At 69.3% G+C, this 57,163-nt stretch carries 55 protein-coding genes and 1 pseudogene (2 of these 56 only partly in view); 27 read left to right on the top strand and 29 right to left on the bottom strand.

Annotation, left to right across the window (positions count from 1 at the left end):
* Both ON26_RS13240 and ON26_RS13235 read left to right on the top strand, forming a co-directional pair.
* Window positions 1–538, top strand: the 3' end of a protein-coding gene (locus ON26_RS13240) for an FAD-dependent oxidoreductase (protein WP_040796369.1). It extends 602 nt beyond the left edge of the window; the window shows 538 of its 1,140 coding nt (coding positions 603–1,140); its start codon lies off the left edge, out of view; it ends in the stop codon at window positions 536–538.
* A gap of 10 nt (window positions 539–548) precedes the next feature.
* The gene (locus tag ON26_RS13235) at window positions 549–1,961 is read left to right on the top strand and encodes an aldehyde dehydrogenase family protein (RefSeq protein WP_040796368.1); all 1,413 of its coding nucleotides are present in this window, start codon (window positions 549–551) and stop codon (window positions 1,959–1,961) included.
* 37 nt (window positions 1,962–1,998) lie between these two features.
* Here the strand turns inward: ON26_RS13235 and ON26_RS13230 are convergent, their stop codons facing one another.
* Window positions 1,999–2,292: a Dabb family protein gene (locus ON26_RS13230; RefSeq protein ID WP_040796367.1), complete on the bottom strand. Its 294-nt coding sequence runs from the start codon at window positions 2,290–2,292 to the stop codon at window positions 1,999–2,001.
* A 222-nt stretch (window positions 2,293–2,514) separates the two neighbouring features.
* On the opposite strand from ON26_RS13230, the gene ON26_RS13225 reads away from it, so the two are divergent.
* From ON26_RS13225 to ON26_RS13185, 9 genes are read left to right on the top strand one after another with little or no spacing between them, the layout of a single operon-like run.
* Window positions 2,515–4,125, top strand: a complete 1,611-nt coding sequence (locus ON26_RS13225) for a nitrilase-related carbon-nitrogen hydrolase (RefSeq protein ID WP_040796366.1) — start codon at window positions 2,515–2,517, stop codon at window positions 4,123–4,125.
* 4 nt (window positions 4,126–4,129) lie between these two features.
* Window positions 4,130–4,942 carry an oxidoreductase gene (locus tag ON26_RS13220; RefSeq protein ID WP_051027021.1) on the top strand — a complete coding sequence of 271 codons (813 nt, stop codon included), beginning with the start codon at window positions 4,130–4,132 and terminating at the stop codon, window positions 4,940–4,942.
* The gene (locus ON26_RS13215) at window positions 4,939–5,916 is read left to right on the top strand and encodes an alpha/beta hydrolase family protein (protein WP_245545839.1); all 978 of its coding nucleotides are present in this window, start codon (window positions 4,939–4,941) and stop codon (window positions 5,914–5,916) included. Before ON26_RS13220 ends, ON26_RS13215 begins: the two co-directional genes overlap by 4 nt.
* A gap of 11 nt (window positions 5,917–5,927) precedes the next feature.
* Window positions 5,928–7,049, top strand: a complete 1,122-nt coding sequence (locus ON26_RS13210) for an aromatic ring-hydroxylating dioxygenase subunit alpha (RefSeq protein ID WP_040796364.1) — start codon at window positions 5,928–5,930, stop codon at window positions 7,047–7,049.
* Window positions 7,046–7,735: a hypothetical protein gene (locus ON26_RS13205; RefSeq protein WP_040796363.1), complete on the top strand. Its 690-nt coding sequence runs from the start codon at window positions 7,046–7,048 to the stop codon at window positions 7,733–7,735. The genes ON26_RS13210 and ON26_RS13205 overlap by 4 nt, the downstream gene beginning before the upstream one ends.
* Complete coding sequence (locus ON26_RS13200) at window positions 7,732–8,649, top strand: hypothetical protein (protein ID WP_040796362.1); 918 nt, start codon at window positions 7,732–7,734, stop codon at window positions 8,647–8,649. Before ON26_RS13205 ends, ON26_RS13200 begins: the two co-directional genes overlap by 4 nt.
* Entirely contained in the window at window positions 8,646–9,440 is a 795-nt protein-coding gene (locus ON26_RS13195; RefSeq protein ID WP_040796361.1) for an SDR family oxidoreductase, read from the top strand. Before ON26_RS13200 ends, ON26_RS13195 begins: the two co-directional genes overlap by 4 nt.
* Window positions 9,441–9,455: 15 nt before the next feature.
* Window positions 9,456–10,199: a maleate cis-trans isomerase family protein gene (locus ON26_RS13190; protein WP_040796360.1), complete on the top strand. Its 744-nt coding sequence runs from the start codon at window positions 9,456–9,458 to the stop codon at window positions 10,197–10,199.
* Between the two features lie 60 nt (window positions 10,200–10,259).
* A complete protein-coding gene (locus tag ON26_RS13185; RefSeq protein WP_040796359.1) occupies window positions 10,260–11,654 on the top strand; it encodes an FAD-dependent oxidoreductase in 1,395 nt (464 codons plus the stop codon).
* On the opposite strand, the gene ON26_RS13180 is transcribed toward ON26_RS13185, so the two are convergent.
* Window positions 11,644–12,462 (bottom strand): NAD-binding protein, encoded by an 819-nt coding sequence (locus tag ON26_RS13180; RefSeq protein WP_040796358.1) that lies wholly within the window; start codon window positions 12,460–12,462, stop codon window positions 11,644–11,646. The genes ON26_RS13185 and ON26_RS13180 overlap by 11 nt on opposite strands.
* A gap of 294 nt (window positions 12,463–12,756) precedes the next feature.
* Between ON26_RS13180 and ON26_RS31625 the strand changes: the two genes are divergently transcribed.
* The 5 genes from ON26_RS31625 (at window position 12,757) to ON26_RS13155 (ending at window position 16,653) form a co-directional block, all read left to right on the top strand.
* Window positions 12,757–13,719 (top strand): alpha/beta fold hydrolase, encoded by a 963-nt coding sequence (locus ON26_RS31625; RefSeq protein ID WP_051027019.1) that lies wholly within the window; start codon window positions 12,757–12,759, stop codon window positions 13,717–13,719.
* Window positions 13,720–13,882: 163 nt separating this feature from the next.
* On the top strand, window positions 13,883–15,046 hold the full coding sequence (locus tag ON26_RS33350) for a hypothetical protein (protein WP_040796357.1): 1,164 nt from the start codon (window positions 13,883–13,885) through the stop codon (window positions 15,044–15,046).
* Window positions 15,043–15,663: a neocarzinostatin apoprotein domain-containing protein gene (locus ON26_RS33345; protein ID WP_040796356.1), complete on the top strand. Its 621-nt coding sequence runs from the start codon at window positions 15,043–15,045 to the stop codon at window positions 15,661–15,663. The genes ON26_RS33350 and ON26_RS33345 overlap by 4 nt, the downstream gene beginning before the upstream one ends.
* Window positions 15,660–16,082, top strand: coding sequence for a neocarzinostatin apoprotein domain-containing protein (locus ON26_RS33340; protein ID WP_040796355.1), 423 nt, complete (start codon window positions 15,660–15,662; stop codon window positions 16,080–16,082). The genes ON26_RS33345 and ON26_RS33340 overlap by 4 nt, the downstream gene beginning before the upstream one ends.
* 7 nt (window positions 16,083–16,089) lie before the next feature.
* A complete protein-coding gene (locus tag ON26_RS13155) occupies window positions 16,090–16,653 on the top strand; it encodes a neocarzinostatin apoprotein domain-containing protein (RefSeq protein ID WP_040796354.1) in 564 nt (187 codons plus the stop codon).
* 140 nt (window positions 16,654–16,793) lie between these two features.
* Here ON26_RS13155 and ON26_RS13150 read toward each other — a convergent pair whose 3' ends face one another.
* The 3 genes from ON26_RS13150 to ON26_RS13140 all read right to left on the bottom strand — a co-directional run bounded on the left by ON26_RS13150 (window position 16,794) and on the right by ON26_RS13140 (window position 20,106).
* A complete protein-coding gene (locus tag ON26_RS13150; protein ID WP_083884048.1) occupies window positions 16,794–17,501 on the bottom strand; it encodes an isochorismatase family protein in 708 nt (235 codons plus the stop codon).
* A gap of 60 nt (window positions 17,502–17,561) precedes the next feature.
* Window positions 17,562–19,025 carry a dihydroorotase gene (locus ON26_RS13145; RefSeq protein ID WP_040796353.1) on the bottom strand — a complete coding sequence of 488 codons (1,464 nt, stop codon included), beginning with the start codon at window positions 19,023–19,025 and terminating at the stop codon, window positions 17,562–17,564.
* A 187-nt stretch (window positions 19,026–19,212) separates the two neighbouring features.
* Window positions 19,213–20,106 (bottom strand): DUF4437 domain-containing protein, encoded by an 894-nt coding sequence (locus tag ON26_RS13140; RefSeq protein WP_040796352.1) that lies wholly within the window; start codon window positions 20,104–20,106, stop codon window positions 19,213–19,215.
* 84 nt (window positions 20,107–20,190) lie between these two features.
* Here ON26_RS13140 and ON26_RS13135 point away from each other — a divergent pair, with 84 nt between their 5' ends.
* On the top strand, window positions 20,191–20,769 hold the full coding sequence (locus ON26_RS13135) for a TetR-like C-terminal domain-containing protein (RefSeq protein ID WP_040796351.1): 579 nt from the start codon (window positions 20,191–20,193) through the stop codon (window positions 20,767–20,769).
* A complete protein-coding gene (locus ON26_RS13130) occupies window positions 20,766–21,509 on the top strand; it encodes a maleate cis-trans isomerase family protein (protein WP_040796350.1) in 744 nt (247 codons plus the stop codon). Before ON26_RS13135 ends, ON26_RS13130 begins: the two co-directional genes overlap by 4 nt.
* Window positions 21,510–21,522: 13 nt before the next feature.
* Here the strand turns inward: ON26_RS13130 and ON26_RS13125 are convergent, their stop codons facing one another.
* The 11 genes and pseudogenes from ON26_RS13125 to ON26_RS13075 all read right to left on the bottom strand — a co-directional run bounded on the left by ON26_RS13125 (window position 21,523) and on the right by ON26_RS13075 (window position 35,735).
* A complete protein-coding gene (locus ON26_RS13125; protein WP_218000575.1) occupies window positions 21,523–22,845 on the bottom strand; it encodes an NtaA/DmoA family FMN-dependent monooxygenase in 1,323 nt (440 codons plus the stop codon).
* 32 nt (window positions 22,846–22,877) lie between these two features.
* A complete protein-coding gene (locus ON26_RS13120; protein WP_051027017.1) occupies window positions 22,878–24,530 on the bottom strand; it encodes a dipeptide ABC transporter ATP-binding protein in 1,653 nt (550 codons plus the stop codon).
* Window positions 24,527–25,414, bottom strand: a complete 888-nt coding sequence (locus ON26_RS13115) for an ABC transporter permease (protein ID WP_218000573.1) — start codon at window positions 25,412–25,414, stop codon at window positions 24,527–24,529. Before ON26_RS13115 ends, ON26_RS13120 begins: the two co-directional genes overlap by 4 nt.
* Complete coding sequence (locus ON26_RS13110) at window positions 25,411–26,439, bottom strand: ABC transporter permease (RefSeq protein ID WP_083884047.1); 1,029 nt, start codon at window positions 26,437–26,439, stop codon at window positions 25,411–25,413. Before ON26_RS13110 ends, ON26_RS13115 begins: the two co-directional genes overlap by 4 nt.
* Window positions 26,439–28,082 carry an ABC transporter substrate-binding protein gene (locus tag ON26_RS13105; RefSeq protein WP_040796349.1) on the bottom strand — a complete coding sequence of 548 codons (1,644 nt, stop codon included), beginning with the start codon at window positions 28,080–28,082 and terminating at the stop codon, window positions 26,439–26,441. Before ON26_RS13105 ends, ON26_RS13110 begins: the two co-directional genes overlap by 1 nt.
* 422 nt (window positions 28,083–28,504) lie before the next feature.
* A pseudogene (locus tag ON26_RS13100) lies at window positions 28,505–29,002 on the bottom strand (MFS transporter); the annotation flags it as partial.
* Window positions 29,003–29,052: 50 nt separating this feature from the next.
* A complete protein-coding gene (locus ON26_RS13095; RefSeq protein WP_040796347.1) occupies window positions 29,053–29,991 on the bottom strand; it encodes a TIGR03564 family F420-dependent LLM class oxidoreductase in 939 nt (312 codons plus the stop codon).
* A 188-nt stretch (window positions 29,992–30,179) separates the two neighbouring features.
* Window positions 30,180–31,841, bottom strand: a complete 1,662-nt coding sequence (locus tag ON26_RS13090; protein ID WP_040796346.1) for a SulP family inorganic anion transporter — start codon at window positions 31,839–31,841, stop codon at window positions 30,180–30,182.
* Window positions 31,842–31,843: 2 nt separating this feature from the next.
* Entirely contained in the window at window positions 31,844–33,664 is a 1,821-nt protein-coding gene (locus tag ON26_RS13085) for a phosphoenolpyruvate carboxykinase (GTP) (protein WP_040796345.1), read from the bottom strand.
* A gap of 96 nt (window positions 33,665–33,760) precedes the next feature.
* Window positions 33,761–34,111 (bottom strand): ArsR/SmtB family transcription factor, encoded by a 351-nt coding sequence (locus ON26_RS13080; protein WP_373280938.1) that lies wholly within the window; start codon window positions 34,109–34,111, stop codon window positions 33,761–33,763.
* A gap of 373 nt (window positions 34,112–34,484) precedes the next feature.
* Window positions 34,485–35,735, bottom strand: a complete 1,251-nt coding sequence (locus ON26_RS13075) for an alpha/beta hydrolase family protein (protein WP_040796344.1) — start codon at window positions 35,733–35,735, stop codon at window positions 34,485–34,487.
* A 66-nt stretch (window positions 35,736–35,801) separates the two neighbouring features.
* On the opposite strand from ON26_RS13075, the gene ON26_RS13070 reads away from it, so the two are divergent.
* Window positions 35,802–36,245, top strand: a complete 444-nt coding sequence (locus ON26_RS13070; RefSeq protein WP_040796343.1) for a nuclear transport factor 2 family protein — start codon at window positions 35,802–35,804, stop codon at window positions 36,243–36,245.
* A 3-nt stretch (window positions 36,246–36,248) separates the two neighbouring features.
* On the opposite strand, the gene ON26_RS13065 is transcribed toward ON26_RS13070, so the two are convergent.
* Complete coding sequence (locus ON26_RS13065) at window positions 36,249–37,622, bottom strand: FAD-dependent oxidoreductase (protein ID WP_040796342.1); 1,374 nt, start codon at window positions 37,620–37,622, stop codon at window positions 36,249–36,251.
* Window positions 37,623–37,759: 137 nt separating this feature from the next.
* On the opposite strand from ON26_RS13065, the gene ON26_RS13060 reads away from it, so the two are divergent.
* The 4 genes from ON26_RS13060 (at window position 37,760) to erm (ending at window position 41,999) form a co-directional block, all read left to right on the top strand.
* Window positions 37,760–38,089 (top strand): hypothetical protein, encoded by a 330-nt coding sequence (locus ON26_RS13060; RefSeq protein WP_040796341.1) that lies wholly within the window; start codon window positions 37,760–37,762, stop codon window positions 38,087–38,089.
* 138 nt (window positions 38,090–38,227) lie between these two features.
* A complete protein-coding gene (locus tag ON26_RS13055) occupies window positions 38,228–38,932 on the top strand; it encodes a hypothetical protein (protein ID WP_157171880.1) in 705 nt (234 codons plus the stop codon).
* 157 nt (window positions 38,933–39,089) lie between these two features.
* Window positions 39,090–40,865, top strand: a complete 1,776-nt coding sequence (locus tag ON26_RS13050; protein WP_157171879.1) for a hypothetical protein — start codon at window positions 39,090–39,092, stop codon at window positions 40,863–40,865.
* Window positions 40,866–41,198: 333 nt separating this feature from the next.
* Window positions 41,199–41,999: a 23S ribosomal RNA methyltransferase Erm gene (erm, locus tag ON26_RS13045; RefSeq protein ID WP_040796338.1), complete on the top strand. Its 801-nt coding sequence runs from the start codon at window positions 41,199–41,201 to the stop codon at window positions 41,997–41,999.
* 71 nt (window positions 42,000–42,070) lie between these two features.
* Here the strand turns inward: erm and thpD are convergent, their stop codons facing one another.
* The 7 genes from thpD to ON26_RS13010 all read right to left on the bottom strand — a co-directional run bounded on the left by thpD (window position 42,071) and on the right by ON26_RS13010 (window position 47,304).
* On the bottom strand, window positions 42,071–42,937 hold the full coding sequence (thpD, locus tag ON26_RS13040; RefSeq protein WP_040796504.1) for an ectoine hydroxylase: 867 nt from the start codon (window positions 42,935–42,937) through the stop codon (window positions 42,071–42,073).
* Between the two features lie 51 nt (window positions 42,938–42,988).
* Window positions 42,989–43,384, bottom strand: coding sequence for an ectoine synthase (locus ON26_RS13035; RefSeq protein WP_040796337.1), 396 nt, complete (start codon window positions 43,382–43,384; stop codon window positions 42,989–42,991).
* Window positions 43,381–44,679, bottom strand: a complete 1,299-nt coding sequence (ectB, locus tag ON26_RS13030; RefSeq protein ID WP_040796336.1) for a diaminobutyrate--2-oxoglutarate transaminase — start codon at window positions 44,677–44,679, stop codon at window positions 43,381–43,383. The genes ON26_RS13035 and ectB overlap by 4 nt, the downstream gene beginning before the upstream one ends.
* Window positions 44,676–45,299, bottom strand: a complete 624-nt coding sequence (gene ectA, locus ON26_RS13025; RefSeq protein ID WP_083884046.1) for a diaminobutyrate acetyltransferase — start codon at window positions 45,297–45,299, stop codon at window positions 44,676–44,678. The genes ectB and ectA overlap by 4 nt, the downstream gene beginning before the upstream one ends.
* A 160-nt stretch (window positions 45,300–45,459) precedes the next feature.
* Window positions 45,460–46,170 (bottom strand): response regulator transcription factor, encoded by a 711-nt coding sequence (locus ON26_RS13020; protein WP_040796335.1) that lies wholly within the window; start codon window positions 46,168–46,170, stop codon window positions 45,460–45,462.
* Between the two features lie 139 nt (window positions 46,171–46,309).
* Window positions 46,310–46,756, bottom strand: coding sequence for an ATP-binding protein (locus ON26_RS13015; RefSeq protein ID WP_040796334.1), 447 nt, complete (start codon window positions 46,754–46,756; stop codon window positions 46,310–46,312).
* 146 nt (window positions 46,757–46,902) lie between these two features.
* A complete protein-coding gene (locus ON26_RS13010; RefSeq protein ID WP_040796333.1) occupies window positions 46,903–47,304 on the bottom strand; it encodes an STAS domain-containing protein in 402 nt (133 codons plus the stop codon).
* Window positions 47,305–47,492: 188 nt separating this feature from the next.
* Between ON26_RS13010 and ON26_RS13005 the strand changes: the two genes are divergently transcribed.
* Window positions 47,493–47,816, top strand: a complete 324-nt coding sequence (locus ON26_RS13005; protein WP_051027013.1) for a hypothetical protein — start codon at window positions 47,493–47,495, stop codon at window positions 47,814–47,816.
* 45 nt (window positions 47,817–47,861) lie between these two features.
* On the opposite strand, the gene ON26_RS13000 is transcribed toward ON26_RS13005, so the two are convergent.
* The 3 genes from ON26_RS13000 to ON26_RS12990 form a co-directional block, all read right to left on the bottom strand.
* A complete protein-coding gene (locus tag ON26_RS13000) occupies window positions 47,862–48,953 on the bottom strand; it encodes a serine/threonine-protein phosphatase (protein ID WP_040796332.1) in 1,092 nt (363 codons plus the stop codon).
* Window positions 48,954–49,160: 207 nt separating this feature from the next.
* Entirely contained in the window at window positions 49,161–50,018 is an 858-nt protein-coding gene (locus ON26_RS12995) for an SDR family oxidoreductase (RefSeq protein WP_040796331.1), read from the bottom strand.
* A gap of 62 nt (window positions 50,019–50,080) precedes the next feature.
* Window positions 50,081–53,266: a carboxyl transferase domain-containing protein gene (locus tag ON26_RS12990; RefSeq protein ID WP_040796330.1), complete on the bottom strand. Its 3,186-nt coding sequence runs from the start codon at window positions 53,264–53,266 to the stop codon at window positions 50,081–50,083.
* Window positions 53,267–53,345: 79 nt separating this feature from the next.
* Between ON26_RS12990 and ON26_RS12985 the strand changes: the two genes are divergently transcribed.
* Window positions 53,346–53,954, top strand: a complete 609-nt coding sequence (locus tag ON26_RS12985) for an HAD family hydrolase (protein ID WP_040796329.1) — start codon at window positions 53,346–53,348, stop codon at window positions 53,952–53,954.
* Here ON26_RS12985 and ON26_RS12980 read toward each other — a convergent pair.
* Both ON26_RS12980 and ON26_RS12975 read right to left on the bottom strand, forming a co-directional pair.
* Window positions 53,911–54,567, bottom strand: coding sequence for a hypothetical protein (locus tag ON26_RS12980; RefSeq protein WP_040796328.1), 657 nt, complete (start codon window positions 54,565–54,567; stop codon window positions 53,911–53,913). The two genes, ON26_RS12985 and ON26_RS12980, sit on opposite strands and share 44 nt — an antisense overlap.
* Window positions 54,568–54,842: 275 nt before the next feature.
* Window positions 54,843–55,727, bottom strand: coding sequence for an LLM class F420-dependent oxidoreductase (locus tag ON26_RS12975; RefSeq protein WP_040796327.1), 885 nt, complete (start codon window positions 55,725–55,727; stop codon window positions 54,843–54,845).
* Window positions 55,728–55,799: 72 nt separating this feature from the next.
* On the opposite strand from ON26_RS12975, the gene ON26_RS12970 reads away from it, so the two are divergent.
* Both ON26_RS12970 and ON26_RS12965 read left to right on the top strand, forming a co-directional pair.
* Window positions 55,800–56,948, top strand: coding sequence for an alkaline phosphatase family protein (locus ON26_RS12970; protein WP_083884044.1), 1,149 nt, complete (start codon window positions 55,800–55,802; stop codon window positions 56,946–56,948).
* Between the two features lie 109 nt (window positions 56,949–57,057).
* Window positions 57,058–57,163, top strand: partial view of a hypothetical protein gene (locus ON26_RS12965; RefSeq protein ID WP_040796326.1) — the 5' end (the start) only. It continues 224 nt past the right edge of the window; 106 of the gene's 330 nt are visible here — the first part of the coding sequence; it begins with the start codon at window positions 57,058–57,060; the stop codon falls past the right edge of the window.

Genomic DNA, 57,163 nt, shown 5'->3' with positions numbered 1-57,163 from the left:
CGTGTTCGATCCGCAGGAATGGCTGGTGCTGCTGCGGACTCCGCACCATTGGCGGGTGCTGCTGCCCACGCCCGCCGACACCTCCGACGACGACGAGATCGCGCGGCTGCCCGAGCGATTGCGCGGTGTCGCCGATCTCGGCAGGCCGTGGCACATCCTGCACGCCTCGCTGTATCGGGTGCACCAGCGGGTGACCGAGCAGTTCCGGTTCGACCGGGTGCTGCTCATGGGCGACGCCGCGCACGTCAACAATCCGCTCGGCGGACTGGGGATGAACAGCGGCATGCACGACGCGGTGACGATGGCGACCGCGCTCGCCGACGTCCTGGACGGCAGCCCCGACGAGGTGCTGACCGAGGCGGCGCGGCGACGGCGCACGGTGGCGGTGGATCACGTGCAGCGCACCAGCCACGACAACTGGTCCCGGATCCGTGGCGACAATGCCGCCGAACACGAGCGGTTGCGCAGGCTCGCCGCCGACCCCGAAGCGGCGCGCGCCTATCTGCGCCGCGCCTGCCTGATCGATTCGCTGAAGTGAGGTCGCCGCCGTGACGTGGATCGAACGGGAGAATCCGGCCGCCCCGGCACAGATCGTCGGCGCGGTGCCGCGCACCGAGCCGTCGGCGGTGGACGCGCTGGCGCGGCAGGCGCACGAGCAGTTCCTGGACTGGTCGCGCCGGCCGATGACCGAACGGCTGGCGGTGTTGTCCGAGGCGGCCGGGGCGCTGGCGGCGCGGGTGCCGGAGCTGGCGGTATTGCTGGCCAGGGAATCCGGGAAACCGGTCGCCGACTGCCGGGGCGAGCTGACATTCGCGGTCACCTATCTGCGCTGGGTGTGTGCGAACGCCCCGGCGGTGCTGGTCGATTCGGCGATCGACGACGAACTCGGCCGGCTGGAGATCGGGGCGGCGCCGTTCGGGGTGGTCCTCGCGATCACCCCGTGGAACGCGCCGGTCATCCTCGCCATGCTGAAGCTGGGGCCCGCCTTGGCCGCGGGGAATTCGGTGATGCTCAAGCCGTCGCCGCTGGCTCCGCTGACCGTGCAGGCGGTCGCCGAGATGCTGCCGCACACCACCGTCGTGCACGGCGGTCCCGAGACGGTGCTCACGCTGATCGACCACAAGGCGGTTCGCAAGATCGCTTTCACCGGGGGCGAGGCCGCCGGACGGAGCATCGCCGCGGCGGCGGGGCGGGCGCTCAAGCCGGTCCTGCTCGAGCTCGGCGGCAACGATCCGGCCATCTTCCTCGACGATTTCGCGTTGAGCGACAGCGATTACGAACGACTGGTGCTCGCCTCGTTCGCGACCTCGGGCCAGGTGTGCATGGCAGCCAAGCGGCTCTATGTGCCGCGCGGCAGGTTCACGGAGTTCGTCGACTCGTATCGGGCCGCGGCGGCGCGCGTCTTGACGGTGGGTGACCCGACCGACGAGGCGGTCACCATGGGCCCGATGGTCTCCCGGTCGGCGGCGGACCGGGTCGAAGGACTGCTGACCGACGCGGCCGCGCATGGCGGGCGACTCGTCACCTTGGCCGACGCCCCGGACAGCGATGGTTACTTCCTTTCTCCCACTCTGGTTCTCGATCTGCCCGACGACGCCGATCTGGTCCGGCTCGAGCAGTTCGGTCCCGCGCTGCCGGTGCTCACCTACGACACGGTCGACGAGGTCGTGGACCGGGCGAACGACAGCGAACTGGGACTCGGCGCCTCGGTGTGGTCGGCCGACGAGGAACGCGCCTTCGCGGTCGCCGCCCGCGTCGAGGCCGGCTTCACCTTCGTGAACACCCACAACCGCACGGGCATGTCGTTGCGCGCGCCGTTCGGCGGAACGAAGGACAGCGGATTCGGCCGGGAGTACGGCGAGGAGGGCCTGCGCGCGTATGCGCAGTCCGCTGTGCGGCATCTGCCCGCGGCTTTCCGGGCGGGCGGTGCGGGCACGGCCGCCAATGCCTATCCGACCTGAACGGCCCCACGGCACGGGCGCGCGCCGGGCGGCTCGGTCAGCGGTGGTAGTCGACGACCGCGCGGGCAGCCAGGCGCGGTTTCAGCCAGGACGCGAGTTCGAGGTGGGCCGGATGGCCTTGATATCCGCTCAACTCCTCGGCGGAATCGTGCCGGGTCGTCATGCACAGGTCGTAGGACACCGCGGTACCGGCCTCGTCGAGTTCCACGGTCATGGAACGGATCTGGGGCACGGCGGGCGCCATCTCCAGCAGCCGCCGCTTGGCTTCGGACGCATCGGACCGGTCCAGGAATTTCATCAACACGATGTGGTGCAACGCGGTACCGTCCACGGAAGCCCCTCCAGGGAGAAACGCTGTTTCGATGAAAGAAACAAAATCTTATCCGAGGTCGCACGGCTCCGCCCGGGCGCCGACATCCGGTTACGTCGCCATGAAGAGCGCGTTACCCGTCTGGACGACCGACCAGCACTGGTACAGAATCGAGAAATTCGGAAACGCTGTTTCGAACAGCGAAACGCCTGTCATACTGCGTAGCGAGAAGAGGACGATGCCATGAGTCGAGTCGCAGCCGCGCAATTCGCCGCGGGCACCGATGCGTCGGTCAATCTGCTCGCATGTCTGCGCGCGATCGACGCCGCCGCCGAAGCGGGCGCCGAGCTGGTCGTTCTCCCGGAGTTCTGTAACCACCTATCCTGGTACGCCGACCGGGAACACGCACGGCGAGAGGCCCGCCGGCTCGGCGACGACTTCCTCACCGCCGTCTCCGAGCGGGCAGCGCAGCACGAGCTCTACGTCAAGATCGGCATCAGCCTCGCCCGCGACGACGGCCGCACCACCGCGACCAGCCTGCTCTACGGCCCGGACGGCGCCCTGCTCGGCGAGTCCGACAAGCAGGTGCTGATGGGCGCGGAGAACGACTACTTCGATCCGGGCGAGGTCGATTCGCCGGTCATCGACACCCCGCTCGGACGCCTCGGGATGTATGCCTGCATGGAGGGCGTCATCAACGAGGTCACCCGCTCGATGGCCGTTCGCGGCGCGCAGATCTTGTTGAACAGCCTGAATTCTTTCGCCGTCGACGAGGCGAGCCTGCACGTCCCGGTGCGCGCCGCGGAGAACAAGGTGTGGGTGGTCGCCGCCAACAAGGTCGGCCCGCTGCTACCCGAGGACGAGCTGCCCGCTATCGCCGCGAAGCTCGGCGTGCCCGCGGACCGCCTGCACGGCGCGGGCGAGAGCCAGATCGTCGCCCCGGACGGCACCGTCGTCGCCATCGCGCCGCCCACCGGGGAGGCGATCGTCGTCGCCGATATCGACCCGGCCCGCGCCGACGACAAGGTCCGGCCCGACGGCACCGACCTGCTGGCCGTGCGCAGGCCGGAGATCTACGGACCGTTGAGCGAGCCGTCCGAGCGCACCGCGCAGCCGGGCGCGGCCACCGTGTCCGCCGCGGTGATGGAACCGGATGCCGCGTTGATCGCGAAGGCCGCTCAGGCCGGAGCCGGTCTCATCGTGCTACCCGAGCTGGCCGCGATCACCGCCGAACAGGTGCGCGAGGCGCTTTCGGGCACGGCCGCCCACGCGGTGTTCTCGGTCCGCGACGGCGCGGCGCACCACGGACTGCTCGTGAACGCGGGCGGCATCGTCGGCCGACAGCCGCAACTGCACGCGACCGCCCGGCACCCGTGGCTCACCGAACTCGGCGACCACCTGCTGATCTTCGAATTGCCCTGGGGGCGGCTGGCGGTCGTGGTCGGCGACGACGCGCTCCTGCCCGAGACCTTCCGCCTGGCGGCGGTCGCCGACGCCGATGTCGTCGCCGTCCCGCACTCGCCCTCGGAGCCGTGGGAGTACCGGCTCGGCCTGCCCGAGCGCGCCGCCGAGAACCGGCTGAACGTGGTGAGCGCGGGCTACGACGGGAATGCCGAATTCCACGGCGCCTGTTTCGCGCTCAGCCCCGATTTCACGCTGTGGACCACCTGGCAGGGTCCGTTCACCGGGGTCATCAGCCATCCCGTGGTGAGCGAGACGGTCGCCGGATCGGTGAGCCTGCGCGGCACCATCCGGCCTGCCCAGGCGGTGAACCGCAACGTCTCCAAAGGCACCAACCTCGTGGACGGGCGCCCGCGCAGGCCGCTCGCCGCCGCTACTACAGGAACGGAGTGAGAAGGTGAGCGAAACGCTCCAACACGTCGAGCAGATGGTCGACCAGGCCCCGCGCGCCGACGTCACCGAGACCTTCACCGAATGGCGCGCCCTGCTCACCGAACTGAAGGATCGGCTGGCCGAGCGCTTCGAGCTGGTGCGCGATCCCTGCACCGAGGAACTGGAGACCTACGGCGATCCGGCGAAGGGCCCGTCCGGCAGCCTCGCCGCCTACACCGGTCCCGAGGTCGACTGGCTGGTGCACTCCTGGATCGGTGATCCGAGTTCCGGATTCGTGAATCTGCACCTGACCCTCTGGCTCGGTCCGCAGATCCAGGTGCCGCACCTGGGCATCGCCATGCTGCTGTGGCCGGAGGGCTGGTTCTACGTCGACTCGATCCCGCGCGGCGATCTCGTGGCCGACGGCGAGTACTTCGACAGGTACTACGACCCGAACGACACCGCGTGGCTCGATTTCAAAGCGGCCCATCCGGATTTCGTGTGGTTCACCAGCCGCACCGGTTTCATCCGGTCGAGCTTGTCGCCCACCGCGTACTGCTACTCGTTCCCGCCGAGCCGCTCGAATCTGGACACCGTCGCCGAGGTGCTGCGCGGCCGGGTCGACCAGTGGCTGGCCTGGGTGGACGAGGCCGAGCCGGTGCCCGCCGAGGAGCGCGCGGCGTTGGCGGCCCGCGACCTGGCCATCCGGCGTAATATCGCCGAGCGCGATCCCGCGAATGTCATGGGTGAGCGGATGTTCGGCGCCGAGGTGACTGCGAAGCTGGTCCGGGCGCTGTGGGGCGGGGACCGGGTGCTGGATCGGCCGGGACAGTCGTGAGCATCATCCGCTCGCTGTGGTGGTCGGTACGCACGCACGGCGAGAGCCCCTTCGACATCGCGCACCTGAAGGTCTACTACCCCGCCGAGGTGCGCGGTGACGATGCCGAACGACTGACCGGCGTGTTCGACGCCGACGGCGCGGGTGCGCCGTACCCGGTGGTGCTGTTCGTCTCCGGGGTCAACGTCGGGCAGGAGGCCTACCGTCGCTACGCCACCGCTATCGCCGAAAGCGGTTTCGTGGTGGTTACTTTCGATCGAGTAGCGGAACTGTTCGGCGGCCAGGTGGGTCTGACCCCCGGCGTCGAACTCGCCGCCGCGCGCCCCGGCGCCTACGGCAACGGCCCTACCTGCCCGGCCATCGGCGCCATCCTGTCCGCGCTCACCGCACTGAACGCCGAAGGGCCGCTGGCCGGCGCGCTCGACCTGAGCCGGGTCGGTCTCGGCGGACATTCCGCGGGCGGCACCGTGGCCCTGCAGTCGGCCCGCTTCTTCCCCGGCATCAAGGCGGTCTTCGCCTGGGGCGCACACACCATGGTCGCCACCATGCTCGGCTGGGATCCGGGTACCGTGCTCCCCGCCCAGGTCGACTGCCCGGTCCTGCTCGGTGTGGGCACCAACGACGGGGTGATCATGGGCAGCGCCGACCGCTACGGCGAGGACGGCGCGAACCGCCCCGACCCGGTCACCAGGACGTTCCGGGAAGCCCTGCCCGGCGACGGACATCTGCTCGCGATCATCGAGGGCGCCAATCACTTCGGCATCGCCGAGGCCGACCCCACCGCGGCCCGCGCCTTCCTCGACGGCCCCGCCGACACCGACGCGCTCGCACCGTTCTCCCGGCTGACCACGCTGTTCCTGCGCGCCCATCTCACCGGCTCACCGCAGGCACGAGCAGAGCTCTCCGAATTCGACGTCTCAGCCGTCGACGACCGCCCGCCCATCGACGCCGACGTCGTCCTGCACCACCGATAGGAGCTTTCCCGATGATGAAGAACTTCTGGTACGCGCTGGAATTCGCGGACCGCGTCACCCGGAAGCCCGCCCGGGTGACCTGCCTCGGCCAGGAATTCGTGCTCTACCGCGATCAGGCGGGCAAGCCGGTGTGCATGTCGGATCTGTGCGTGCACCGCGGCGGCTCGCTGGCCCAGGGCACGGTGACCGGCGACCGCATCACCTGCCCGTATCACGGCTGGCAGTTCGACCCCGACGGCGTGTGCAAGAAGATCCCCGCCAACGCCGAAGGTCGCTCGATCCCGCGCAAGGCCAGAGTGGACACCTACCCGACGGAGGAGCGCTACGGCATGGTGTGGGCCTTCATCGGCGACCTACCCGAGGCCGAGCGCCCGCCGATCCCGCACATCCCCCAGCACGACGACCCGACCTTCCGGATGGTGCAGGTCGAGATGGAGATGGACGCCAACTACGAGCGGGTCTTCGAGAACGCGGTCGACGCCTCGCACACTCCATTCGTGCACGGCACCGCCTTCGGCAATCCCGACAAGCCGGAGATCCCCGAGTTCGTGATCCGCTCCGACGAATGGTCGGCCGAGGCCGACATCCCGATGAGCCCACCGCCGCCGAAAGGGCTGTGGGGCTGGCTGTCCAAACGCAGGCCGCGCCCGGAGCACGTCGTCGTCACCAACGGCTGGTACCTGCCGAACGTGGTGAAACTGCACGTGCGCCTGTCGATCGGCGAGATGATCCTCTACGACTTCAACATCCCCATCTCCGAGGACAAGACGCTGATCAAGATCCTCGGCTACCGCAATTTCTTCACCGGCGCCTGGGCCGACGACAACGCCCGCAAACGCATCGAGCGGATCCTGTTGCAGGACCGTCCCGTCGTGGAGGCCCAGCGCCCGGAGCTGCTGCCCTTCGATCTCGCCGACGAGCTGCACGTGCGCAGCGACGGCCTGCAGGTCGCCTACCGGCGCAGGCGCAATCAGCTGATCAAGGACGGCTGGTGGGTGGGCGGCGACGACATCATCCCCATGTCCGGCCTGCGCCGCAACGCCACCGTCATCGCCTCGCCCACCCGGCGCGAGAACCCCGAATTGGCCAGTGCCTGGGTGCACAAGGCCCGCAACGGAAGTCAGCCCCGATGAGTCTGCCCGCCGCGCTCAGCGAGCGCACCCTCGCCACCCTGTCGGACGCCCTCGGCTCCACCCTCACCGAGGACGTACCGCTGACCAGCCCGATGTCGCCCGAACCGGTCGGCAGCCTGAAGGTGCTGCGCGGCGGCCCGATCGACAAGATCGTTTCGGTGTCGCTGGTGGTGCCGATGATCGGCCTGGACAGCCACATGATCTTCGCCTTCACCGGACCCGATTCGTCGATTCCGCATTTCACCCTGGACTCGGTGTCCTCGCCGGAGTTCCACGCGATGCACCTCGACCTCGTCCCGCGGGCCGACCTGGCGGTACATCTGGACTACCTCGACGAGGTGTTCGTCCCGCTGACACCGTTGCTGGCGGCGGCATGGACCGTCGACGGCATTTCACCTGCGGCAATCGGCCCACGTCAGCGCGCCATGATGTCCCCGTGGATGCTGGTGTGCCGGGCCACGCCCGAAGCCTTCAAGGCACTCGACGACACCGTCGACGGCTACCTGGAGCACTGGCTGACGCTGGTCCGCAAGGGCGTCACCGAGGTGGACGCCGATCTGGCGGGCCGTGACCGCGCCAACCGCGCGAACCTGTTCGATCCCCGTGTCGATCCGGTGTGGGAGCAGGTGACCCGCCTGATCGGCGCCGAGCAGTCCGAGCGGGTGCGCGGGGAGCTGCTGGCATGAGCACGGCGGTCGAACCGAGCGCATGGCAGCAGCGCATCGCCGGCGAATGGGTCGGCCGGCCCTCACTGTTCGACGCCCACGGCGTCTGGCACGGTTTCGAGGACATCCGCCGTTCCTCGGTCTTCGACAACGGCGTCACCACCTACTACATGGACGGCGGCATCCAGGGCAGCGGTGCACTGGCCAACCGGTTCGCGCTGGCCGCGCCGTTCGCGTTCGGGGTGATCGACTCCGATGCCGACCGGCTCTACACCGGACCGGACTTCTTCGGCTCCGGGCAGCCCTACGGCGGTTTCGTGGACGCGCGCTACTACGGGCCCGGGTGGCAGGTCGGCCTGAACACCTGGAACCAGACCATCGGCGACAGCCAGGTGTATTCGTCGGTGCTGCGTCAGGGCCCGGCCATGGTCGGCGTGTTCAACGGCCTCTACACCCGCGTTCCCGAACTCGTCGAAGACCACCTCGCACACGAGACGCGCTGCGGTGCGGTGGCTTTCATGCTGCCGACGAAGGATTCCAGCCGCTATGGCGGCGCATGCGAACTGTGGGGCGCCGATCAGCAGAAGATCGGCGCGGTGCACATCGACCTCGACATCGAGCCGGTGAACCTGTTGACAGCCGTGCACACGGTCACCTGGTCGGGCGCGATGGAGCAGTGCTACCGGACCACGGCGCGGCGCGACGGGGCCCGGCTCTTCTACGAGGGTCCCGACGGCTGGGGAAATGCGACCTCCTACGGCCGCGCCAATTACCCGACGGTGCACTTCGCCGACGGAAAGCGGATCGAGGGCAGGGAATTCATGATGGATGCGCAGCCCGGTATGGGTGCGGGCACCCGCCTCGCGGTGGTCTACGAACTCTTCGAGCACAACCGCCTGGCCTCCGTCGTGCACGGTGTCCTGGAGCGGTCGTGACAGCGCCGGTGAAGACGGTGGCGATCACCGGCGGTACCCGCGGCATCGGCCTCGGCCTGGCCTGGGCGCTGCTCGCCGCCGGGCATCAGGTGGCCGTGTGCGGCACGAACCCCGAACGCGTCGAACAGGTGCGGGCCGAGCTCCCCGACCGCGCGCTGGTCTTCGTCGCCGATGTGACCGATCGTGATCAGCTCCAGAAGTTCTGGGATGCCGGGTGCGAGCGGTTCGGGCGCATCGACATCTGGATCAACAATGCGGGCATCTCGCACGACCGGGCCCGGGCTTGGGAACTGCCCGCCACCACGGCGCAGGCGGTGGTCTCGACCAATCTGCTCGGCGCGATGAACGGCTCCGCGGTGGCGATCACCGGAATGGCAGCCGCCGGTGGCGGGCACGTGTGGAACATGGAGGGCCTTGGCAGCGACGGGCGCATGGTGGCCGGGCTCGGCTTGTACGGCGCGACCAAACGCGCCGTCGGCTATCTCAGCCAGGCATTGGCGAAGGAAGCGCCGGAGGGCGTCTCGATCGGCAGGCTCAGCCCGGGCATGGTCGTGACCGATCTCCTGCTGCACGGCTACTCCGCGGATGAGCTGGTCGCGGTCAAGAAGGTGATGAACATCCTCGCCGACAAGGTCGAGACCGTGACGCCCTGGCTGGCCGAACAGGTGGTCTCGCAGACCCGCAACGGTGCCCACGTGCGGTGGCTGACCACGCCGAAGATCGCGGCACGCTTCGCGATGGCCCCGATTCGCAAACGAGACCTGTTCGGCGACAACGCCATCTCGGCCTGAGAAGAGGAGAATCCCATGCCCGACGTACTGGGCTGGCGCCGCAAGTTCGGCGTGCTGGCGCCTTCCACGAACACCGTGGTCGAACCGGATTTCGCCCGCATGGGCGTGCCGGGTGTGACCGCGCATTTCGGCCGCATCCACATTCGCGACCAGAACATGAACGACGACGCGGGTATGGGCAGGCTGCTCGACCAGATCCGCGCCGAGATGGCCGCGACCTGCGAGCGGATCATGACCTGCGAACCGGACTACATGGTCATGGGCATGTCCGCGGAGACCTTCTGGGAAGGCGTGGAGGGCAACAAGCGCTTCGTCGAGCAGATCCGTGGCCTCACCGGGCTCGAGGTCGCGACCGGGGCCGAGGCCTGCCGCCGCGCCCTGGAGATGTACGGCGCGAAGAAGATCGGGGTGGTGACGCCGTACCAGCCGGTCGGCGACGCCAATGTGGTGCGCTTCTTCGGCGAGCTCGGCTTCGAGGTCGCGCACATCGAGGGCCTGCGGTGCCCGACCGCGGTGTCGATCGCCCACGTCACCGAGAAGACCCTGCGCGCAGCGATCCTCGCGGTGGACGGCGACGAGATCGACGCCATCGTCCAGTGCGGCACGAACCTGTCGATGGTGCGCCTGGCGGACGAGGCCGAACGCTGGCTGGGCAAGCCGGTCATCGCGATCAACGCGGCCACCTGGTGGATGGCGCTGCGCGACAACGGCATCACCGACCGGGTCGAGGGTGCGGGCAGTCTGCTGCGGGACCACTGAGCCCGATCCGCCTGCCCCTCCGCCCGCAGGAGTTCTCGTTCGATTCACGTGGAGGTAGCGGTGGATGTCATCGTGGTCGGAGCCGGGCCGGGCGGGATCGCGTGCGCGATCAGCGCGGCCGCGGGCGGCGCGCGAGTGCTGTTGCTGGACAAGGCCGACGACATCGGCGGCGCACTGCCCTATTCCGGCGGCCATCTGTCGGCGGGCGGTTTCTCCGCGCAACGGGCCGCGGGGATCGACGACGATGTCGAGGCGCACTGGGCCGATGTGCGGCGGATCAGCCGCGGCGCCGGGCGCGAGGATCTGACGCTGCTGTCGCTGCGGGAACAGCCCGCGGCGCTGGAATGGCTGCTGGCGGCCGGGTTCGAGATCGATCCGGCCACGCCGAGGATCGTGCACGGCCACGAGCAGTACCGCACGCCACGCACCGTGCACGCGAAGCCGACACCCGGCGGTCCCGCGATTCTCGCGGTGCTGCGCCGGCTGCTGGAGCCGCATGTGGCCGGTGGCGCGGTCACGGTGCAGTGCGGGGTGCGGGTCAGCTCGCTGCTGTGCACCGGCGAGGCCGTCACCGGCGTCGAGGACACGACGGGCAGGCAGTGGCACGCGCCCGCCGTGGTGCTGGCCACCGGCGGGTTCGGTTACGACCCGGAGCTCTTCGCCGAATTGGAGGGCGCGCCGCTGACCACTTCCGCAGCACCCACCTCCACCGGCGACGGCCTGCGCCTGGGGCTGGCCGCGGGCGCCGGGCTGCAAGGCCTGGGCAAGTACCTTCCCACCTTCGGTGGCTTGCCACCCGAGGGCGACGACCTGCGGGTGGACTGGCTGCATCGGCCCCAGCTCGTCGCTCCGGAGCGCCCGCCGTGGGAGATCTATGTCGACCGGTTCGGCGCGCGCTGGGTGGCCGAGGACGAGCCGAGCATCGACCGCAAGGAGCGGGCGCTCACCGGCATCGACCGGATGACGTTCTGGATGGTCTTCGACGCGCGCGGTCTGCGCGAATCGCAGCCGATGGTGCACGGATGGAGTCCGGAGGAGCTGGACGCCGCGTGCGGGAAGCGCCGCGGCGTGCACCGGGCCGAGTCACTGCGAAAATTGGCGTGGGCCGCCGGGATCGATCCGGCGGGGCTGGCCGCCTCGGTGGCCCGCTACAACGACTTCGTGGCCCGTGGCGTCGACTCGGACTTCGGTCGCAGGCACCTGCCCGCGCCGATCGCGCGGGGACCGTTCTACGCGATCGAGAACCATCCGGTCACGCTCATCACCTTCGCCGGCCTGGATGTGGACACCGCGCTGCGGGTCCGCCGCACCGACGGCACGGTGATCGCGGGGCTGTACGCGGTGGGTGAGGTCATCGGCTCCGCGGCGGTGAACGGCAATGCGTTCTGCTCCGGCATGTGCCTGACCCCCGCCCTCGCGTTCGGTCGCATTCTCGGCCGGGCGCTCAGTGGCTGAACGCGAAGCCCGCCGCGCGCAGCCGGGCGGAGCTGACCGGCACCTCCGGCGTCTTGATCTCACCGCGGAAGGTCAACGGCGGCAGTCCCAGCTGCGCGCAGATCTCCCCGAACGCCTGCGCGTTGGTCGGTGGCACCTCGGCGTCGGGGATGGCGTTGTAGACCCCGGTCAAGCCGTTCTCCACGACGAAGGCCAGCGCGGCGGCGGCATCGCGGTAATCGATGCGGTAGAGCAGGGATTCGGCGGAGAACGGGACGGAACCGCCGAGGATCGTGTGCGCCATCTCGACCCGCGCCGGGTAGTCGATGTCGCGCGGGTGCCCGTACACGTCCGGGATGCGCAGCGCCGCGCCGCCGGGCGTCGCGATGACGGCGGCTTCGGCGGCGGCGAACTCGCGCGGCGAGGCGTCGTCGTCCTCGGTGAGCGGGGTGACCTCGGTGATCAGATCACCGGCGCCCGCACCGTACACCGAGATCGAGCCGGTGAACACCACGCGCGGGTGCAGCGCGGCGGCGGTGCGCGCGGTGGCGGTCAGGGTGTCGGCGTATTCGGCGACCCGCGCGGCGGCGTCGTAGGAGCGGGATATGCGGGGCGAGACCGTGAGAACCACGGCGTCGACCCCCGCCACCGCGCGGGCTACGGCGTCGCGGTCGCTGCCGCGCAGTACCGCGACCTCGGTGCAGACGGCGCTCAGTTCCTCGATGCGATCCGGCGAGGTGGTGGTGCCGACGACCTCGTGCCCCGCGCTCGTCCACCGTCGAGCCAGCTCCATGCCGACATTCCCGCAGCCGATGATCACGTAACGCATGGACAACCCTCATTCCGACCAGAAAGGAAACAGCGTATCCACTCTGACGCATCCGGTCGGCCCCCGCCAGTCGACATTCCATCGCCGACGACGCCCCGCATCGATGCCGACGAATATGCCGATTCCGTGTCACCACGGAAAACTCCCGCCGGAACAGGTGTGAGTTTCAGCTGCTCGCAGGGGATTCTGTCGCCCAGCTCCCATTGACAGCGCGGGCGCGGTGGTCGTTAATTGGCGCAGAGAAACACCATTCCGCTCAGGGAAACGGTGCACAGGTATTCGCAGGAGCGCACGATGAGTTTTCGACTACCGTCCCTGATAGCGGCCGGCGCGATAGCGGGCACGACATTCCTCGTCCCGGCCGCGGCGTACGCGGAGCCGGTCGTCCGCGCCGACCACACGATCGACATCCCCTGTCGCAGTTCGGTTCTGCACCAGTCCTCGGACTGGTTCATCCCCGTCGGCACACCCAAGGGCCTGATCTGGCTGCAGCACGGCTTCGCCCGCACCGACACCAACGTCGCCGCCCTGGCCACCCGCTTCGCCGAGGCGGGCTATCTGGTCTTCACCCCCGCCCTGCCGTTCATGGACCTGAACGGCTGCACGCTGCAGAACCTCACCGGCAACCAGGATTTCCTCGGCGGGGTGGCCGCGCTGCTCGCCGACGCGACCGACCCGGCGAGCACGCTGGGCGTGAGCCTGGCCGACGCGCTCGAGCGCTCCGGGCGCGCGCCGATGGCCATGCCGGAACAGCTGATCTTCCTCGGCCACTCGGCGGGCGCGGAAGCCGTCACCTACGTCGCGCACCGGATCCACACCGACCACCCCGCCACCTGGCCGAAGCTGCGCGGCCTGATCCTGCTGGATCCGGTGAAGTCGTTCGTGGACAACAACTCCGACGCCGCACTGGCCGCTCTCGACCGCACCGACCTGCCGATCCGGACGATCTCGGCCGCGCCGTCGTGGTGCAACAGCTTCGGCACCGGCACGACGGCGGTACAGACGCACCTGCACCGCCCGTTCCTCGGCGTGCGAATCCCCGGCGGCACGCACGTCGATGCCGAAGGGGCCAGTTCGGACCTCGTCGGCACCCTGGTGTGCGGCATGCCGCAGCAGGCCCACGTGTCCGTACTCGACGCCCTGGCTGTGGGCTGGGCCGACGACTACCTCACGGGCACCACCAGCGCCTCCCTGTATCCCGACGCCGCCGGACAGGTGGCCGCAGCGCCCGGCGCCGAGGTCATCCGCCCGCTCTGATCGGCCGGCATGCCCGCGCGGTGGACGCGAGCCGCGGTCCCGCGCCGATGAAACATTCGTGTTTCCACTCGTTTTCACACCTTGACACTTTCACTTCGCCACGGATTCAATACCCCATATGAGAAACTACGTTTCTCATAGCGAAACGCCGACTGGAGGCCTGGTGTCCGAGCAAACCACTGTCGCGCACTCCCCCGCTTCGGCCGCGCCGGACTCCGGCACCGCCCCCGCACGCCCCGGGATCCTGCTCGCCTGGTCGCTGGCCGCGTCCGCCGCGGTCACCGTCCCGGTAGGTGGCGGACAGATGGTGCTGATGGCCAAACCGATCGCCGGAACCATCGGCGTGCCGGGCGAAGTCATCGGTTACATCGCACTGACCGCGGCGCTGCTGGGGTGTCTCACCGCACTGGCCGTCCCCCGGCTGCTGCGGCTGACCTCGGCACGAGCGGGCGCGTGGGCGGCGCTGGGGGCGGGAGCCGCGCTCGTTCTCACCGGCGTCGCCGACGGGCCGATCCTGTTCTCGGTGGGCGCGTTGCTCGCCGGGGCGCTGATCGGCATCACCTACACCACCTGCCGGATCCGCTTCGCCGGACTCGGTGGCGGCGCCCGCACCGCGCGGCACGCCCTCACCTGGCTCGGCCTGCTCGCCGCGGCGATGCTGAGCCGGTCGTTCTATCCGGACCCCATGACGGGACTGCTGATCGCGGGCGTGGTGGCCACCGGGTTCGGCATCCTCGCGGTGCCGATCTCGGCGGGTCCGTGGCAGGAGCCGGTCACCGCGCCCGTAGCCGGCCCGGATCGGTGGGCGCTGTTCGGCTACGGCGCGGCCGGGTTCGCGACGGGCGCGGCCGTCACCTCCGCCATGTACGTGCTGTCGCACCGCTGGGAAGTGCTCGGCGCGGACCAGATGCCGCTGATCGGCGCGGCCGCGGCGGCCGCGCTGATCGTGGTCGTGCTGCCCCTGCGGCCGGCATCGATCCCGTTGCTCCTTGTCGTCGCCGCGGGCGGGTTGCTGCTCGTGGCGATCGCACCCGGATCCGCCTCCACGGCAGCGGGACTCGCGGTCACGGTGGCGGCGGCCGCGCGGACGGTGACCGATCTGGATCGCTCGACGGCCGCGACCGGCACGACTCGTTCGTCTGCCCGCGCGGTGTGCGTGGGCGGGCTCGGCGCCGTGGCCGGCTTCGCGACCGCCGAAGTCCTGCGGGAGGTGACGGCCGCGGGCACCGCGATCACCCTGACCGTGTTCCCGGTCCTGGCCCTCACCGCCGCGTGGACGATCCTCGCCGCGCGCCCCGCCACCTCATCGGAAGGAGACCACTCGTGACCGTCCCGGCACGCGGACTACTACGCCTCGCCCTGCCCGCCGCGGTGATCGGCGCGGGCGTTCTCGCCGCACCGATCACCGCGCACGCCGACGAGCCCACCGCCGTCCTGCACATCAGCGATACCAGTGATCTGCGGGAGGGGCAGCAGGTCACCGTCAGCGGCACCGGTTTCCGCCCCGGCCTCTCGGCCGTCGCGGTCGGCCTGTGCAAGCACGGCTTCACCAACGGGCTGACCGACTGCGATCTCGAAGGCGGCGCGACCTTCGTCAACATCGGCGCAGACGGCACCTTCGGCGAATTGACCATGGTCGCGCGGTCGCGATTCAGCACTATCGACTGCGCCCAGCAGCAATGCGTGATCGCGGCCGGCCCGCTGCCCGGCACCGAACCCGATGCGATCCGGCTGCCCAATTCGGTGTCCGTGCTCATCGGATTCGAGGGAACGCGGTTCGCCGGCGGCGTGGAGGAGCCGCCGGTCGCCGCGAACCCGGTCGCCGAGGACCTGTCCGGACCATCCGTGCCGCTGTGGTCCGCCACCGCGGTGCTGCTGTTGATCGTCGCGGGGCTGGCAGTCGTCCGACCCGCGGCCGTTGGAAAAACCCAGGAGGAAGAATGAAGTTCGTCAAATCCCGGCTAGGTGCTCTGACGGTGGTCGCAGGCGCCGCTGTCCTCGGCGCGACCGGAACCGCCTCGGCGGCCCCGTCGCTGTGGGTCAGCCAGACCAGCGGAGTGAGTGCCGGACAGACGGTGTCGGTGTCGCTGAGTGGCATCACCGCCGACCTGGGTTCGGTCGCGATCGGCCAATGCAAGTCGTCGGTGTCCTCGGTCGGCGACTGCAACCTCGCGGGCGGTCTGCTCGGTAAGGCCGACGGCGCGGGCAAGTGGGTGTCCAACAAGGGCACCAACGCCATCACGCTGGTCGGCAGTCTCGGCGGGGCGAACTGCGCCGCCGCTCCCGGCACCTGCTCCATGGTGGTCACCAGCCTGAACAACCCCTACAACATTCTGGCGACCGTCCCGCTCACCTTCGGATAGGCACAACATGACAGCAACGAGATTCCGCGTCGGCGCGGTCCTGGCACTGGCCGTGGGAGCGCTCGCGCTCGCCCCGGTCGCCAACGCCGAACCCACCCTGCAACTCGACTCGAAAGCCGTGAAAGCGGGTGATTCGGTCAAGGTCTCGCTGGAGGGACTCCCACCGAACCTGCCGATGGTCACCATCGGACAGTGCAAGGCGCAGGTCGTGGCCCCGACCGACTGCAGCCTGCCCACCGCCCTCATGGGCGCCGCCGATGCCGCGGGCGTCTGGCAGGCCAACGAAGGAAAGGACGCCATCACCCTGGCCGCGCAGATCGGCGGGGTCGACTGCGCGAGCGCCGCGGGCGCGTGCACCCTCGCGGTGACGAGCCTGACGAACCCGTCGAACATCATCACGTCGTTGCCGCTGGACTTCGCCGCCGCCGCGGAGGAGCCGGTCGCGGCCCCGGAAGCGGCTGCCGAGGAGGACGACTCCGGCAATACGGCACTGATCGTCGGCGCGGCGGTCGTTGTTGTCGTGGTGATCGCGGCCGGCGCGACAGTGCTGGTGCGCAGGCGCTCGAGCTGACGGAAAGCCTCCGCTCGAGCCGTGAGAAAGATCGGATCCCCGAGGTGCTCCTACCGCCTCGGGGATTCGTTCTGCAGTTTACCGGTATACGGACAGCGTGCGGGGCGGCCCTGTTCCGACCCGGGCCGCACGAGCGATCATCAGTCCGCTCCACGCGATTTCGCCGTCGCGGCAAGGTATTCCAGCGCGCGCGCCAGATCCCACACCTCACCCATCTTCTGGCTGATATCGAACAGGTTCGCCGCGTGGACCACCGGATCGCGATCGCCGACGGCATCGGCGACGACGATCGGAACGAACCCGTGCTGCATGGTGTCCAGCGCGGTCGCACGGACGCACCCGCTCGTGGACAGCCCGGCGATCAGCACGGTGTCGATGCCCGCGGCGCTCAGATACGAAGCCAGCGTGGTGCCGAAGTACGCGCTCGGATACTTCTTGGTCAGCCGCAGCTCGTCCGCCGCGGGCGCGAGACCGTCGATGAATTCGGCGAACGGACTGCCCTCGCAGAATGCGCGCAGGCTGGGCGCCTTACGGAAGAACACCCCCGCGTCCGCACCGTCGGCGCGCAGCCTGACCTCGGTCACCACGACCGGGAAGCCCGCCGCGCGCACCGCCTCGAGCAGGGTGCGCATCGCCTCGACGGAATCCTCGACACCGGCGTAGAGCGAGCATTCGGGGTCGATGTAGGCCCGGGCCGGGTCGACGAGGACGAGCGCGGGGCGCGATCCCGGTTCGAGCGCGCCGCCGAAGCCGGCGTGCGCGTAGTCGGCGGCGAGGACTTCCCCGGGTGTCGGTTCGGCCGCCGAATCCACTGCTACGGGGGAACTCACGGCATCGTCGTCGGACATGGTCAGGTCGTCCCTTTCGCTCGATGCTCTTTCGTCACCGATCGCGCCCGTGACGCGCGATCACGCCCGGTGCCGGTGCAGGTAGGTGCCCCGCGGGTCGCCGGTCACCCGGCCGTTCTCGCAGATCCGGTGCCCGCGCAGGAAGACGTCGGTGACCCGCGCGCTCATATCGAAACCCTCGAACGGGGTGTATTCCTGTGCGGATTCGGAATCGGCGGCGCGCACGGTCCACTGCGCGTCCGGATCGACGAGCGCGATATCGGCATCGAAGCCGACAGTGATATCGCCCTTGCCGGTCAATCCGTAGCGCCGCGCCGGATTCCACGAGGTGAGTTCGGCTATCCGCGACAGCGCCAGACCGCGCTTCATTCCCTCGCCCACCAGGCCGGGCAGCAGGTATTCCGCGCCGCCGAAGCCGGACTTCGCGGCGAACACGTCGTCGCGGTCGTCGCCGAACTTCTGTTCGTCGCGGCAGCACGCGTGATCGCTGACCACCCAGTCGATCTCGCCCGCGAGCAGGTGCCGCCACAAGGCCTCGACGTCGTCGCGCTCGCGCAGCGGCGGGTTGACCTTGCCGCCGATTCCGTGCGCGGTGTCCACGTCGGCGAGCAGGTGACCGATGGTCACCTCGCGCCGGAAGTCCACCGTGGGGAAGGTCGAGGCCATCCGCAGCGCCGCGTCGACCGCCTTCGCCGAGGACAGGTGCAGCAGATTGATGCAGGCGAGCCCGGTTTCGTGGGCGAGATAGGCGGCCATGGTGATGGCCAGGCCCTCCGAGTGCGGCGGGCGCGAGGCGCTGTAGGCGCGCAGCCCGGTGAGCGTCCCCTCGCGTTCGACCATCTCGGTGTAGGCGGCCATGATCTCGGCGGTCTCGCAGTGCAGCGAGAGCGAGATCTTCTCCCCGTAGCGAGCGCGGGCGTCGGTCAGCGCGCGCATGACGAATTCGAAATGGGCCAGGTCGTAGCGCTCGCTCGGGCCGATCATGAGGAAGTCGGCCTGGTCGTCGGAGCGACCGTGCAGCCCGTGGCCGCCGTAGAACATGAAGATCTTGAACGAGGTGACGCCGAAATCCTCCACGAGAGTGGGAATCTCGGCGATGTGCTCGGCGGTCATCGGGGCCAGGTGCAGCGCGTGATCGACGAAGGACCGCCCGGCCATGGCGTCGAGGGCCAGCGGGACGAAATCCCGGTACGGCCCGCCCCGGTTCAGGTAGTAGCGGCCGGTCCGCATATAGGTCAGCGAGGTGGTGACCCCGCCCTGCGCGCACGCCCGGCTCTCGCTGTCGGTGTCCTCGGCCAGGCCACGGTAGATGCCCCAGTGCTGGTGGCCGTCGACCACCCCGGGGAAGGCGAGCAACCCCTGGGCGTCCACGACGCGCCCGGCTCCCGCCACCGGCAGATCCGCGCCGACGGCACTGATCCTGCCGTCGGTGACCGCGATGTCCAGCGGCGGCGGAATATCGAGGGTGTCCTGTCCGGGACGCACCACGCGAGCATTCCGGATCAACAGATCGATCGGCGACACCTTGGCACTCCGTTTCTCTACGCGAAACGATATGTTCGCATCACGATGGTTTCAGCCGAATCGACTGTTGGTCAAGGCTGATATGTCAATGCCTTGTTTCGCTTAGGGAAACTCACTCCGATCCCGGAACAGCCGGAGAGAATCGGGCGGCGCCGCACACCGTGGCGCCGCCCGTCGGCGGATCGGATCACTGATAGCTGGGATCGACCCACGGACCGATCGAGCGGGACCGGACCGGCTGGACGTAGGTGGGTGCCATGGTCTCCGGGTAGCCCTCGCCCCAGTTGGTGGGATCGCCGGTCATGACGACGCGAGAGTTGTCGGTGTACCAGTCGACGAGATCGGCATCCGAGCGCAGCAACCAGGTGCAGCCCTGCTCGGCGTCGGCGGTGAAGTCGCCGTGCCGGATCAGCGGGGGACGCCAGAAGTAGGCGCCCGGCCACATCTTTCCGTAGTTGTAGTCGAATCCGCCGTCGAGGCAGTACGCCTCCTCGCTGCAGGGGTGATGCGCCAGCGGCACTTCCCGCCAGCCCGGCTTGGCCTTGATCAGTCGGGTGTAGAAGCCGGTGGTCACGTCGCGGTGCAGCAGTTTGATGTAAAGGCCGGGCACCGGCGTGCCGCCCAGATCGAAGCGCATCGGGCTGCCGTCCTTGACGTCGATCCACGGCATCTCGGAGGTGTTCAGGACGATCAGCTTCTGATCGGGACGAACGGTGTCCCGACTGGAGTCCGATGGCTCGAACTGCCACGCGGCTCCTTCACGGAACAGCAGGATCTCGGTGCCCTCGGCCACCTCGACAGCCGGAGTCAGCACGCCGATCGGCGCGTGCCAGTACCCCTCCGCGCCGAGCTCGGTGTCACCGATCTTCACGCTGCCCGAGAGCACGTACCACTCGGTCTCGGCGTGGTGCACGCCCGCGGGCCGCGACCAGTCGCTGGTGAATCGCACCTTCAGTGACGCCGATCCGTCTTCCTCGTCGTAGCTGAGGTTGCGCTGCTCGGCGGTGCCCGTCGCGTGCTGGAATTCGGCAAAGTGCCAGATCAGATCTTTTTCGTCGACGATTTCGACATGAGGTCGCATGGCGGTCTCCCCGGGATGGCTGCGGCTTTCCGCTACAGAACGTAGCAATTAATAATTTCGAAGACAAGATGTATCGTCAATTCCGTGACCAGACCAGGACGACCCGCCGGACCTGCCGCCGACACCGAGGAAATCGTGCTCACCGCCGCGCTCGATCTCCTCCTCACCGAGGGCGCCACCGCCCTGACCCCCGCGCGGCTGCACTCCGTCACCGGGGTGGCCCGCTCCACGGTCTACCGCCACTGGCCCACCCCCCGCGACGTCCTGGCCGCGCTCATCGCCGTCGCGCCGAATCCGCCCGCCCAGCCCAGCGGCGACCTCGCCGCCGATCTGCACGCCGAAGTGGACCTGCTGTGTGATCGATTGCGCGACAAGCCCGTCGGCGCATTCCTGCGCGCGCTGGTCACCGCCTCGGCCACGGACCCGACCTGCACCGAACTGCGCCTGCGCTACGTCGAGGATCTGCTGACGCCCTTCCACGCCGCCTTCCACGCGCACGGCACCAGCGACAAGCCCTATATCGAGGAAGCGGCCATGACGATCGTCTCGCCGCTGCTGGTCGACGCGCTGTTGCTCGACCACGCGGTCGACCGCGACCGGGCCCACCGCGCGGTCGACCAGGTCCTCGCCCGGACCCACCACATCGAGGAGAACGCCCCGTGACCAATGTCGTCGGCCCCCGCGCCGTCTTCGGAGTCATCGTCCCCAGCACCAATACCGTTGTCGAGCACGACTATTGGCGCGCCGGCCTGCCCGGCATCAGCTACCGCGCCGGCTCCATGTACATCCCGAACCCGGTGATGGGCGACGACGAGGGCTTCCAGGCCCTGCTCGGCCAGATCCGCGCCTCCATCGACAGCGCCGTGCGCGATGTGCTCACCGCCGAACCCGACCGCATGGTCATGGGCATGTCCGCCGAGACCTTCTGGGGCGGTGTGGCAGGCAACGCCGCCTTCGAGCAACGCCTGCGCGAGCGCACCGGCCTGCCGGTCACCACCGGCGCCTCGGCCTGCCGCGCCGCCCTGCACGCACTCGGCTGCCGCCGCATCGCGGTCTTCTCCCCCTATCAGCCCATCGCCGACAAGGAGGTGGCCCGCTTCTTCACCGAAGCCGGCTTCGAGGTCACCGCCATCACCGGCCTGCGCTGCCCCACCGCCCAGCAGATCGCCCGCGAAACCCCCGAACGCATCCGCGGGACGGTCGCCGAAATCGACAGCGCCGCAGCCGAAGCCATCGTGCAGGTGGGCACGAACCTCTCCTTCGTCGCCCAGGCCGACGCGCTCGAGGCCGAACTCGGCAAGCCGGTCGTCGCCATCAACGCCGCGACGCTGTGGCATGCGCTGCGCGAGCACGGTTTCGACGATCGGGTCGAGGGTGCGGGCAGTCTGCTCCGGGAGCACTGAGCCGGGCCGGTCGCTATCGCGCCGCCGCCTCGCGCGCCACGAGCAGTTCGTCGCGGAAGGTGCGGCCGGGGCCGTCGTAATCCTCATGAAAGACGCCGCGGCGCTGTAGTTCCGGCACGACATGATCGACGAACAGGTCCAGCCCGTGCGGAAGGATCGGCGGCTGAATGCTGAAGCCGTCGACCGCGCCCCGATCGAACCAGTCGACGATGGAGTCGGCGATCTGCTCGGGTGTGCCGATCACCACCTGGTGGCCGCGGCTCGTACCGAACTCCTTCTGCAGCTTGCGCAACGTGTTCTGGCCGTTGTCGATGAGGTTGCGCAGCACGTGGTAGCGCCCCTGCTGGCCCTGGAAGCCCTCCGCGGGCAGGGCGGGCAGCACGTCGTCGTAGCCGTAGCCGCTCAGATCCAGACCGGTGAATGTGGTGATCTGCTGTGCGACCTGGGCAGGCAGCACGAGTTCCTCGAGATCCTCGTACAGCTTCTTCGCCTCGGCCTCGGTCGAGCCGATGAACGGCCACAGGCCGGGCAGCACACTCACCTCGTCGGGCGAGCGACCGGCTCGGCCCGCCGACGCGCGTAACCGGTCGCGGAACGACTTCGCCTCGTCGAAGGTCTGCTGAACGGTGAACACGACTTCGGCGAAGCGGCCCGCGAACTCGATGCCCGCCGGGGAGCGTCCGGCCTGCACGATCACCGGTTTGCCCTGCGGGGATCGGGGCAGGTCCAAGGGACCGCCGAAGGAGTATCCGCCGAAGCGGGCCGGTTCGGTGTCGATCCGTGCCAGATCCAGATACCGGCCCGATTCCCGGTCACGGACCACCGCGTCGGGCTCCCAGGTCCCGAGCAGATGAGTGATCGCCTCGAGAAAGTCGGCGGCGTCGCGGTAGCGGTCGTCGTGCGCGGGCATGGCTTCCCGGCCGAAGTTGTGCGCCTCGCGGTCGGCGGTCGAGGTCACCACGTTCCAGCCGAACCGGCCGCCGCTGAAGTGGTCGAGCGTATTGATCAATCGGGCGAGGTGATACGGCGGATAGAAGGCGGTGGACACTGTCGCGACCAGGCCGATCCGCTCGGTGTGCTGGGACAGGGCGGCCAGCGTCACCAGTGGTTCGAGATTGCTCGGGCCGTTCAGCGCGACGTTCGGCGACAGGGCGAGGGTGTCGGCGAGGAAGAAGGAGTGCAGTTTGCCGCGCTCGGCGATCTTCACCAGTTCGATGTAGTGCTCGGGGGTCAGTTCCGCCGGGCCCGCCGGCGCGTCCGGATGCCGCCAGGAAGCCGCGTGATGTCCCGCTCCCATGACGAATGCGCTGAGAATGAGACCTGATCGGTGTGCCACTTCTCCACCTCGTCGTCGTGTACTCATGTGCTTCACGCGAACTTCGGCACGGAGTCGAGCAGCTCGCGGGTGTAGTCGTGACGCGGTGCGTCGAAAACCTCGGTGACATCGCCTTCCTCGACGATGCGGCCGTTCTTCATCACCACCAGGCGATCGGAGATCTGGTGGACCACACCGAGGTCGTGGCTGACGAACAGGATGGTCGTGCGATGTTCGGCGCGCAGCTCCTGCAACAGGTCCAGGATCTGCGCCTGCACCGAGACGTCGAGCGCGGAGACGGGTTCGTCGCAGACCACGATGCGCGGTGTCGGCGCGAGCGCCCGTGCGATGGCCACGCGCTGGCGCTGACCACCGGACAACCGCAGCGGCTGCCGATCGAGGATCGAGACCGGCAGGTGCACCCAGTCGAGGACCTCGCGGATCCGGCGCTTGCGGGCGAGTGCGTCCGGGTAGGACCGCAGCAGGGATTCGGCAACGATCTGTTCGACCGTGTAGCGGGGGTCGAAGGAGCTCAATGTGTCCTGCGGCACCAGTTGCGCCTGCTCGCGGCGGGAGCGGCGTTCGCGTTCCCGCAGTGAGCTCCAGGGTTTGCCGTCGAGCCGGATCTCCCCGGCGGTCGGTGTGAGCAGACCGAGGACCGCCTTCACGGTGGTCGACTTGCCCGAACCGGATTCGCCGACAATGCCGAGAGTTTCGCCGCGCCGCGCCACGAAGCTCACGTCGTCCACGGCGGTGATCACCTTACGGCCCCTGCCCGGCCGACCGTAGATCTTCGTCAGGTGGGAGACCTCGAGGGTGAGCTCCTCGGCGTCCACGACATGTTCGGGAGCCCGCTCACGCACGATCGCGCCGCCTGCCCGGCCGGCTCGTTCCTCGACCGAGGCGAGCTTGAACCCGCGGGATTGTCTGGTGGGAATGGCGGCGATCAACTTGCGGGTGTACGGATGCTCCGGATGTTTCAGCACCTGCGAGGTCGGACCCGACTCCACCACCACCCCGTCACGCAGGACCAGCACGCGATCGGCGATGCCCGAGACGACGGCGAGGTCGTGGCTGACCAGGAACAGTCCCGCCCCCTCGGCCAGCCGCTTGCGCAGCACCGCGAGCACCTGCTGCTGCACAGTCACATCGAGGGCGGTGGTCGGCTCGTCGGCGACGATCACCTCGGCATCGGCGGCGATCGCCGAGGCGATGAGAGCGCGCTGACGCTGCCCGCCCGACAGTTCGTGGGCGGATTGACGCAGCCGCCGGGACGCGTCGGCGATGCCGACCGATCCGAGCAGCGCTTCGACCTTCTCGCGTCGGCTCTTCCTGGTGCCGATCCGATGCGCCACCAGCGATTCCGATACCTCGTTCTCGATCGTGCGCAGCGGGTCCAGGCTGACCAGCGCGTCCTGCAGGACGAGCCCTACCTGCCGCCCGCGCACGGATTGCCATGCTCGCGTATCGAATCCGAGGACATCGCGCCCGCCGATCAGGAAGGTGTCGGCATCGACCTTCGACCCGGGCCCGACGAGACCGACGAGGCTGCGCGCCGTGAGACTCTTGCCGGAACCGGACTCCCCCACCAGCGCGACGCATTCGCCCGCGTCCAGGGTGAAGCTCAGCCCCGACGACACGATCGGTGGCGCCGAGCCGAAGGCGATCCGCAGATTGTCGACCTCGAGCAGGCGTTTTCCGGTCACCGGACTCTCCGTTCGAATCGCGCCTGCGCATACCGGCCGAGTACGACGAACGACGCCACGGTCAGCACCAGTGCCAGGCCAGGGAACACACTCGCCCACCAGGCGACGCGCAGTACATCACGGGATTCGGCCAGCATGATGCCCCATTCGGGCGTCGGCGGCTGCGGTCCCATCTTCAGGAAGCTCAGGCCGGAGACCGCGAGGATGGACGCGCCCAGATCCATCGCGGCCACCAGGCCGATCGAGCCGATGACGTTCGGGAGGACGTGGCGCACGATATTGCGCAACTTCGAGTGTCCGAAGGTGACCGCGTTGACCACATAGTCCGAGTTGCTCACCTGCAGCGTGCGGGCGCGGATGATGCGACCGAACTTCGGCACGCTCGACAGGCCGATCGCCAGCGCGATGCCGGTGACTCCGCGACCCCAGAGCACCGCGATGAGCAAGGCGAGCAGCACACCGGGGAAGGCCGAGAGCAGGTCGAACAGACGGCCGGTGATCTCGTTGACGATCCGGTTGGACAGACCCGCGATCAAGCCGAGCACCGCACCGAGGAACACGCCGATCGCCAGCGCCGCCACCGCGATGCCGATGGACCATCGGGCGCCGTGCAGGATCCGGGAGTAGATATCGCGACCGAGTTGGTCACTGCCGAGCAGGAATCCCTCGCCCGGTGCGTGCAGTGCTGTCGCAGGGCTGGTCGCCGTCGGGTCGGTCGCACCGAGCAGTTCGGGTGCGAGGATGGCGAGCAACACCAGCGACAGGTACAGCAGGGCGGCGATCACCGGGATCGGCAGCCGTAGCCGGATCTTTCTCGTGGTCTTCTCCCGCGTCTCGGGGAGGACCACTTCGGCTTCCGGAGCCGCGGAGATATCGACTGTCATCGAGCTGCCTTCAATCTCGGATCGATGAACGCGTAGGAGATGTCCACGATCGTCGAGACGACCACGTAGATCGCCGCGACGATCAGCACGATCGCCAGCACCACCGGCACGTCTTTGGCCATGACCGCCTGCAGGGCGATGGTGCCCAATCCCGGCCGTCCGAACACGGTTTCGGTGATCACCGCGCCACCGAGCAGGTGCGCCACCAGCCAGCCGGCCAGGGTGACCGCGGGCACCAGGCCGTGCCGCAGCGCGTGACGCAACCGCAGCCGTGACTCGCTGATACCGCGTGCGAGCGCGGTCACGGCGAACGGCTGCTCCAGCGCCCGTTCCATCGCGTCGCGCAGCACCGGCGTCAGCAATCCGAAGGTCGGCAGCGCCAGCGTGATCGCGGGCAACACCAGCGCGGAGAGGTCCTTCGCGCCCGAGACCGGAAAGAGCTTCAGATTGAAGGAGAAGACCAGCAGCAACAACAGGCCGAACCAGAACACCGGGACGGAGTTGGCGACGATCTCGATCCCCGAGAAGATCGAGCGCACGAAACGATTGCGCCCCGAGGTGAACACCGCGACCAGGATCGCGCCGCCGATCGCCAGAAGGCCTGCGGCGACCGCCAATTGGATGGTCGAGCCGATCTGCGCGGAGATCAGGTCGGTGACGTCCTGGCGCTTCACGTAGGAGCGCCCGAGGTCGCCTTCCAGCAGGCGCCCCAGGTAGGCGAAGTACTGCTCGGCAACGGGCTTGTCCAGTCCCCAGTCCGCGCGGATCGTCTCCCGGAGCCCGGGATAGTCGACATCACCGGCCATGATGTCCTCGATCTCGCCCGGGATGAACTGGAGCGCGACGAATGTCGCGGTGAACGCGGCCCACAGCACCACGACCGAGCCGACGAGGCGGCCGATGATCGTGTTGCGCAGGGCCGTGTTCTGCCGGCTCCCGGGCGGTGCCTGTGCGCTGTCCTTGCCGAACGCCGGCTCGGGGGTCACGCCGTCCGCGACCGCGATCGACTCCGCTGTGCCGGTCATCAGCCGATCCAGACGCCGTGGAAGCTGCCGACGGTCAGCGAATCGGGTTCGAAACCGATGCCGTGCACCCGCGAGGACGTCGCGATCTGGAACGCGCCCGAGCTGAGCGGCACGAACAGCGCGTGCTCGAGCACCATCTTGCGCTGGACCTCGTGGATCAACGCGATGCGCTGCTGCTCGTCGAGCGTGCCGACCGCCCGCAACGCCAGTGTGTTCACGTCCACCACCTCGGCGGGCTTCTGCGCGGCGTACTTGTAGAGCCAGTCGTGGATGTAGGTGGTGACATTGTTGGCCAGGTCGGCGCCGGTCCAGATGTTCGGGTAGATCCCGTAATTGCCGCTGTAGAGCCGCGAGTAGAACGTGCCCGAATCCGGGGTGTCCAGAAGCAGTTCGAGGCCGATGTTCTTCTTCAGCTCCGCCTGGATGGACTGGATGAGAATGTCGCGCTGGTCGCGGACGGCTTCGGCGATGTACTGGGCCGAGACGGTCAGACGCTTGCCGTCCTTGACGCGATAGCCGTCGCCGTCGCGCTGTGTCCAGCCCGCTTCGTCGAGGAGCTTGTTCGCTTCGTCGATCTTGTTGCCCCACTGACCGACCAGGCTCGGGTCGTAGTACGGGCTGTCGGCACCCGCCCAGCTCCAGTTCCGTGAGACGTGTCCCTGGTAGAGGCTCGACACGACGGCATCGACGTCGAAACCGTCACGCAGGGCCTTGCGCACCCGGATGTCGTCGGTCGGGAACCGGCCCGCGTTGAGGTTGAAGCCGAACGAGGTGCTGGTGTCGTAGCCGACCAGGTACTCGAAGCCCTCGGTGTCCTCGAACAACGGGACGTCATAGGACTGGACGCTGTCGATGATGTCGACCTGATCGGACTGCAGCGCACCGGTGCGCGCGGACGTCTCGGGCAGGAAGGTGAACACGACCTCGTCGAGGTAGGCCGGTCCCTGGTGGTCGGCGGATTCCGGCGCCCAGTTGTAGGCCTGGTTCTTCACCAGGGTCACGTCCTGGCCGGGGTTGTACTGCTCGATGGTGAACGGCCCGGTGCCGATGAGGTTCGCGGTGTCCTTGCAGAGCTTGTCCTTCAGCGGCAGCACCGAAGGGGCGAGGAATCCGGCGCGCACACTCGACAGCGATCGCAGCAATCCCGAATCCACCTTGGACAGCTGGAATTCCACGGTGTGCGGGTCGATGACGTTCACCTGCCGGATGCTGGTGATCACCTTGGCGGCATTGGTGGCATTGGCGGGATCGAGGATGAAGTCGTAATTGGCCTTCACCGCGGCCGCGTCGAAGACCTCACCGTTGCTGAAAGTGACGTCCTTGCGCAGGGTGAAGGTATAGGTCAGCTGATCCTCGGAGATCCGGTAGCTCTCGGCCAGCCACGGCGCGAAGGTGCCGTCCGGCTTCCAGTACAGCAGCGAGTCGATGACATTGCGCGCGACCGTGTAGTTCATGATCGTGCCGGTGTAGTGCGGGTCGAAGCACGGTGGGTCCAGCGACAGGCCGAAACGGGCGGTCCCTCCGCTCACCGGTTCGCTGTTCTCGCCCGCTGCTCCGCCACCGGAGGAGCATCCTCCCAGCGCCAGGGCCACCACGGCGATACACGCCGCGCCTGCTCGCAGCACGGCTTTCGATTGCTTCATGACGCTCCACGTTCTGATCTGCGCTGCCGCGGCGGGTGCAGCCGACTCCGCCGTCCTCGGTCGCCGAGGTGACGGCCCTCATCCTGACAACCGGCGGTGCGCAGGCAAACCGTTTGCCTCGATGAGAATCCAACCCTTCGGTCGGTTCATTTCGAGGGTTCGACGCGGCCTCTCAGAGCGGGTCAGGCGTGGGCGGCGAGGTGGTTCCGCCGGTCGTCGAGCAGCTTGCCCGCGATGCTGCCGAGGGCTTGGTCGAGCAGCGCCCGATCGGCGGGGTCGGCGAAGGTCCAGTCCTCGAGCTGGTCGTCGAGCCAGCCTCGCCAGACCTTGCGGAAGCGGTCGACCAGGCTCATCGGCAGCATGGGTTCGGCGGCCCGCGACTCCACCCGGACGAAGGCGGCCAGCAGAATCGCCGAGCCGAGGAACAGGCCGCCGAGCGTCGGGCCGAGCACCGTGGTCACGCCGAACACCGCGCCCATGGCGCCCTGGTACTTGCCGCGTTCGCGCAGCGGGATCACATCGGCGATCAGCGCCATCGCGGTCACCATCAGCCCGCCGCCGCCGACGCCCTGGATCGCCCGGCCGACGATCAGCAGGAACATGTCCTGCGACAGCCCCGCCACCGAACCGGCGACGAAGAGCACCGCGCCGAGCTGGAACATCAGCTTGCGGCCGAAGATGTCGCCGAACTTGCCCGCCAGCACCGTCGCCACCACCTCGGTGAGCATGTAGGCCGTCACCACCCAGGCCATGTGACCGGCGCCGCCGAGTTCGGCGACGATGGTCGGCAGCGCGGTCGACACGATCGTCTGGTCGAGCGCGGCCATCAGCATGCCGAGCACGATCGTCACGAAGACGATGTCGGTGCGACGACGACTCAGCGCAGGCGGAGCGTCCGGCGCCTCGAGTGTGCTGGTCATTTGCCGAGTATCGACGACCGGACACGCCTGGCCGGCCCTACGTCACCGCCCTACCCCGAGTGCGCACGTCCGCCGGATCGCGGCGCGCTGCGGCGAAGAGTGGCCAGGAACTCCAGGGTGCGTCGCTGGTCGACGGCCTCACCGCGGATGCTGATCAGGAGATCGGTGACGCCCGCGTCCGCGAAGCTGCCGATGCCCTCGGCGACCTCTGCTTCGCTGCCGAGCAGCGCGGTCTCGTGGACACCGGTCAGCCCCTGGCGGTCGAGCAGTTCCCGATAGCTGGGCAGCTGTGAGACCGCCGCCAGCTGTCGCCCGAGTTCACGGCGCAGCCGGTCCCGGTCGTCGGTGACGGCGGCGGACACGATCGCCGCGATCCTCGGCGCGGGCCGTCCGGCCGCCGTGGCCGCGGCGGCGAGGTGGGGCCCGACATGCTCGGCGATGATCTGTGGAGTGGCCCAGGTGGTCACCACGCCGTCGGCCAGCTCACCGGCGATGCGCAACATCACCGGTCCCAGCGCCGCGAGCAGCACCGGCGGCGCATCGGCGGCCGGGACCTCCAGTGTCGCGGCCGCGCGCACGGTTTCGCCTCGGTAGTCGACCGCTTCCCCACGCAGCAGGGGCATCAGCGCGGACAGGTACTCGCGGATGTGGCGGGCGGGCCGTTCGTAGGACAGGCCGAAGCTGCCCTCGACGACCTGCGGATGGCTCGGCCCGATGCCGAGGGTGAACCGCCCCGAGCCCGCCGCCGCCGCCACGGTGAGCGCTTGACTCGCCAGCGTGATCGGGTGCCGTGGAAAGGTCTGCACGACAGCCGTTCCCAGCTCGATGCCCGGAACCTCGCGGGCGGCGAGCGCGGCAACCGTCGGCGCGTCCCAGCCGAGCACCTGATTGAGAAAGACACTGTCCAGTCCGGCGGCCGCGGCGAACCCGACCTGCTCCAGCACACCCTCGATGGGCGGTGTTCCGCCGATGTACAGGCCGATGCGCACGGTATCTCCCCCGGATGCTCGAGCTTCCTTCCCGGCAGGCTACCACCGGGTCGCTCCGGACCGGGCCGCGTGCGCATCCGTTCGCCGCCACCCGCGGGAAGGGCGCCGACAGTCGCCGGGCTCCGTGTGAGACCTCGTGCAGCGCATCGGTTTCGGCGGAGCCATCCGACCCTGCGGAGGGAGGTCACTCAGCGAACGAACTCCTCCACGGACTCGAGCCCGGCGAGGTGGTCGCGGGCGTAGGCGATGGCGTCGGGGGTGTGCTCGAAGATCTGTTCGTCGCCGCCGGCGGGGAGAGCGCCGATGGCGGCCAGGCGACGGCGGTGGTCCTCACGCAGGCCGGACATGAGCACCGTGATGTGGCGGTGTTCGAGCTTGCCGATGGCGTCGGCAAGAACGAGAGCCCCCGTGGTGTCGAGCGCGGTGATCTGCGACATGCGCAGGATGACGACCTTGACGTCGGCCACCTCGGTCAGTTCGAGCAGGAAACGGTGGGCGGCGGCGAAGAACAGCGGTCCGTCGATGCGGTAGGCCACGATGTGGTCGTGCAGCAGGCGGTGCTCCTCGGCGAGGTGCTCGGTGTCGGCGACGGGCAGGTCGAGCGGAACCTGCTGCAGCCGCGCCTCTTTGGCGACCGATCGCAGCGCGAGCGCGATGGCGATCGCGACGCCGACCGCGACGGCGGTGACCAGGTCGGTGGCGACGGTGACGCCGAAGGTGATCACCATGATCACCGCGTCACCTCGGGAGGCACGGGCGATCGCGGCCAGCGACGCGGTTTCGACCATCCGCACGGTGGTGGCCAGCAGCACACCCGCCAGCGCGGCGAGCGGGATGTGGGCGACCAGCGGCGCAGCCAGGTAGATGATGGCGGCGAGCACCACGGCGTGGAAGAGCGCGGCCAGCCGGGTGCGGGCGCCCGCGCGAACGTTGACGGCGGTACGCGCGATCGCGCCGGTGGCCGGGACACCACCGAACATCGGGGCGGCGATATTGGCCAGGCCCTGTCCGAGCAGTTCCCGGTCGGGATCGTGGCGGGTGCCGACTGCCATCGAGTCCGCCGCGGTCGCCGACAGCAGCGACTCGAGCGCGGCCAGCGCCGCGACGGCCAGGGCGGGGCCGATCAGCGTGCCCAACTGGTCGAAGGAGACGAATCCGAGGCTGGGAGCGGGCAATCCGGCGGGGATCGTGCCGATCGCGAGGAGGTCCAGGTCGAAGACCTGCGCCGCCAGGGTGGCGGCGGCCACCGCGAGCAGTGCCATGGGCAGCCGCGGCAGATAGCGGCCGCCGATGAGCACCGCCGCCGCGACCGCCAGAGCGGTCACCAGCGAGGTGAGATGCGGGTGGGTGAGGAACGCGCGCACGGCGTCGAACGCGACCTGCCACACCTTCTCGCCCTCGGCGTGCTCGATGCCCAGCGCCGCGGGGAACTGCTGCAGCGCGATGACCACGGCGATGCCCGCGGTGAAGCCCTCGATCACCGGAGCGGGCATGTAGCGCACCGCCCGGCCGACGCGGGCGAGAGCCAGCACCACCAGGACGAAGCCGGCCATCAACCCGACGGTGAGCACCCCGCTCGCGCCGTGCTGATGGAAGATCGGCACCAACACCACCGTCATCGCGCCGGTCGGGCCGCTCACCTGGAAGCGCGAGCCGCCGAAGACCGCGGCGATCGCACCGGCGATGACCGCGGTGGCCAGGCCCGCGGCCGCGCCCAAACCGGAGCTGATGCCGAAACCGAGCGCCAGCGGCAGAGCGACCAGCGCGACCATGAGCCCGGCCATCAGGTCCGCGCCGGGCGCGCGGACCGCGGGACGCCACTCCGACCAGGAGGGCAACAGTGCGCGCATACTCATCTCCTGGCCGCCAGCCGCAATTTCAGCGCGGCGAGCTGCTCGCGCAGTTCCTCGGGCAACCGGTTGCCGCCGATGGTGGCGTACCACTCGTCGATGGATCGGGTCTCGTTCACCCATTCCTCGACGTCGACGGCCAGCGCCTGGGCGGCCAGTTCCCGATCCGTCTCGTCCAGGCCGGACAGATCCAGCGACTCGACGGTGGGCACATTGCCGATCGGCGTCCACTCGGCCTCGGCCGTGCCGTCCAGACGGTTCAGCGCCCACTCGAGCACGCGCATATTGTCACCGAAGCCGGGCCACAGGAACTTCCCCTCCGGGCTGCGGCGGAACCAGTTGACCTGGAAAATCTTCGGCAGCTGCGCGCCCTCGCGCTGCGCCATCGACACCCAGTGCGCGAAGTAGTCGCCGACGTGGTAGCCCAGGAACGGCAGCATCGCCATCGGGTCGCGACGCACCACGCCGACCGCGCCCGCGGCCGCGGCGGTCGTCTCCGAAGAAAGCACCGAGGCGGTGAAAACGCCGTGGTTCCAGTCGAAGGATTCCGCGATCAGCGGGATGGTGGTGGCGCGGCGGCCGCCGAAGAAGATCGCCGAGATCGGCACGCCGGCCGGATCGTTCCATTCCGGGGCCACCGACGGGCACTGCTCGATCGGGGTGCAGTAGCGCGAGTTCGGGTGCGCGGCGGGCGTGCCGGACTCCGGGGTCCACCGCTGGCCACGCCAGTCGATCAGGTGCGCGGGCTTGTCGTCGGTCAGGCCCTCCCACCAGATGTCACCGTCGTCGGTGCGGGCGGTGTTGGTGAAGATCGAGTTGCCGCGCTCGATGGTGGCGACGGCGTTCGGGTTCGTCTTCGCTCCGGTTCCCGGTGCGACGCCGAAGAACCCGGCCTCCGGGTTCACCGCGTAGAGCCTGCCGTCGGCGCCGAAGCGCATCCAGGCGATGTCGTCGCCGACCGTCTCGGCTTTCCAGCCGGGCAGCGCGGGCTCGAGCATGGCCAGGTTGGTCTTGCCGCAGGACGAGGGGAACGCCGCAGCGATGTAGTGCGTCTTCCCCTGCGGCGAGGTCAGTTTCAGGATCAGCATGTGCTCGGCCAGCCAGCCTTCGTCGCGGCCGATGACCGAGGCGATGCGCAGCGCGAAACACTTCTTGCCCAGCAGCGCGTTGCCGCCGTAACCGGAGCCGTAGCTCCAGATCTCCCGGCGTTCGGGGAAGTGCGAGATGTACTTGGTGGTGTCGCACGGCCACGGCACGTCGGCCTGGCCTTGCGCGAGCGGGGCGCCGACCGAGTGCAGGCACTTCACGAATTCCCGGTCGTCGCCGAGCAGTTCCCACACCGGCGTGCCGGAGCGAGTCATGATCTGCATCGAGACGGCGACGTATTCCGAGTCGGTGATCTGGACACCGATCTTCGGGTCGTCGGCATCGGTCGGCCCCATGCAGAAGGCGATCACGTACATCGTGCGCCCGGCCATCGCCCCGCGATAGTGCTCGGTCATCACCGTGCGCATGTCCACCGGATCGACCCAGTTGTTGGTCGGGCCCGCGTCTGAGCGGTCCTGCGAGCAGATGAACGTGCGGTCCTCGACCCTGGCGACGTCCTCGGGATCGGAGACACACCAGAACGAGTTCGGCTTCGCTTCCAGGGGGACGAAGGTGCCCTTGCCGACCAGCAGATCGGTCAGCCGGTCCCACTCCGCGCGCGAGCCGTCGCAGTACACGATCTCGTCGGGTGCGGTGAGGTCCGCGATCTCGGCGACCCAGGCCAGGACAGCTTCGTGCGTGGTCGGCGCGGTCGCCGTGGCGATGGAATCGGTCATTGCGGATCTCTCCTTCACAAAGGTGCAATGTAGTTAGTTTAGAAAAGCTGCAATCAAGGAGTGTGCGTGGCCGGTGCGGATGCGGATGGAGACCGGCTAGGCGGGCTGCTCGAGCGCTTCGGCCTGGCCCGCGACCACCCCGGTGAGGATGGCGCGAGCGGTGGCCAGGAGTTGGGCGACCTCGGGGGTGGCGAGTTCGTAGGTGACCGAGAGTCCTTCACGGCGGGCGGTCACGAGTCCGGCGCGGCGCAGGATCGACAGCTGCTGTGACAGGTTCGCCGCCTCCACGCCGATCTCGGCGAGCATCTCCGATACCGCGTGCTCGCGCTGGCTGAGCAGCTCCAGGACGCGGATGCGGACGGGATGGCCGAGGGTTTTGAAGAAGTCGGCCTTCATCTGGTAGAGCGGCCTGCTCAGTCCCGGCATGGTGGCCACTCCCTTCGACATGTCGACCTCCCGCGCGAGTCGCGGGTGTCGATTGCAGAGTTTAGCAAACAGTGAAGCCAGGGGGCCGAACCGGTCGACCGCCCCGGCAGTGCCACTCGGGCACCGCTCCGGCTCGAATTCGATGGTGCGGCATGGGCGATCGAAGATTTCAATACTGTGAAGACCGGTGCACCGACGCGACCGGCGGAGTATTCTGGCAATCAGCCAGCTACCCCCCGAGCTGGCATGCGATTCGTCCCCCTGCGAATCGCGACCCGAATCAGGTGCCGCCGGACCTCCCCCATCCGGCGGCACCTTCCGGTTTGCGCAGGCATCGACGATCGCCTCTTTCCGAGATCTCGATCACTCTTCGGCGATCTTCCCGCGAACCGGCTCACCCCACGGCGACGAGCTGGTCGAACCAGAGCAGGGTCTCGCCGATCGCCGCGGTGCCGGTCGCGCCGTGATCCATCGGAGTCAGGTCGATGTGCTCGACGCGTTCCCCGCGCAAGGTCTCGAGGCACTTCTCGGTATTGGTGGCCGGGACGGTGCGGTCGGCAGCGGAAGCGTAGAGACGGACCGGGGCGGTGGTCGTCCAGTCGCAGGTGCCGTCACTGTCGTCCATCGCCTGCAGAGCGGGGCCGGTCGGCACCATCGCCCATTCCTGGAAACGGGGGGTCAGCAGTTCCCTCGGGGCTCCCGGCAGACGGCCCGCGATGTCCAGGACGCCGTGGTAGCCGTCGAAGAGGTCTTCGACGTGTTCGTCGTAGGGCGGCAGGAACGCTTCGGACGGGTTGTCGTAGACGTGGTAGATGCGGTTCATCGCGGTGACCCAGTAGGCCAGGTAGACCACGGCGGCACGTGGGTCGACCCGGCCGTCGAAGGCGGCCGGGGTCTGGGCTTCGCGGATGTCATAGGGGCCGCTGACGGCGGAGAGCGCACCGACCGCGAAGCCGGTGTCCGGGTGGTCGTGCAATTCGCGGGCGAGCGCGGTGGCGGCCTGACCGCCCTGGGAGAAGCCGAGGATGTAGACGTCGGGGTCGACGGTGTGACCGCGTTGCTCGGCGAGAGTGCGGGCGGCGCGCAGCAGGTCCAAGGATGCGCTCGCCTCACTGGGCGCGTGGGCATAGGGGTGGCGACCCGGGCCTTCGCCGAGGCCGAGATAGTCGGGGGCGACGCCGATCGCGCCGCCCGCGGCGAACGCGATGGTGCGGGCCCGGTCGTTCGCGCCGCCGACCGAGGGCGCCTCGTCCTTGCGCAGGATCGTGCCGTGCGCGTAGCTGACGATGCGCAGTCTTTCGGTGTCGGTCTCCGGGAGGACGATCAGACCGGTGGCCGTCGTCGGCTGCCCGGTGGCGCCGATGGTGCGGTACTCGACGCGGGAGGCCTGCACGCCGTTGCGAACGGGCGCCTCGAGCGTGCGATCGGTGAGGAACTGCGAGGTCTCGGCCTCGGTCATGGTGGATATCGGGGCCACCGAGACCACCTCGCCGCGCGTGGAACGCTGCTCGCTGCCGGAGCCGCAGGCCGATGTGAGCACGAGCAGCAGGATCGCCGCCACACTCGTCAGCACCCGTCCGGTCCGGCCGGCCCGGGTGGCGGGACGACGGCCGGGGCGCGCGGCGCGGCTACCGTCGGAGCTCATCAACTCACCATAGTCGCGTCCGTCAATTGGCTGCCGCCCCAGCGCGAATAGTGCAGAATCACGCCGATGCTGTCACTGCAGGAGATCTCCGACCGCATGGAGATCGAAGATCTGATGGTCCGCTACGCCCATGCCATCGACACCCACCGGTGGGATCTGCTCGACGAGTTGTTCACCGCCGACGCCCATATCGACTACACCGCGATGGGCGGGCCCGCCGGCGATCTGGCGGCGACCAAGGAGTTCCTGTCGGTCACGCTGCCGCATTTCCCCGCCTTCCAGCATCTGATATCGAATTCCTCGATCACCGTCGACGGCGACACCGCGACCGGACGCACCATGTGCCAGAACCCGATGATGATCGCCGGGCCGGACGGCACGCAGCAGCTGATGCTGTGCGGGTTGTGGTACCTCGACACCTTCGCCAGGGTCGATGGCACTTGGCGCATCCGCACCCGAACCGAGGAGAAGAGCTACATGTTCCTCGCGGCCCAGGCCGGCGCGCAGTAGCGCTCAACCGCGTTCCCGCACCGCCTTGACGGCTTTGCGCGCGGCGACCAGCACCGGGTCCCAGACCGGGGAGAACGGCGGCGCATAGCCCAGATCCAGCGCGGTCATCTGTTCCACCGTCATGCCCGCGGTGAGGGCCACCGCGGCGATGTCGACACGTTTGGCCGCGCCCTCTCTACCGACGATCTGCACGCCGAGCAATCGCCCGGTGTGGCGTTCGGCGAGCATCTTCACCGTCATCGGGGCGGCGCCGGGGTAATACCCGGCCCGGCTGGTCGACTCGATGGTCGCCGTCACGAACTGCAGGCCGGCGTCACGCGCGTCCTGCTCCAGCAACCCGGTACGCGCGACCTCGAGTTCGCAGATCTTGCTCACGGCGGTGCCGACGACGCCGGGGAAGCTCGCATAGCCGCCCGCGAGGCAGGCGCCGATCACCTGACCGTGCTTGTTGGCGTGCGTGCCGAGCGGGATGTGGCGATCGCGTCCGGACACCAGATCGCGCACTTCGACGCAGTCACCACCCGCCCAGATGTCGGTGTGGCCGCGCACGCGCATGGACAGGTCGGTGAGCAGTCCGCCGTATTCGCCCAAGGGCAGGCCGGCGGCCCTGGCCAGATCGGTGTTGGGACGCACGCCGAGACCGAGCACGACCACATCGGCGGGATACTCGGCGTCGGCGGTGGCGACCGCACGGGCCCGGCCCTCGGCGCCGGTGCGCACCGCGCGGGCCTCGGCGTTGCAGATCACCTCGATGCCGATGCCGCGCATCGCCTCGGCCACCCTGCCGCCCATATCGGGGTCGAGGGTGGTCATGGGCGCGGGACCGCGGTGCAGCACCCGCACCTGGTAGCCGCGCTGGATGAGCGCCTCGGCCATCTCCACCCCGATATAGCCCGCGCCGATGACGACCGCGCGCCTGCCCTCGGTGTGTCGGAGGGTGGCGATGAGGGCCTCGCCGTCGTCGAGAGTCTGCACCCCGTGCACGCCCCGGGCGTCGATGCCGGGCAGATCCGGACGGATCGGGCGCGCGCCGGTGGCGACGACGAGCTTGTCGTAGGTGGTCCAGGATTCCTCGCCGGTGGCGCGGGCCCTGGTGCGCACGCGTTTGCCCGGCACGTCGAGTTCGATCACCTCCGTGTGCAGCCGCAGGTCGATGTCGCGGGCTCGATGTTCCTCGGGGGTGCGCGCGATCAGATCATCGCGGGTGTCGACGAGTCCGCCGATCCAGTACGGGATGCCGCACGCGGAATAGGACGCGTGGCCGCCGGATTCGAAAACCGTGATGCGCAGTGCCCGCGGGTCGAGATGGCGGCGGGCCTGTGAGGCCGCGGCCATTCCGGTCGCGTCCGCCCCGATGACGACCAGGTGTTCGCTCATGTCCGTCACGCTACGGCCCCGCCGCGAGCAGGGTTTGCGACCACCCGGCGGCTGCGTTACTTTCCGGTTCACCGGGATCGGTCCGTTCCCGTGCCCGTGCGTGGCGGGCCGAGGGCCGGTGGGGCGAGGAAAGCGGGGTGGGCGGCGCGGTGCGCGAAGTGCTGGCCGGATCGGGAGTCTGCCTGCTCGTGGCGGCGGTACTCGCCTTCGTGTTCGCGTGCACCTGGCATGTGACGCGGCCCCCGCAGGCACGGGGCCGGACCGGCAGAGTGCTGATCGACACCGGACTCGCGTTGACGGCGGCCGGGTTGATCGTGGCGGTCGCCGGGCTGGTTCCGATCCGGTCGGCGGGCACTCCGGACACCCTTCCGGCGGCGACCACCGCGCCGGCGCCCTCGTCGGCGACGCCTCGAACCGGCGGTGCGGCCGTCCCCGCCCCCACGGCTCCCACTCCCCCGGCACGGTGACCGTGGGGGCGGTTTCGCACCGTTTCGAGCACGATTCGTGATCCGGCGGGGCCGCGGCGCGCCGATTCGATACATCCGATGTCAGGTTGCCTCGTCCGGACCCTCCCGCGCGGGCCCGCCGGAAGTTACGTTGTGGATGTGAGTTTCGAGTATGTGGTCGTGCCGGTCGGCGCGATCCGCACGCCCGGGGAGATCCCGGACTATCTACGGGCGCAGGCCGGTAGACCCCTCGACGACGACCTTCGCCTGGTCGTCGTCGCCGGATTGCAGGCCTGGAACGCGGCGGTGCAGGCTTCACGCCCGCACGCCGGGGTCCGGATCGAGGCCGCCGGGTTCGCGGTGCGGGTGACCTCCGCCGACCGGGGCGACCGGCCCCGGGTACCCGGTGCACTGGACAACGCGGCCGCGCCGGTGCGACAGCTGCTACAGGATCTGATCACCGGTTTCGATTACGAGCTCTACGACGCGCGCCCCTACAGCACCGGTCCGGCGCCCGAGCAACCGAGCGTGGAGCACCGCGAGGTGGAAGTCGACATCGGCGGCGAGCACACCTACTCGTCGATGACCGAGCGGGAGATCTACACCTGGGTGCCGAGCCTGGACACCCTGGCCGCGACGCCGTTCCTCATCGTGGGCAAGCCGCACGACGAGCAGACCTTCATCCAGACCTACCGCAATTCCGCGGTCGACTACACCCTGGAGATCCACGACAGCCAGCGGCGCGATCACTATTTCGCGACGACGGTGTCCGATCCCGCGGTCGTCGCACGGCTGATCTGGGAGTGGGCGGGCGACGACTGGTCGACGCTGCAACGCGTGGATTGGCGGCACACACCGAAATGAGCAGGGCCGTCGTCGTGCACCCGGCACGCACCGCACCTGTCCGATTCGCACGCCCCGGGATCATCGCGCCACCCCGGAGCGCGCCGAGTACGCTCGAGCCGCCGCGCCCATGCGGGAGGCGGTGCGCAGATCCAGGCGCGAAGCGGAAGGCCAGCACATGAACGAGCCGTATTCCCCATGGCACCAACGGAATCCGGCAGGCGAACAACCCTTGGCGGCCCGCTACACCGGTTCCGAGCCGATCTTGTGGAACGGCAGCATGGTCTATCCGATGTACACCGACCGGATCGGTTCCGAACCGATCCTGCTGTACATGACGCTGCTGTCGCAGGCACCGCCCGCGGGGCTGCGCGGGCACGGTCTCGGATTGTCGGTCCAGCAGGGCTATATCGATCTCGACGGCCACAAGCTCACCGGGGTCGACATCTGGAGCGACGCGCTCGCCCGCGGCGTGACCGTCGAACTCGTCCCGACCGGCGTGGACGCGGCATTCTCACTGACCCCGGTCTGGGTCGATCAGGCGGGCGCGCACCGCAACTGGACGGGCAACTACGGAATGCTCGTGGAGGACATCCCCAACGACATCGTCGCGTTGTGGTGCAGCCTCGGTGAGGGCCCGCCGAACTTCGCCAATCTCGTCGTCGGCGTCGGGATCGCACCGGTGCGGCCCGGCACGCGCCATCCGACGCGGCAGGCGGGCACCGATACTGCCGCGCCCTCCGATACCGATGTCCCCGCCGGAACCGCTGTGTCCTCCGGAACCCCCGTGTCCTCGCAGCCCCCCGCGTCACCCGAGCCCGCGACGGCTCCCGCCCACTCCGTCACGCCGGCGGTCACGACGAGCGGCTCGGCCGACGCGGAGTGGCTACCGCCCGAGGCCTATGCCGCGCCCACGCAGGCCGAGCCGGATCCGGTGTCCCCGGAGCCGGCGTACACCGACAGCGCCTACGCCGACGACCGGCTCACCGACAGCCGGGTGCCCAAGGAGCGGCAGGTCCGGCGGTTCGATACCGCGCCCCCGACCGAGCCCACCGCGCCCTTCGTCGACGAGAACGCCACGATGACGATGAAGTACACCCCGCCGCCCTGGGGTGCGGTGTCCGCCCGGCCCTCCGTCGCCGAGGAACGACCCGCACCGGCCGCCGCGACGGCCGGCCGTCGCGAGCCTGCCCCGCCCCGGCTCACCGCCGTGCCGGACCCGTTGCCGGAGACCGCATGGGAGATCCCCGAGCCCGTCCGGACCACCGAGCCGGTGACCGGCCCGCAGTCTGCGCTGCTGCCCGAGTTGCCCTCCTTCGAGCAGCTGTGGGAATCGGCGGGATCCGGCGCGACCGAGCCTGCGACCGAACACACCTGGCCGGCCACATCGACCGAGCCCGCGGCCGAACAAGCCCGGCCGACCCCATCCGCCCTGCCCGCGGAAGCACCGAGTTGGGCGAGCACATCGCCCGAGCCGCAGGCCGAACCGGCCTCGGCGGGCACATCGCCCGAGCCCGCCTATGCCCCGGACGCGGCCTGGCCGGGTACACCGGTCGCCGCCGCCGGACCCGCGCCGGAGCAGGCGTGGGTTCCGACCCCGTCCCCGGCCTCCGAGCGCGCGGCCGCACCGGCGCAGTCCGGGGAGTCCGGCGCCGCTTACCGCAATGCCCTCTACGACCTGGGCACCGGCATGTACGACCGCGGCGAGGAGGAGCAGGCGTGCGGGCTCTGGGCGCAGGCCGCCGAGGCGGGCCACACCGGAGCCGCCCACGATCTGGGAGTGCTGCTGTTCCGGCGTGGTGCGCACGCCGCCGCCGAGGCCTGGTGGCGGGTGGCCGCGGAGTACGGCGAGTCACGCTCGATGTCGCTGCTGGCCGAAGTGCTCGAACGCCGCGGCGACGCGGCCGAGGCCGCGCGGTGGCGGGCCGAGGCGGGGCAGGCGCTCCACTCCTGAGGCGTCCCGGAGGGCTGCAGAACCGGAGGATCGGCAGAGCAGCCCGGAAAAATCGGTGGATCGGCGGGGGCGCCGGACGATACGGTACGCCCATGGAGTCATCGTCACCGGGCGCGCTCGCAGTGCGCACCTACTTCATCCGGTTGCGCGCGACTGCCCGGCCTGCGCCGGCGCACCGCACCGCCACGGGAATCTCTCGCTGACCGGTCACCGACCGGGCGCCCCACGGCGCTGACCGCATCGAGCCGACCGCTGACGCGGCGTCTCGTCGTGCCCCGGCATGGGTCCGGGCGAATCACCCTCCTAATTCGGCCACTCCTGACAAGGACACCCATGTCCCGCCATCGTCGTTCTCCGCGTCCTGCCCACACCCGGGCCGACGCGCGCAGACGTTTCTCCCAGAACTTCCTCGCCGACGCGGGCGCCGCACGCGTCGTTGTGCGCGCCTCCGGCGTCGGCCCCGACCACCTCGTGCTCGAGATCGGTCCCGGCGACGGCATGCTCACCGGGCAACTGCTCGGTGTGGCGGGTCGTGTGCTCGCCTACGAGATCGATCCCCGCTATGCCGCCGCACTACGGGCCCGATACGCCGGTGATCGCCGAATCCGCTGTTACCGAGCCGACTTCCGCGACGTCCACGCACCGCAGGAGCCGTTCGCTGTGGTCGCCAACATCCCGTTCGCGGCGAGCACCGACATCCTGCGCTGGTGTCTGGCCGCCCGGCACATGACTTCGGCGACACTGCTCACCCAGCGCGAGTTCGCCCGCAAGTACTCCGGCGACTACCGGCGGTGGACGAAATCGACTGTCACGCACTGGCCCACGGTGCGGATGAGCCTGGGACCGCGCATCGCCCGCGACCGGTTCCGGCCGATTCCCCGCGTGGATGCCGCGGTACTGCACCTGCACCGGCGTGAACGGGCGCTGCTGGCCGGCCGCGAACTCGCCGGCTACCGGCAACTGGTGGAACTCGGCTTCCTCGGCATCGGTGGCTCACTGGCGGCGTCGCTGGCGACGCGGTTCCCGGCCCGGCGGGTGCGCGCGGCATGCGCGGAAGCGGACATCGCGACGCACACGCCCGTCGGTTCGGTGCCGCCGGACAGCTGGATCGCGCTGTACCGCGCACTCGGGTGAATCCCGGCACCGCGAACCGGCGTTCGGGCAGCCCCTGTCGAGCTGCCCGAACGCCGGTTCCACCTCGCGATTCACACCGGCGTGAAGTCGCGGCTGCCGATATAGGTCGGACGCGGAGCCGCGGCCGCGTACGGCTGCACCAGCGTGTTCTCCACGCTGTTGAACACCAGGAAGATGTTCGAACGCGGGAACGGCGTGATGTTCGACGCCGAGCCGTGCATGAGGTTGGAGTCGAACAGCAGCGCCGAGCCGGCCTTGCCGGTGAACTGCCGGATGCCGTGGCGGTCGGCCAGTGTGGTGATGTCGTCGGTGGCCGGCACACCGATCTGCTGCTCGCGCAACGACTGCCGATAGTGCCCCTCGGGCGTTGCGCCGACGCACGGCACGAAGGTGCGGTGCGACCCGGGCATCACCATGAGGCTGCCGTTGAACGGATAGTTCTCGGTCATGGCGATCGACAGGCTCACCGCTCGCGGCGCGGGCATGCCGTCCTCGGCGTGCCAGGTCTCGAAGTCCGAGTGCCAGTAGAACCCGGTGCCGCGGAAACCCGGCATGTAGTTGATCCGCGTCTGGTGCAGATACACCTCGGATCCGAGGACCTGACGCGCAGGCCCGGCGATCCGGCTCTCCCGGACCAGGTCGGCCACCGCGGCGCTGAGCTTGTGCACCTCGAAGACCGAACGCACCTGGTTCGACCCCTTCTCCCGGATCACCCGGTCGTCGCCGGCCGGCGACGGATCGACCATGAGCCGCTCGATCTCGGCGCGGAACTCGGCCACCTCGTGCGGTGTCAACAGCGCGTCCATGATCGCGAAGCCGTCGCGATCGTAGGTCGACAGTTCGTCACTGCGGATCTCACCCCACACGACCGGGTCGCGCCGCTCGATGTGCGGCGCGCGCTCGGGCGTGCGGGTGGGATACCGGTCCATGCGTTCCATCGAATCCGAATCGCGATCGATGGTCTGCTGCAACAATTCTCGTCGCTCCTCTCAGCCGGCCTGTGCCGCGACCAGCGGATAGACTCCGTTCTCGTCGTGGACTTCCTGCCCGGTCACCGGTGGGTTGAACACGCACATCATCCGCATGCGCGTGCGCGCCTCCAACCGGTGCTTCTCGTGACCGTCGAGCAGGTACATGCTGCCGGGGCCGAGGGCGTACACCTGGTCGTTGTCCAGGTCGGTGAGCGTGCCCTCACCCTCGATCAGCCATACCGCCTCGATGTGGTTCCGGTAATGGAACACATGGGTGGTGCCCGCATCGATGGTGGTCTCGTGGAAGGAGAAGCCGACTCCGTCCCCGCCGAGCACGATGCGCTTGCTGCGCCAGCCCTCGTCGGCGACGTCGCGGTCGGTGCCGGTGATCTCGGCGGTGGTGCGAACGATCATCCCTGAACTCCTGTCCTCGTGGCCGAACGGTCCCAGCCGGTGCACACCGAGTCGATGGCGCCGGTGAGGATCTTCAGGCCCTCGTCCAACTCGTCGTCGGTAATGATCAGCGGCGGAAGCAGTTTCACCACTTCGTCACTGGATCCGGAGGTCTCCACCAGCAGCCCGCGCTCGAAGGCGACCTGGCACACCTTGCCCGCCTGCGAGGGGTCCTCGAAGGCGATGCCCTGCACGAGCCCGCGGCCACGGCTGGACAGACCGGGGAATTGCGCTGCGACAGCGGCCAACTCGCCGGCCACCCGCTCGCCCTTGGCCTTGGTCGAAGCCTCCAGCGCGCCGTCGGACCAGAAGTGCTCGAGCGCGACCCGGGCCGTGACGAACGAGGGGTTGTTGCCACGGAAGGTGCCGTTGTGCTCGCCCGGCGACCACTGGTCGAGCTCGGGTTTGAACAGCACGAGTGCCATCGGCAGGCCGTAGCCGCCGATCGACTTCGACAGCGTGACGATGTCGGGGGTGATGCCCGCGACCTCGAAGGAGAAGAACGGGCCGGTGCGCCCGCACCCCATCTGCACGTCGTCGACGATCAGCAGGATCTCGCGCTCCCGGCACAGCCCGGCCAGGTGACGCAGCCACTCGGCGCGGGCCACATTCACGCCGCCCTCGCCCTGCACGGTCTCGACGATCACCGCGGCCGGGCGGTCGAAGCCCGAGGAGGTGTCGTCGAGGACGCGCTCCATCCATTGGAAATCGGCGGTGGTGTTGTCGAAGTATCCGTCGTAGGGCATGTGTGCGGCGTGCACCAGCGGAACACCCGCACCCGCGCGCTTGGCCGCGTTGCCGGTGACCGACAGCGCGCCCAGGGTCATACCGTGGAAGGCGTTGGTGAAGCTGAGGATGGTCTCCCGGCCGGTCACCTTGCGGGCCAGCTTGAGCGCGGCCTCCACGGCGTTCGCACCGGTCGGGCCGGGGAACTGCACCTTGTAGTCCAGCCCGCGCGGGGCGAACAGGGTATCGCGCAGGGTTTCGAGGAGCTCACGTTTGGCCGCGGTGGACATGTCCAGGCCGTGGGTGATGCCGTCGCCGACGATGTAGTCCAGCAGCGGCTGCTTGAGCACAGGGTTGTTGTGGCCGTAGTTCAGCGCGCCCGCGCCGGCGAAGAAGTCGAGGAAATCCTTGCCCTCCTCGTCGCGCAGCCAGGCGCCGCTGGCGGTGGTGAACACTGTCGGCCACGAGCGGCAGTAGCCGCGGACATTGGACTCGAGCGACTCGAAAATGGTTGTATCCGCGCTGATCATCGAATCTCCTTGGTGATAGGCGAAATTTCGTAAAGCTCTTCGGCGGCGTGCTCGTCGGGGAACACGTCCGGCTCGAACAAGGGACGCTTGGTGAATTCCGCGTCGCGATGCCTGGCGACCGCCGCGAACATCGCGATGGAGGCCGGATTATCGGGGGAAATAGTGGTTTCCAGCGCGGTGACGCCGTGCGGGGAGACGCGATCGAGCAAATTCTCGATCAGCGCCGTACCGGTGCCCCGGCCGCGCTGACTCGCCGAAACGGCGACCTGCCAGACGAATACGGTGTCGGGTCGCTCGGGGCGCAGATAACCGATGACGAAACCGACGACCTTGCCGTCGACTTCGGCGACCACGGTGGTGCCGGGAAAATCACGACACCACAGCAGGTATGCGTAGCTCGAATTCGTGTCCAGCACACGGGATTCCTTGGCGATCCGCCAGATCTCCGCTGCGTCACCCAACTGCGGCGCGCGCAACAGTGCGGTCCCGACCCGGTCGGAGACCTCCCACGGTGGCGTCACTGGGCGCGGCCGCGCCGTGTGGGCGGCACCTCGAAGCGAGGTGGCATGCGGGGGCTCGTTCGAAAGCGCGGTGTACGTGGACAAGGTTTGCGGTGACATACAACTCCCAACGGGTCCGTCTACCTATCCAGCTTCACCAACCAATTTTGCGGTGAATTGGTCGATCTCTTTGCGATTGCGTTACGTATATGTTTCGTAGCCCGGGATCGGGCAGACCAAACGTGACGTCAGGCACAACGCTTCCGCGTGAAAATACCGATTATCTGGGCAGGTCCAGTCGATAGCCGAGGCCGCGCACGGTCACCACGATGCTCGGATCCGAGGGGTCGGCTTCGATTTTGGTGCGCAGTCGGCGCATATGGACATCGACGATGCGTTCGTCACCGAAGAAATTCTCTTCCCAGACCTTCTCCAGCAATTGAGCGCGGCTGAGCACACGCCCGGGCACGTCGGCGAGTTCGCACAGCAGGCGGAACTCGGTGAGCGTCAATTTGACCTCGTGGTCGCCGCGGCGAACCAATCCGCCCTCGCGATCGAGCAGCAGAGGCGCTTTCTCGTCGGCGTCGAGGGCGATCTCGCGGGGCGCCTCACGCTCGGCGGCCAGCCGGGCGCGCCGGCGCAGCGCCCGCATGCGGGCGGAGATCTCCTTGATCTCGAAAGGCTTGGTGACGAAATCGTCGGCGCCCGCTTCGAGCGCGGCGACGACATCGTGGGTGTCGTCGCGGGAACTGATGACGATGATCGGCACGTCGTGGTCGCGGCGGATCTCGCGGATGCACTCGAAGCCGTCCATATCGCCGAGTGTCAATTCCACGATCATCACGTCGGGCACGCCGTTGTTGCGTAAGCGGCTCAGCGCGTCTTCGGCTTGGTGGGCCTCCGAGACGTCGTAGCCTTCGTCCTCCAGGGCCACTCGCAGCTCCCGCCGGACCCGGTCGTCGTCGTCCACGATCATCAAGTTCGCGCTCAAGCCCTCATCCCTCGCAACCAGTCGGAAGCAGAAGTCGGAAACGTCCGCTTCCGGCAAACATGCCGATCTATCGGTTACCCGAACCGACCGATCGGTAAACGTTGTTTGCTGGGATGTGGCGCGCGCCGCCGGGGACCGGTTACACCAGACGCGGCCGGGTGTTCCATCGTGACCAGTCGAACTCGATGGCCGTGCGATATCCGCGGACGACGAAGTCGTAGGGCTCCTGGAAGGCCTCGACCGAATCAGTGAGGGTGCGGACGATATGCCAGCCGAATCCGGACTGGGCCACCGCGTCCTTCGACCGCGTCAGTCCCCTGACCCGGACGCACATCCGATCCTGGCCGTAGTCCATTTCGCAGTCCAGCTCCGAGCCCGGCACAGCATCCAGCACCAGCGCGGTGGCCACCTCGTCGAGCGCCAGTCTGATATCGGCCACCTCGTCTATCGCGAAGTCCGCGATATGCCCTATCGTCTCGGCCAGCGCTCGCAACATGGTGAGCTGCTCGGGGCGCGCGGGCACTCGAACCCCTATGGTCGTCGCCGCCGTTGTCGGCTGCTGCCACGCCCGTTCCCCCATGATCATCGCCACCTCGTTCGCATCGCTGCATCCCTACCGTGTCCACGGACAGCCGGGCCGATGTCTCGACATCCGGTTGCCAGTCCACGCTCGGAGGGCGCGTACCCGGCGTCCCCAGCCGTCAAACAGTGGCGCGGCGGCGATCGGAGGGGTCAGAGCGCGAGCGCGTCGTGCATGGAGGGATAGCGATGGAAACGGCAGCGCACGCCCGTGAGCTCCAGCGAACGTTCGATCTCGGGGCGTGTGGTGACCACCCGGACGTCGACTCCGCGGCGGGCGGCCGGTGCCTGGACCTCCCCCAGGGCGGCCGCGGCCCGCAGGCTCAAGAACAAGGTGGCGCGGAGATCGACCACGACCGCGCCACAGTCCGAGCGGACGGCGTTGTCGAGTGCCTGACAGAACCGGTGCTGGGCGAGCGCGTCCAGCTCGCCTTCGATGCGCACGACCGCACATCGGTGGTCGCGGTCGACGAACTCCGCGTAGGACCACCGAACACCGGGCCGATTCGCCTCGGTGTAGCGGGAGTGGATGGAGAGCGTGACATCGACTGCCATGGAAGTAACCTCCCTGGATCTGCTCCAGATCGGTGCAGCTGGGGCCGACTGCGGTCGCGCGAGCTGTCTACAGTCTGGCACGCCGGAGCAACCCTGTCACCGCAGAGGTTGACCCCTCCGCCCGACCGGCGTAGACCGGGGATATCTCATCCTTCACGTGTTCGCCGGCGCGCTGAGAGGAGCTCGTCATGACAGCCCACGTGCCTTGGCCCGAACAGGCCTATCCGGAAACGGGGAACTTCCCCGATCACACCCGTACCAGCCGGTCCCATGCGGGTGAGTCCATCGAAGACCCCATGAATTGGCCGGGCATGTTCCTCGTCGGCCTGGGGATCGTGACCGTCGGGCTCACCATGACCGCGGCGGGCTACGGATTCGAGGGCTGGGCGCTGATCGGCGGGATCGGCATCGCCCTGTTCCTGGTGCTCGGCATCGGGCTGATCACCGCCGAGCACCGCAGGATGCGCAGGATCTCCGCCGAACAGACCGGCTACGACGATCGGGGTCACTGACCGCGGTCGGCGCGCGGCCGGGCGCCCGTGCGCTCGTCTGCCGTATCAGGAGATCGGCGCGATGGCGACGGTGATGTTGTCGTTGCCACCGCTGCGCACGGCGAAATCCGCGAGGTCGCGCGCCGCCGCCATCGGATCGTCGGCCGCGGCCAGCGCCGCCAGCTGATCCGCTTCGGGCCGGTAGTTCCACAGACCGTCGCTGCACAGCAGCAGGCGGCCGGATGTGCGTGCCCGGAACGTCCGCACCGCGTGCTCCGACCACGGCCGCTCGTCGGTGTCGGCGCCGAGCCAGCGCAGCAGGGTGTGCGCCCGGGGATCGTTCATCGCGGCCTGCTCGTCCATCGCGCCCGCGTCGACCAGAGCCTGCGCCCAGGAATCGTCGACGGTCAGCCGCTGTGACGGGATGTGGGTGTCGTCGGCGTCGATCGGCCGGTCGGAAAGCCAATACGCGCGGCTGTCACCGACATTGGCCACGGTGACGTCCACCGCGCCACCGCCCGCGCCGCGCACGATCGCCGAGACGTAGGTGCACGAGGGCGCGTTGTGCTCCTCGTTCGGAATCGCGCGGACCGCGTCGGAGGCCGCGACCAGTCCGGCGAGCGCCGCCTCGGCGGCGGGCAGGCCCTGCTCGAGCGCCCGCAGGCAGGCCTGAACCCCCGCGCGGACCGCGGATCCGGACGCGGCCTGCGGATCCGACGAGGTGGACACCCCGTCACACACGACGAAGACCGTGGTGTGCGGACCGTGCTCACCCTCCACGACGGCCGCGGCGACGGCGTCCTCGTTGCGCGCATGGTGGATGCCCCGGTCGGTGACCAGGCAGACCGCGCCGAGATCGGCTTCGAACCGGTCGGCGGGTGCGTCGGTGAGGGGAAGGGCGATCCGCTTGTCGGTCAGATCGAGCCCGCAGGACGCGCAGACGGCGCCGCCGGTGACGTTCTCCGCGCCGCAGCCCGGACAGCGGGGGCCGCTGCCGCGCACCGTGCGCGCGGTGCGGATCTCGACGGTGGGCGCGGCGGAAGCGCGGGTGATCTCCACCGTCGGCGATTCCGCGGTCGACGACCCCTCCCGCGCTGTCGGGCTCTCGATCGGCATGGTGGTGGCTTCGGCGGGATCTTCGGGCAGATCGCGATTCACAGCGTGGTCCTCGGGCGGGTATCGGCGGCACGGCCGACCGGCAGGTCGGGCCTACAGCGTTCCAGACGACGGCGACGGATGTCCCGCTTCCCCGCCATACCGGAGTTCGTGTCTCCCGGCGTCTCCGGCACCCTTTCCCCCTTCGTCACCAACCGGCGCAGTCGTTCCCGCGATCGTACGACAACGAACGGGGTGCGCCCGCATCCGCTAATCGCGCAGCACACCGGGCTTGTCGACATAGCGCTGCATGGCCTGGTTCAGGCCTTGCATGGCGAGGTTGTAGGCCGGGGGGAAGTACCGCTGCGCCCAGTGCCCGATGCGGATGTCGTGGGAGGTGTAGATGAGATATCTGTTGCGTTCCACGCCGCGCACCACCGACTTCGCGGCCGCTTCCGCACTGACGGCATGGCGCAGGAACAGCTTCATACCGCGCTGCACCGCTGCCGATTCCCGGTCGACGCCCGCGATCTCGAGCCGGTTCACCATCGGCGTGCTCATGGCGCCCGGACAGACCAGGCTGACGCCGATGCGGTGCCTGCGCAGATCGAAGCGCAGCACCTCCGACACGCCGCGCAGCCCGAATTTGCCCGCACTGTAGGGCGCGTGCCAGGGCAGGCCGAAAAGCCCGGCCGCGGAGGCGACATTGACCAGATGACCGCCGCGCCGGGCCGCGATCATGGGCGGCAGGAACGACTCGATGATGTGGATGGGTCCCATGAGGTCGATATCGATGGTGCGCCGCCACTGCTCATGGGTGAGCCGGTCGACCGTGCCCCAGGTGGCGATGCCGGCCACATTCATCACGACGTCCACGCTGGTGAGCCGTTCGTGCACGCGGCCCGCGAACGCGACGACGGCGTCGTGGTCGGCGAGATCGAGCGCCTCGGCCACATGCACGGTGGCTCCCCCCGCGCGCAGATCCGCGGCGGTACGCTCGAGTCCCGTACCGTCGATGTCGGTCAGCACCAGTGACGCGCCCTTGGCCGCGACCGCCTCGGCGGTACTGCGACCGAGCCCGCCCGCGGACCCGGTGATCAGGCAGATCTTGCCGTCGAACTTGGTCATGACTCGACCATAGTGTTTGCGAACATGCTTGTCTATAAACCCTTTCCCCGTCGCCTCCCCGGTCAGCGCAACAGCCGGATCCAGCGACGGGTGTCGGCGGGATCGATCACGTCGTCGAGTTCGAACACGGTCGCGGCGGTGAGCGCCTTGCCGCTGGCGTAGGCCGCGGCGACCAGATTGTCGAAAGCCTTCGCCCGCTCGGCCGGGTCGGCGATCGCCGCCAGTTCCTTGGCGAATCCCAAGCGCACCGCGCCCTCCAGTCCCATGCCGCCGATCTCACCGGTCGGCCAGGAGACGATGAACCGCGGGGATCGGAACGAACCCGCGGCCATCGCCTGGGCGCCCAAGCCGTAGCCCTTGCGCAGCACGACGGTTCCCCACGGCACCCGCATCCGTGCGGCGTCGATGAAGAGCTTGCTGAACTTGGTGACCGTCGCGTGCTTCTCGGCTTCCGGACCGACCATGAATCCCGGTGTGTCGCAGAGCGAGACGATCGGCAGGCCGTGCGCGTCGCACAGCGAGAGGAAGGCGCTGAGCTTGTCGGCGGCGGGGGCGTCGAGGGCGCCGCCGAGATGATGGCAGTCGTTGGCGATCAGCCCGAACGGCCTGCCCTCCACCCGCACGAGCGCGGTGACGACGCCGACGCCCCACTCGCGGCGCAGTTCCAGCACCGAACCGACATCGACGATCGCCTCGACGGCGGCGCGGATGTCGAAGGCGTGCAGCCGGTTCTCCGGCACCACGTGCCGGGCCGACCGCGGGTCGGGGGCCTCCCACTGCTTGGTCGCGCCTTGGAAGTAGGACAGGTAGCGGCGGGCGATGGCGACCGCGTCGGCCTCGTCCTCGGCGACCACGTGGACGACGCCGTTGCGCCGCTGCACCTCGACCGGGCCGATGTCCTCCGGCCGGAACACGCCGAGGCCGCCGCCTTCGATCATGGCCGGGCCGCCCATGCCGATATTGGCGTCCGGGGTCGCGATCACCACGTCACACATGCCGAGCAGGGCGGCGTTACCCGCGAAGCAGCGGCCGGAGACGATGCCGATCAGCGGCACATGTCCCGACAGCGCGCCCATCGCCCGGAACGTGGTCAGATCCAGACCCGAGATACCCGAGTAGTCGGTGTCACCCGGACGTCCGCCGCCGCCTTCGGTGAAGAACACCACCGGCAGCCGCTGTTCGTGGGCGAGTTCGAGCATGCGGTCGGACTTGGCGTGATTGCGCATGCCCTGGGTGCCCGCCAGCACGGTGTAGTCGTAGGACAGCACGACGGCGCGGGCGGCCTCCTCACCGAAGCGATCGGCGTTGACGGTGGCCACGCCGGCGATCAGGCCGTCCGCGGGAGTGTTGGCGATGAGGTCCTCGGGGCTGCGGCGCAAACGCTGCGCGGCGACGGCGAGACCGCCGTACTCGACGAAGCTGTCGGCATCGACGAGGTCGTCGATGTTCTCGCGGGCGGTGCGCCTGCCGAGACGGTGACGTTTCGCGACGGCTTGCGGCCGGGATTCGTCCAGCACACCGCGCCGACGGTCCAGGACCTCACGCAGATCGGGACGGATGCTGTCGAGGTCGACCGCGGCGATGTCGGCTCGCTCACCGTCGTGCTCGGCGGGCGTCCAGACCAGCAGCACCGCCTGCGGGTCCACCACGTCCCCCGGCTCGGCGAGCCTGCGCAGCACCCGCAACGGCCGCTCCGCGCGCAGCACGTGTTGCATCTTCATGGCCTCGAGCACCGCCACCTGCGCGCCCGCCGCGACGACCGTGCCCGGTTCGGCCAGCTCGACCACCGTGGCGCCCATCGGCGTGGTGAACGCCGCCTCCTCGGGTCCGAGGATCGGATCCGAGGCCGCGGCAGTCGCGACCGGCGTGCCGACCGGAACCTCCGGCGCGGCGTATTCCTCGGCGGCACGGGCGAATTCGCCGACGTGGCGTTCGAACCAGCCGGTGTCCACGGGTTCGGACGCGGTCAGCGCCTCCAGCACGGCCCGCAGTACCGGCGCGTTGGTACCCACACCGGCGACGACGGTCTCGGCCAGCGCGTCGGCGCAGCGCCGCAGCGCCGCGGCGCGGGAGTCCGCGCGCACCACGATCTTGGCGAGCAGTGAATCGAAATGCACGGTGTGACGCATGCCCGGATAGACGGCGGTGTCGACCCGCACGCCCGCGCCGGTCGGGGTGTCGAAGCGCGTGAGCACCCCCGAACTCGGCAGCACCTGTCCCCCGGCGTCGAAGATCTCCGCGTTCACCCGCGCCTGCACCGCATACCCGCGCGGGGCGGTGTCGGGCAGGTCGAGTTCGGCCAGGCCGCGGCCGGCGGCCAGGTCGAACTGGATGCCCACCAGATCCAGGCCGGTGGTCTCCTCGGTCACGGTGTGTTCGACCTGCAGGCGCGGATTGACCTCCAGGAACCATGCCTCGTCGCCGCGGACCAGGAATTCCACCGTGACCACACCGCGACACCGCACGGATTCGACGATGCCGACGGCCGCGCGATACAGACGGGCGCGCAGTTCCGCACCGAGGCCGGCGGCTGGGGCGATCTCCACCAGTTTCTGCCTGCGCCGCTGCACGCTGCAGTCGCGATCACCCACGGCGCGCGCGTGCCGTCCGTCGCCGATCACCTGGATCTCGATGTGGCGGGCCTCGGTGACCAACGCTTCGGCGAAGACGCGATCGTCGCCGAAAGCGGCGCGCGCCTCGTCGCGGCATTGCGCGTAGGCGACGGCGAGTTCGCCGGGTTCGCGCACCGCGCGCATGCCGCGGCCGCCGCCACCGGCCGCGGCCTTGACCATCACCCCACCGGGGTTGGCGGCCAGCAGGGCGGCCACCGTGTCGAGATCCGCGCCGAGCGAGGTGCCGGGCAGCACCGGCAGGCCCGCCCGTTCGGCGGCGGCACGGGCGGCCACCTTGTCACCGAAGGCAGCCAGCACGGCGGGGTCCGGTCCGACGAAGACGAGACCGGCCTCGGCACAGGCGCGTGCGAAATCGGCGTTCTCGCTGAGGAATCCGTAGCCCGGATGCACGAGCGCTCCCTCCCCGGCGCGCGCGGCGGCAGCCACCACCGCAGCCGTGTCGAGGTAGGCGGGCACGCCTTCGCCGGGCAGTTCGACGGCCTCGTCGGCAAGCCGGACCTGCGGTGCGTCGCGCTCGGCGCCTGTATGCACGACCAGGGTGCGATATCCCCGCGCCCGGGCGGTCCGCACGATCCGGACCGCGATCTCGCCTCTGTTCACCACGACCACACGCATGCGGTCAGTGTCGCGGATGCTTCCGGTCGCGGCCCGGTGGGGTCGGGCGAAGGCCGGCGGCGCCGGTTAGGGTCGAGGCGTGAGCTGGACCGTCGGTTTCGACCTCGATATGACACTCATCGATTCCCGGCCGGGGGTGGCCAGGGCGGTCGATGTGGTCGCCGGAGAATTCTCGCTGTCCGTCCGCGGTGCCGACGTGGTGGACAAGCTCGGCCCGCCGATGCCGATGCTGCTGGCGGAGGCAGGCTTGGACGCCGAGCTCGTGCCCGCTTTCATCACCCGCTACCGCGAGTTCTATCCCTCGGTGGTCGCCGAGATACCGGCGCTGCCCGGCGCGGCGGCCGCGCTGGCCGCCGTGACCGAGCGCGGCGGCCGGGTGCTGGTGGTGACGGGCAAGCACACTCCGTTCGCGCAGTTGCATCTGGAGCATCTCGGCTGGCAGGTCGACGCGGTGGTCGGCGACCTGTGGGCCGGGGCCAAGTCCGGTGCGCTGCGTGAACACGCGGCGCACGTCTTCGTCGGCGATCACGCCGGGGACATGCGCGGCGCGAAAGGCGCCGACGCGGTGGCCGTCGGCGTCACCACCGGCCCGTGCGGCGCCGACGAATTGCGCGCCGCCGGCGCCGATTACATACTGACCGATCTCACCGATTTCCCGGCCTGGCTGGCCGAGCGGGCCGTCGCCTGATCGCCGCGCGCAGGCTCGTGCGCCGGCGGTGACCCTCGCGCACGGTCGCGGTGATCGCCCGCGCCGGGGTGACGCCCGAGCCCAGCGACTGCGCGGGTTCCGACGGGGCAGCCGGGTTTCGGGACAATGTGCGCCCCACCGTATTCACCGGCAGCTCTACCCGTTCGGCGCCGATCAGCACCTCCGGCCGATGCCGGCCGATGGCGCCGAACACCGCCTGCACCCGCACCGGCAGCGCCCGCACCGGCACCCGGGGGCAGGCCCGGACCGATCCGCCGCGCAGGACGATCTCGAGCATCTGCTCGCGGCCCTCCCTGCTCACTCGCACGTGATCCACATTGCTCCAGGCGATCCGGCCGAACGACAGATGTTCGATCGCCTCGTCGCCGATCACCAGTTCAGGTCTGCGCCGCCACGCCGCCCACGCCATCTCGCACGCGATCGGCGCGAACAACAGCGTGCCCACCGACCCCGCCAGCACCGCAACTCCACTGACCGCCGCGATCAGGCTGACCATCGCGACGGCACCACAACACACCAGCGCCCCGGGGGTCGCGCCGGTCGACCGGTACACCGTGTCCGGACGCCGCGAACTCCCCTTCTCCGAATCCATTCGAGCGATCCTAGCGTCGCCGTCCGCCGAGGCAAGGCTTTCCGCTCACCGAATCACTTGAAGCCCAGATCTTCTGCCGCACAACGGTATTGCGCTCGCTCACCGGCGCCGATCACGCTCGAGAATGTGTAACCCGCCGTACCAGCTCCGCCGCGGTCACCCGAGCCGAGACCGACCCGCGCGCAGCACCGGGTATCCGGCACGCCGGGGCGGACGAGCCGGGCAGTCCTCGTCCACGCCGCCGCCCGGCGCTCCTCCTGACACGGCCCGCGCGTTCAACGCAGGAGGTCGAGGATCGGGGCGAAGGCCTCCATGCTGTCCTCGAGGACGGTGAAGTAGCTGATGCCGAAACGTTCTCGCAGTTCGCGGAGGCGGTCGGCGGCCGCTTCGGGGGAACCGGTCAGGAGAGTGGGGATGTCCGCGGGATTCGCGGCGGCCTCCTCGGTGAAGGCGGGGCGGTAGGTCTCGAGCAGGGCGGCGGATTCCTCAGGGCCGACCACCTTCTGCAGCAGGAGGTTGTATTCGACCCGGTCGGCCCGGTCCCCCAGGGCGGCACGGACATAGGCGACGCGGTCGGCCATCTTCTCCGCGCCGGCGAGCAGGAGGGGTCCGGCGGCGGTGGCCGACTGGGCGCCGGTGAAACCGACGATGTCGGCGTGCCGGGCTGCCACGGACAGCAGGCGGTCGCCCCAGCCCGCGATCAGCAGCGGCGGTCCGGAGGGCTGGGCGGGGCGCGGCCGGTACTCGGGGTCGGCGAACAACCGCCGCAGAGTGACGGCCGTTCGCTCGACATGCTCGACCCGCTTGCCGCCGGACTCGAAGGCGATGCCTGCCTCGTCGAATTCCTCCTTCACATAGCCCGCGCCCAGACCCAGTTCGACGCGCCCGTCGGTGAACCCGTCGACGGCAGCGACTTCCCTGGCGAGCAGGACGGGGTTGTAGAAGGCGGCGTTGAGGACGAATGTGGTGAGCCTGGGACGCTCGGTGGCCTCGGCGGCGAGCGTCATGGCGGGAAACGGCGCGGGCATGCCGAGATGGTCGGCGACGCCGAGCACATCGAAGCCGAGTTCTTCGGCCCTGCGGCACTTGCCGATCCACTCGGCGCGCGAGGACGCGACGAACATGTTGACACCGAAACGGAATGCGCGGGGTGAGCTCACCCGTCCTGTCTACCGGCGCGCCGCCGCGGCGCCAACCTTGCCGCGCCGGACCGGCCGGGGCATCCTGGCGGAATGTTCGACGCGCCCCGTTACGGAACGGGTTCCCTGTCCGACCTGCTGCCCTCGGCACTGGCCTGCCTGGGCGTGCCCGGCGAAGACGACCGTCTCGGCCTCGACCTGACGGCCACCCGGGTGTGCGTGCTGCTCGTCGACGGTCTCGGCGCCGAACTGCTGGCCCGGCACGCGGAGGCGGCGCCCTTCCTGTCCGGCCTGGCGGGCATCCCGCTGACCACCGGCTTCCCGAGCACCACCGCGACCTCGCTGAGTTCGCTGGGCATCGGCGCGCCGCCCGGCGAGCACGGCATCGTCGGCTACCTGATGAATGTGCCCGGATACGACCGGCTGGTGAACCCCTTGCGCTGGCATCTGCAGGGCCAGGGCCACGATCCGGTGGAGAATCTGCTGACCGAACTCGTTCCCGAACAGTTCCAGCCGAGGCCGACGGCGTTCGAACGCGCGGCGGCCGCCGGGGTGCGGGTGGCACAGGTGGCGCCGATGTATCAGGCGGCATCCGGGCTCACCCGGGCCGCCTTGCGCGGCAGCGAATTCCGGCCCGGCTTCTCCTTCGGCGATCTGGTGGACGGCGCGATCACCGCGCTGCGGGCCGGCGACCGTTCCCTGGTCTATGCCTATCACGGCGAACTCGACACCACCGGGCACGTGCGCGGCACCACCTCGGACGCCTGGTTGCTGGAACTCTCCCACGTCGACCGGCTCGCGGCCGCCATCGCCGAGCGCCTGCCCGCGGGCGCCGCACTGCTGGTCACCGCGGATCACGGCATGGTCGACATGACCGACCCCGTCGACTTCGACACCCGCGCCGAACTACGCGCGGGGGTGCGCCGGCTGGGCGGTGAGGCGCGCGCCCGGCACGTCTACACCGAGGAGGGCGCCACCGCCGATGTCGCCGCTGCCTGGCAGGCGATGCTCGGCGACGATTTCGTGGTGCTCGACCGCGCGGAGGTGATCGCACGCGGCTGGTTCGGACCGCTGGTCACACCCGACGCCGCGGCGCGCATCGGTGATCTGGTGGTGGCGGCGCGCGCAGGCGGCGGGGTGATCCGCAGCGCCGCCGAGCCGCTGGAATCGGCGATGGTGGGCCAGCACGGCTCGCTCACCGCCGCGGAACTGGAGATACCGCTGCGTATCGCCACCGGCTGACCACAGGCCGGGCCCGACACGAAGTCCTGCGCGCCGCGCTCTAGGCTCACCGCGGGGGCCACACAGGATCGCGCGGCCGTCCGCTCGACCGGAGAACAGGAGGAGCCGGATGATCGGCACCGTTGGCAGAACCGGTCTGGTGACCGTCGCGAGCGTGGCATTCGCGATCGTGGCATCGACAAGCGGGTGCTCCGATGTGGAGCGGGCGCTCAATC

The organism is Nocardia higoensis NBRC 100133 (assembly GCF_000308595.1).
Classification (GTDB): Bacteria; Actinomycetota; Actinomycetes; order Mycobacteriales; family Mycobacteriaceae; genus Nocardia; species Nocardia higoensis.
The sequence above is the reverse complement of the archived record's forward strand: the minus strand, read 5'-3'. Positions and strand labels throughout refer to the sequence as shown.

What these genes read in the sequence shown, in the direction of transcription:
- ON26_RS13150 (WP_083884048.1), bottom strand. Translation starts at nt 17,501, where the DNA reads ATGTCCGACGACGATGCCGTGAGTTCCCCCGTAGCAGTGGATTCGGCG.
- ON26_RS13035 (WP_040796337.1), bottom strand. Translation starts at nt 43,384, where the DNA reads ATGATCGTTCGCACCACCGCCGAGATCACCGGCACCGACCGCGACGTC.
- ON26_RS13065 (WP_040796342.1), bottom strand. Translation starts at nt 37,622, where the DNA reads ATGAGCGAACACCTGGTCGTCATCGGGGCGGACGCGACCGGAATGGCC.
- ON26_RS13200 (WP_040796362.1), top strand. Translation starts at nt 7,732, where the DNA reads ATGAGCACGGCGGTCGAACCGAGCGCATGGCAGCAGCGCATCGCCGGC.
- ON26_RS13110 (WP_083884047.1), bottom strand. Translation starts at nt 26,439, where the DNA reads ATGACCGGCACAGCGGAGTCGATCGCGGTCGCGGACGGCGTGACCCCC.
- ON26_RS13090 (WP_040796346.1), bottom strand. Translation starts at nt 31,841, where the DNA reads ATGCGCGCACTGTTGCCCTCCTGGTCGGAGTGGCGTCCCGCGGTCCGC.
- ON26_RS13080 (WP_373280938.1), bottom strand. Translation starts at nt 34,111, where the DNA reads ATGTCGAAGGGAGTGGCCACCATGCCGGGACTGAGCAGGCCGCTCTAC.
- ON26_RS12970 (WP_083884044.1), top strand. Translation starts at nt 55,800, where the DNA reads ATGTTCGACGCGCCCCGTTACGGAACGGGTTCCCTGTCCGACCTGCTG.
- ON26_RS13075 (WP_040796344.1), bottom strand. Translation starts at nt 35,735, where the DNA reads ATGAGCTCCGACGGTAGCCGCGCCGCGCGCCCCGGCCGTCGTCCCGCC.
- ON26_RS13205 (WP_040796363.1), top strand. Translation starts at nt 7,046, where the DNA reads ATGAGTCTGCCCGCCGCGCTCAGCGAGCGCACCCTCGCCACCCTGTCG.
- ON26_RS13190 (WP_040796360.1), top strand. Translation starts at nt 9,456, where the DNA reads ATGCCCGACGTACTGGGCTGGCGCCGCAAGTTCGGCGTGCTGGCGCCT.
- ectB (WP_040796336.1), bottom strand. Translation starts at nt 44,679, where the DNA reads ATGATCAGCGCGGATACAACCATTTTCGAGTCGCTCGAGTCCAATGTC.
- ON26_RS13140 (WP_040796352.1), bottom strand. Translation starts at nt 20,106, where the DNA reads ATGCGACCTCATGTCGAAATCGTCGACGAAAAAGATCTGATCTGGCAC.
- ON26_RS13180 (WP_040796358.1), bottom strand. Translation starts at nt 12,462, where the DNA reads ATGCGTTACGTGATCATCGGCTGCGGGAATGTCGGCATGGAGCTGGCT.
- ON26_RS13155 (WP_040796354.1), top strand. Translation starts at nt 16,090, where the DNA reads ATGACAGCAACGAGATTCCGCGTCGGCGCGGTCCTGGCACTGGCCGTG.
- ON26_RS13210 (WP_040796364.1), top strand. Translation starts at nt 5,928, where the DNA reads ATGATGAAGAACTTCTGGTACGCGCTGGAATTCGCGGACCGCGTCACC.
- ON26_RS13010 (WP_040796333.1), bottom strand. Translation starts at nt 47,304, where the DNA reads ATGGCAGTCGATGTCACGCTCTCCATCCACTCCCGCTACACCGAGGCG.
- ON26_RS13085 (WP_040796345.1), bottom strand. Translation starts at nt 33,664, where the DNA reads ATGACCGATTCCATCGCCACGGCGACCGCGCCGACCACGCACGAAGCT.
- erm (WP_040796338.1), top strand. Translation starts at nt 41,199, where the DNA reads ATGTCCCGCCATCGTCGTTCTCCGCGTCCTGCCCACACCCGGGCCGAC.
- ON26_RS12995 (WP_040796331.1), bottom strand. Translation starts at nt 50,018, where the DNA reads ATGACCAAGTTCGACGGCAAGATCTGCCTGATCACCGGGTCCGCGGGC.
- ON26_RS13070 (WP_040796343.1), top strand. Translation starts at nt 35,802, where the DNA reads ATGCTGTCACTGCAGGAGATCTCCGACCGCATGGAGATCGAAGATCTG.
- ON26_RS13005 (WP_051027013.1), top strand. Translation starts at nt 47,493, where the DNA reads ATGACAGCCCACGTGCCTTGGCCCGAACAGGCCTATCCGGAAACGGGG.
- ON26_RS12990 (WP_040796330.1), bottom strand. Translation starts at nt 53,266, where the DNA reads ATGCGTGTGGTCGTGGTGAACAGAGGCGAGATCGCGGTCCGGATCGTG.
- ON26_RS13115 (WP_218000573.1), bottom strand. Translation starts at nt 25,414, where the DNA reads ATGACAGTCGATATCTCCGCGGCTCCGGAAGCCGAAGTGGTCCTCCCC.
- ON26_RS13105 (WP_040796349.1), bottom strand. Translation starts at nt 28,082, where the DNA reads ATGAAGCAATCGAAAGCCGTGCTGCGAGCAGGCGCGGCGTGTATCGCC.
- ON26_RS13225 (WP_040796366.1), top strand. Translation starts at nt 2,515, where the DNA reads ATGAGTCGAGTCGCAGCCGCGCAATTCGCCGCGGGCACCGATGCGTCG.
- ON26_RS13015 (WP_040796334.1), bottom strand. Translation starts at nt 46,756, where the DNA reads ATGATCATGGGGGAACGGGCGTGGCAGCAGCCGACAACGGCGGCGACG.
- ectA (WP_083884046.1), bottom strand. Translation starts at nt 45,299, where the DNA reads ATGTCACCGCAAACCTTGTCCACGTACACCGCGCTTTCGAACGAGCCC.
- ON26_RS12980 (WP_040796328.1), bottom strand. Translation starts at nt 54,567, where the DNA reads ATGGATTCGGAGAAGGGGAGTTCGCGGCGTCCGGACACGGTGTACCGG.
- ON26_RS13050 (WP_157171879.1), top strand. Translation starts at nt 39,090, where the DNA reads ATGAACGAGCCGTATTCCCCATGGCACCAACGGAATCCGGCAGGCGAA.
- ON26_RS31625 (WP_051027019.1), top strand. Translation starts at nt 12,757, where the DNA reads ATGAGTTTTCGACTACCGTCCCTGATAGCGGCCGGCGCGATAGCGGGC.
- thpD (WP_040796504.1), bottom strand. Translation starts at nt 42,937, where the DNA reads ATGGAACGCATGGACCGGTATCCCACCCGCACGCCCGAGCGCGCGCCG.
- ON26_RS33340 (WP_040796355.1), top strand. Translation starts at nt 15,660, where the DNA reads ATGAAGTTCGTCAAATCCCGGCTAGGTGCTCTGACGGTGGTCGCAGGC.